Genomic DNA, 46661 nt, shown 5'->3' with positions numbered 1-46661 from the left:
TGTTTGAGCGCGTTCTTCACCGTTGTGGTCAGCGCGTTGCGCTGGCTCTCCAGTAGGACCTTGGCCCGGGCCCGGTTGTCGGCGTTGAGGTGCGAGGCGTACTGGGTGTCGAAGCGGCGGGCGTCGGTGAGCGCGTAGTCGATGGTGACCAGCCGCCCGAAGTCCTGGAATCGGGCCGCCGACAGGTGTGCCGGGATCCACGCCACGGTACGCGGCCGTTCTCCGGGCTGGTCACGCAGGCCGTGCACCCGGTGGACGGCCTCGACGGGTCCGAACTCACCTGCGTGGTAGGGCATGCCGACCACCAGCCGCCACGAGGTCTCCTCGCTCGGCGAGAAGTCGTGGTCGGGCAGGAACTCGGGGTCGGCGATCTCGCCGATCACCACTTCCACCGTCCGGTTCGAGCCCCGCCACACCAGCGCCAGTTCGTCCGCGCCCAGCCGACCGTCGTGCAGGTCGAAGCCGATGTCCTCGGCGAGCAGCCGCTTGAGCAGCGCCCGCCGGTTGCCCGGGTTGTCATTGACCTTGGCGTTGGCGATGACGGAGTCCACGTCCACGCCGGCCAGTTCGAGCCGCACACCCGGGTTGAGGGGGGTGCCGGTCTCCTTGATCTCCGGGAAACGGGACGCCCACTCGGTGACCTTGTGCCTGATCACCCCGACCGCGGCCCCGGGGATCGGGGAGACCACCGAGCCGTGGTTGAGTGCGCCAAGCCGTCGTACGGTCAGGTCGCGCAGAGCCGGCACGCTGGGTGCCAGCGCGGACAGCAGCAGCGTGCAGATCAGCCGGTTGTCTCCGACGAAGTTCTGGCAGGACTGCGCGAGCTGCGGGCTGTCCATGCTCCTCTCGGGCTGGTGCAGATACCGCTCGACGTCCTCCTCTGTGACGCCGTACGACCCCAGCAGGTACGGCCGCAGCTTCGTCCGGTACAGCTTGTCGGCGGCCTTGAACTCCGCCTTCAGCTTGTCGACGAACGGCTCGTCGCCGCCGTCCGCGATCACCTGGTAGAGATCGCCGAGCGGGATCAGCTGTTCCAGGCGCGCGTCGTCCCGGTGGTCGGCGAGCAGTTGGCCCATCAGCTTCAGACCGGTACGGGACCGCTGGAGGGCCGAGGAGATGTGGACGAGGGTGTCCATGAACGCGGGCGAGAAGGGGTACGTCAGCCGGAACGACTCCTCGTCCGCGCCGGTCGTGCCCTCCTCCGAGCCGAGCAGCACGTCCCACACGGCGGGCCCGCCGGTCCGCTTGGCCCTGAGGAAGGCCGCGTCGATCTTCTCCTTCGCTTCGGCGTCCTTGGGCTGCAGCAGCCGGGCGTGTGCGATCTGCGGGAGGTTCCGGTCCTCCAGGGTGATCTTGTCGAACCGCCCCGAGGCGAGGCGGAGGCTGTCCTGGATCGCGGCCTCACCCGCTCCGGACAGTTCCTCGCCGACCAGGTCGCGCAGGTCGCGCTGGCGGGCGATGAACGACACGATGGGCAGCGCCCGGCGGGAGTCCGCGCCCTCCACGAAGTTCGTGATCTTGTCCGCCTCGCGGGAGACGAACTTCTGGTCGTGGATGCGGTTGGCGAGCCACAGGATCAGTTCGTCCATGAACAGGATCAGCCCGTCGTAGCCGAGCGACTTGGCGTGCTCGGCGATGACCGCGAGACCCCGGTCCAGCGAGATGAAGCCGTGCTCGTCCTCGGCGGCGTTCTTCGCGAAGCCGGGGAACCAGCCCGCGATCGCGTCGTGCACGAGCTTGGCGCGCAGCTCGGCGGGCGTGGTCGGGTTGACGACGTTGAGGTTCACCTCGTCGCCGTCGAGCTGCTCGGCGGCGAGCGCGGTGTTCACCAGGGCCGGCGTCCAGGAGAACCCCTCGCCCCATTCGTCGTCCTCGTCGGCGGCGCCCGCACCGCCGAGGCCCGCGAGGAACTGCTCGTCGCCGACCCGCGCCCGCAGCCGCTCGATGTCCGCGAACAGGGAGTCCGTCCGGTACACCTGCGGAGTCGACGCCTTCTCGTGCAGCGCCTTGACGTGCGACACGTAGCCGCCGAGAATCCGCTGCTCCAGCGACTTCGCGCCGAGCATGTGGTACGGCACCAGCAGGAACTTCTTCCGCTCCGACGCCCCGGCCAGCCACTCGTGCCGCGCCAGCACCGGGTCGAACTCGGTGCGGGCCCGGGCCGCTCGGTCGCCCCGCAGCAGCGCGTGCAGGACCGCCATGAAGTGCGACTTGCCGGAACCGAACGAGCCGTGGAGGTACGCGGCTTTCGACGTCTGCCCGTCCAGTGCCGCCCTGATCAGACCCAGGGCCTCGTCGAAGTTCTCCAGCAGCCGCTCGGTGACGACGTAGTCCTTGAGCGCCCGGGCGCTGCCCTCCTCGGTCACCGCCTCGGCGAGCTTCAGGACGAAGTCGGACGTGGAGATGGACGGCTTGATGTCGATGACATCGCGGAGCAGCGGCGGTTCGACAGGTGCGGTAGGTGGCATGTGTCCCGACTTCTTCGTTCCGTCCGTCATGTTCCGGCTGTCCCGGACGCGCCGCCCGCTCAGCCCTCCGTCATCCTCGCACGCCGAAGGAGTACCGAAGAGGCTCAATAGCTCTTCAGAGCCTCGCGCAGTTCTGCGTCGAATGCCTTCCAGGAGGCGAGTTGGCTGACCGGACCCTGGCGATCCAGCATCTGGAGCAACCGCCTCCGGTTCTCCGAGAAGCGGTTCTGAAGTTTCCGCAAGTCGCGCCCTTTTTCTTCGCTGGCTTTGGCGATTGCTTCCTTGAGGAGGTGCTTCGGGTCCGCCACCGCCTCGGCCCTGGCCGGTTTCGGCAGGCCGAGCGCTACTCTGCCGTTCGGGTTACCGGCTACTTCGCGGATCGCCGCGGTGTCGAGCAGCAGCCATGCCTCCAGCATCCGGACGGGGATCACCGGCACGTGCGTCAGTCCCGGCCACGCAGCGGACACCGCTGCCGCGATCTCCCGGCGACGACGCTCGGGAGGGCCGTCATCGGAATCCCGGTGGATGACGACGAGATCGTAATCGGATCCCTTGTCGTTCAGTTTTCGGGCGGCTCGCAGTTTATCCGCCACCGAGTGGCCGACTGGATACCTCAGTCGATCGAAATCAGGCGAGGTCACGAGGATTTCCTTGCCTTCGTCTGCAGCGATTTCCTCAATATGCAGGCGCAGCCCCATATCGCTGGACCCCTCGCACAGATAGAGGGCGCGCACGGTCACGAACGGCTCCCCTCAAGGGTGAGCCGAGCCTGCGGCGGCGTCGTGAGATAGGGAAGGATGTCCGCCATGGTGCTGTAGCCCCTGCCTGCGCCGCCGGCGCGCCAGGTGTCGGCCAGCGGGCGCAGGCGAAGACCTCGGGCCGGTCCTTCCGCTGTGGGAACCACTGCGGTGTCGGCGAACAGCAGATCCTCTTCCTTGACCAGGGACACGATTCCCGGGGAGTGTGTGTTGATCAGCACCTGCCGGAAGGGGTTGCCCTCGCCAGGAGGCTCGTAGGGGTCCACCGCCAGTTCGCGCACCAGCTCCACCATGGCGTTCAGATTGGCCGGATGGATGCCGTTCTCCGGTTCTTCCATGCAGAGAAGACCGCGCACCTGCGGATCTTCCAGCAGGACGCACAGCGCGAGAAACCGCAGGGTTCCCTCGGAGAGGCTCCGGGCCGGCAACTCCATGCCGCCGATCTCATGGAGCTTGATCGTCAGCAGCTCGCGTTTGTCGTCGGCCTCCACGTGCAGCGTGCGGACGTGCAGACCCGACAGGTCCGACAAACGCCCCGCGACCCGTGAATAGACCCGCGCGACATCGTGGGGATACCTCTCCCTCGCGATCCGGTCCAGGCTTCGTGGCAGGTGCAGCCCGTCAGGCTGCAGATCGCTCGGGTCCGTGTAGCGGTCCGACGTACGCAGCGCGGACGGTTCGAGCGCCAGCCGTCGCCAGGACTGCATTTCCCGGCGGGCGGCCAGGATGGTGGGGTCGTCGCTGCGGTTGATCGTGGAGAGCATCGTCTGAGGGGCGCGGGACGCGGGAGCGGGGCGTGGCTGCCCCCTGCGGCCGCCGTCCGGGTGGATCCGGACGACGGCGTCACCCTCGTCGAACGACGTGGAGATGTACGGCGCGGTCGATCGGCGGCCGGTGACCACGGAGTTCCTGAACTCCTTGGCGCTGTGCGGGAACCGCAGATGATGGGGAGCCACCCGAGGCCTGATCTGACTGAGGTCTTCTGACCGCAGCGTCAGCCTGCCGCCTCGCTCCCCGCCTTGCGGGGGCTGATAACCGAGTACCAGTTCGTAGCGCAGAAATGTGGAGGTCGGCTCCGCGATGCGGCCGAAATCGTCCTCCACTTCGCTGGGGACGATCATCTCCGCGGCGAACGACATCCGGTGCTCGCCGTCGGCGTACCCGTTCCAGAACAGATCGCGGGCATCTCCGTGAAGTTCACCGTGGGTGCCGCGTACTTCCTGCGCCGCCTCCAGCATGGACCGGTCCGCGAGCAGACTCAGGAACTGGATCGCGTCGAACACGTTCGACTTACCCGTGCCGTTCTCACCGGCGATGCAGGTGAACGGACCGAACTCGACCATCAGGTCCAGAAGGTTTTTGAATCCACGGACTTCGAGTCTGGTGAGCATGCGTTCCCTCGGTCCTCTGGCTTCCCCATGACGCCCGTGGACTCCCAGGCCGTCCGCGGCGCCGCCGACGCGCACGTGAATGATAGATCGACAGACCGTGGCGTGAGGTACAGGAGCAGCCGTGGACGCTTGCCGGCTACCGCCCCTCAGGCCAGGCAGCTGGCAGGATGTCTTCGACGGGACAGTATCGGGTGGGTGTTGACGACGCACGGAGGAGAGGTCGCCGCTGTGTCCTCGGCTGGTGCGGGTGAGGCGGACAGGGGCGGGCTGGACAGGGCCGCGCTCCTTGCCGATCTGCGCAGGCAGGTGCTGGCGCTCGAAACCGATCTTCGTGAGCGCAGCGAGAACAGCGAGCGGTACCGGGGCGCGCTGAGGAATGCCTATGAGCAGGCCAGGGCCGGGTGGCGGACCACTGGTACCTACGCTTCGTGGCGTGATGAGCGTATTACTCAGAGCGCTGTGGCGTGGGTGCTCGGCACTGTCTTCGTGCGCTTCTGCGAGGACAACGGTGTCGTTTCCCGGCCTGTCATCGCAGGGCCCGGCAAGCGGTTGCCGGAAGCAGAGGAGCGGCACAACGCGTACCTGTCCCAGAGGCCCGGGGCCAGTGACCGGGATTGGCTGACCGAGACTTTCGGCTCTCTGGCAAGGACCAATGAGGCGCTTGCCGGGGTATTCGGCACAGGGAACCGTCCGCTGTGGGAACTGGCCCCCTCCGCCGAGGCGGCGGCCGGGCTGATTGCCTTCTGGCGGCGGGGTGGCAAGGACGGCGGTATTCGCTACGACTTCACCGACCGCGAGCGACTGGACACCGGTTTCCTCGGCGGCCTCTACGAGAGCATCAGCGCGGCTGCCCGCAAACAGTACGCTCTGCTCCAGACGCCGCCGTTCATCGCGGATCTCGTCCTCGACCTCTCCCTGGAGCCGGCGGTCGCGGAGTTCGGTGTCGATGGAATCCGCTGCATCGACCCGGCCTGCGGATCGGGAACTTTCCTTCTCGGTATGTTCCGGCGGCTTTTGGCGAAGATGCGTGCCGCCGCGACGGATACCCCGGACCGGGTGCTGATCGCCCGGGCGCTGGATTCCGTACACGGCTGCGACAGGAATCCCTTCGCCGTGAGTATCACCCGCTTCAGGCTGGCGATGGCCGCGCTCCAGGAGAGCGGTGAACGGCGGTTGGAACGGCTGCCTGCCTTCCCGGTCAACGTCGCCGTGGGCGACGCCTTGCTGGACGGACGGGGTGGCATGGGTCGGCCACCGTCTCTCCTGGTGACGAGCGAGGATACGTCTGACGACCTGGCGTCGGACGTATCCGGGTTCTCGGAGCGGTGCGATCTGCTGGGGCGCGGCTCCTACCACGTGGTGGTGGCGGAGCCGCCGTTCATCAGCGTCAAGGACAAGGCGGAAAGTGCCGCGTACCGAGCCCTCTATCCGACCGCCATCGGCTCTTTCCCGCTGTCGGTGCCATTTGCCGAGCGCATGTTCCAGCTCGCCGTGCGGAGCGCCGAGCGGGGATCGGGGGGCGGTTATGTCGGGCAGTACACATCGAGTTCCTTCACGAAACGCGGGTTCGGACACAAGCTGATCGAAGACTTCCTGCCGCGGGCAGGGCTGACCCACGTCATCGACACATCGGGGGCCTACGTTCCCGGTCACGGCGTCCCGACGGTGATCCTCGTCGGACGCAACCAGCCCGGTGCGCGGGATGTACGGGTGGTCCGCGGAGTACAGGGCGAACCGAAGCCGCCGGATGACGGGTCTCCAGGGCTGGTCTGGAACGCCATCGTCGAACAACTGCACCGGCCCGGCTCGCGGTCGCACTGGGTGAGCGTCCAGGACGAACCCCAGTGGGTATTCGGGCAGTTCCCCTGGAACCTGGCCGGAGGTGGGGAAACGGACCTGATGGACGTGCTGGGGCATGCCCCACGGCGGTTGGGTGATCTGCTCGACGGGACCGTCGGCCCGGTCGGCGATCCTGCGCCGGCGGACGTCTTCGTCCTGGGACGACCATGGTTCCGCAGGCACCCGGATTCAGCGGTCCTGGGACGCGCCATGGTCACCGGCGCGACCCTGCGGGACTGGCGGGCGGAGGCGTCCACGGCTGCACTGGTCCCCTACGACGCCGCCGACGTTCCGCTCCCTCTCGATCTCGCGTCCGCCTGGGGGCGCCACCTGTGGCGCATGAGACAGCTCATGAAGACGACCGCCGGGCCGGGGCACGTGAGGGGGTCCGAGCCGTGGTGGACCTGGCGGCGCTGGACACCCGACCGGTACAGGGAGCGGCGGGCGATCAGTTTTGCGTCTCTCGCCTCCCACAATCACTTCGCGCTGGTGCGCGGGGAGCGGGCGTTCAACCGCCTCGCCCCTCTGCTCAAGCTGCCCGACACGGCCACGGAGGACGATCATTTCGCAGTGCTGGCCGTTCTCAACTCCTCGGCTGCGTGCTTCTGGCTCAAGCAGGTCAATCCGAGCGTCGGTTCCGACCAGCCGGGCAGTGGTTCCCACGGGGAGGAGTGGGCTCGGCCCTACAGTTTCGCGGCGGCCCACTTCAAGAACTTCCCCCTGCCCGCCGATCCTCCGCTGTCGCTCGGGCGGGCGCTGCACGCGCTGAGGCGACTGCTCACGGGTTCCGAACCTGCTGCTGTCTGCACCGCGGAAAGCCCTCCCAGCCGGGCCGCGCTCGACGCCGCGCGCGCTGTTCACTGTGATCTGCGCGGGCAGATGATCGCGCTCCAGGAGGAATTGGACTGGACGGTCTACGGCGCGTACGGCCTGCTGGCTCCCGACGAGTCGTCGCGCCTCGTCGTCCCGCCGGGGTCAGAGGTACCCGAGGTCCGACTCGGCGAGCGAGCCTTCGAGATCGTTCTGGCCCGAAGAGCGGCAGCCGGTGAGGCCGCGGACTCCTGGTTCGTCAGGCACGGTACGACGCCGGTCACCGAGATTCCGTCGCGCTGGCCGGCCGCGTACCGGAAGGTCGTGCAGGCCAGGATCGACGCGATCGCGTCACGCCCGGGACCTGCCCTGATCGAACGCCCGGCATACAAGCGGCGGTGGTCCACGGAGCCCTGGGACGAGTGGGAAGGAGAGGCGCTGCACACCTGGCTGCTCGACCGCTGCGAGGACGAGGAACTGTGGTTCAGCGCCGAAGGCGGCAGGCCGCACCCTCGCCCTCTCACCGTTGACCGACTCGCCGACGCGCTCGGTGCGGATGCCGAACTGCGGGCTGTCGCGGCCCTCTACGCCGCTGACTACCTGGACCTGCCCGACGCCCCCCTGGCCGACGTCCTGGCGGCAGTGCTGGACGCGGAGCACGTGCCCTACGTCGCGGCTCTGCGGTACCAGGAATCCGGGCTGCGGAAGCGCGCGCAGTGGGAACGGGTCTGGGAGCTGCAGCGCAGGGAGGACGAGACCGGCGTAGCGCTCGGTATCCCGGTTCCGCCCAAGTTCGCGTTCCGCGACTTCCGCAGGGCTGACTTCTGGCCCCTCCGGGGGACGTTGGACATCCCCAAGGAGCGCTTCATCTCCTACCCGCCGGCGTCTCCCGACGACGACAGCACATTGGTCCTCGGTTGGGCGGGCTGGAGCGAGGCGGACCGCGTCAAGGTCCTCTTCGACCTGGCCGACTCACCCGCTCGGCGCTCTCGGGGGGCGGAGGAGATCACGCCCCTGCTGGCAGGCATCCAGGAGTTGCTGCCCTGGGTCCGGCAGTGGGAGGAGGCGTCGACGAAGCGCGGGCCCGGAGCCGGTCAGGCCGACGCTTTCCGGCGATCCCTTGACGAACTGCGGGCCGAGTACGGGCTCGGCATGGACGACCTGGCGTCCTGGCGTCCCCGGAAGATGCAGTCCCGCCGTCGCTGACCGCCGCGCCGACTCGGTCGCGATGCGGTCGCTTGCTCGACACCCGGCCCGGACACGCCCGGCAGTCGTTGCGACTGCCGGGCAGCGGGATACCGATCGCCGTAATCGGCGTCCCGCGCCGGACGAGTTCCAGGCTGTGGGCTCAGCCAGGACGGACGGAGCCACCAGCCTGGTAGGCAGCGCCCGTGATCGTCGGGGCGTTGCCCGTCAAGGCCAGGTCCGGTCGATTCCGTCCGCGTGCACGGCGTAGGCGGCCGGGCCGCCCTTGGCGCACCACGGCCTGGCACAGCTCATCCACCTGGTCCGGCTCCATGTCGTACTCGTACGCGATGTCCTCGACCGTCTCTCCGGCCTCCCAGAGGTCGGTCACGGCCTTCACCGGCACGCGGTTGGCTGCTACGACGGGCAGGCCGTGGCCGAACCGGGGGTCGATCACGACCGGGACGACGTCCCCGTACTGGCGAAGCCGGAGACTGGAGGGGAAGTCGTCGCCCGCGTCCCATGACAGGTACTGGAGATACTGGGCGACGACCTCGTGGATCGGTGCCTGTCCGTCGCGGGCCCGTCGCAGGTCACCGAGACCGTGCTCGACGAAGATGTCAACGCCGTCAGTCGCGATACGCCTGGACACGAGGCCGTAGGGGGTGTCGAAGGCGTCCCTGACTGCGCCCGCCGCTTCCCGGACCTCGGTCATGCGCAGGCCGAGACCCCGCAGCGACCGTAGTACGTACGCTTCGGCCACGGCTACGAACGGCACCGAGGGCTGCCCCGACCGGATCGGCTCCACGCGGTGTACGAGCGGGGCCCCGGCTGCCGTGCCCTTCAGCCAGGTGTTCAGCGTGGACTGCGGGGATCTGGAGATGGGAGGACGTCTCCGAGGGCGTAAGGAGCCCGTCCGTGAATCTGTCGATCATGGTGCCTCCTTCCGCTCTTCCCCTGAGCCGGAGAGATCCTTCCACAGCCAGCCTCCCATGGCGCGCACCCTCGGTGCGGCTCGTCGTCCGTGTGCGGTGGGGGCAGCGCGTCAGCCGCTGTGGAGGGGGACGCCAGCGACGACGGACTTGCCGCGGGTGGGGCGGGGGAGGACGGCCCAGGCGGCGGAGAGGGCGTCGACCAGGAGGAGCCCGCGCCCGCCGGTGGCGTCGGGGGCGGCGCGGGTCAGCATGGGTACGCCGGGGCCCGGGTCGGAGACGGCCAGCCAGTAGTGGCCGTCCGCGGGCCACAGGACGAGTTCGATGAGCTGGTCGTCGGTGGGCCGGGTGCCGTGGCGGATGGCGTTGGTGACGAGCTCGCTGGTCAGGAGGCCGAGGTCGTCGCCGAGTCGGGGGTGGCAGCCATACGGGAGCGCGTCCGTCACGGCTTGGCGGGCCCGCCTGACGGACGCGGGGTCGGCGGGGAAGCGCCAGTGGGACGGTACGGCGGGGACGGCGGGCCGGATCGGGTTTTCGGGCATGGCGGAACTCCTCGATGGCGTTGGATGGTGAGGGGCGCGCGGACGTGCGCGTGGGGTACGTTCACGCCGCCCCGACCGTGCCGGTGGCCTACCTCCCTGGGCGCGGCACACCCGTCCCAGGGCAGGCGGGCATGCTCACGCGGTGCGCTTCCGGCGTTGCCGTCAGTGGCTTGCGCGTAACTAGAAGCTAGCATCACGTGGGGGCACTTAGTAATGCACTCTTGGTAAATGACCCCACCGAGTGGATCTCGGTTGCGGTTGTGGGCAGACTGATCGGCATTGAGCAGGTGAGAGAGGACGGCATGTCGACACGACGCACGCCTACCGCGCGCCAGAAACGGCTGGGAGCCGAACTGCGCAAGCTTCGTGTGGCAGCAGGAGCGACGACTGACCACGCCGCCGAGCTGTTGGGCACCGATCGGATGAAGATCTCCAACATGGAGTCCGGCGTGCGAACGATCAGCCCGGAGCGCGTACGCACCCTGGCGACCGACTACGGCTGCACCGAACCCGCTTACGTGGAAGCTCTGGTCGCCATGGCCGACAACCGCGAGCGCGGCTGGTGGGAGGAATACCGCAACACACTCCCGCCGGGCATGTTCGACATCGCCGAACTCGAATGGCACTCCGCGCGCGTGCAGACCGCTCAGACCGTGCACGTGCCTGGGCTGCTCCAGACCGAGGACTACGCCCGCGCGATCTTTGCCGCCGGACTCCCTCCGATGTCCCGCGTGGACGTCGAACTGCACGTGGCCCACCGGCTGGCCCGCCAACGCGTCTTCGACCGGAACGCTCCGCTTCCGTACGTGGGTTATGTCCACGAGGCAGCTCTGCGCATGCAGTTCGGCGGCCGCAAGATCATGCGGGATCAACTCGACCATCTCGCCGCCATGTCCGAGCGGGCCAACATCACGATCCGGGTCATCCCGGTTGAGCGCGGCTCGTTCCCCGGCGCGGGTCATGCCCTTCTCTACTCCGAGGGCGTGGTCCCGGAACTCGACACCGTGCAACTCGACTCCGCACACGGACCGGAGTTCACCCATGCCGACGTGGACTTGACTACGTATCGCGCCCATCTGCGCTGGATGGCGGAGTCCACCCTGACCGCGGACGAGTCGCGGGACTTCATCCGCGCCATCGCGCACGAGTTGTAGGAGACCGCATGTCTGAGATCACCTGGGAAGAGCCCTTCTGCGCGGCAGGCAACAACTGCTTCCGCCTCGGCACCGACGCGGACGGCAACGCGTACATCGCCGTGAACGGCCAAGAGGATCGTTACCTCACCGACTCCATAGAAGCCCTGCGCACCCTCATCCGCGATGTGAAGGCGGGCAAGGCCGACCACCTCCTGTAGGCCGCGCAGGCCGGGGCTGCAGCCCGTCCGCTCCGTCCCGGTCCGCGTGCGGCGGTCTTCTTCTTCGTACGGCGGCCGCGCGTGCGGGCCGGAGAGGCGGCGCCGGACGTGCGGGGCGTGGTCGGTCGGACCCACGACCGGTCCGCGTCGCTCGGCGGGTCAGCCGGGCGGTCGGGGTGGGCGCTGTTGCCCGGTGCCGAGCTCGTTCAGGAGCTGCCGGCCTGCCGTCGTGAAGGGGTGTTCGGGGCCCAGGCTGTGTTCGCGTCTGGCGACGACCTCGGCCATCAGCTCGACTGCCGATTCCCGTCGGCCGAGCGCGGCCTGGGTCCGGGCGTGAAGCTGCCGCGCGGACAGGGCGATCGGGTAGTCGGGACCGAAGCGTCGCCCGTATTCCTCGGTGACCAGACGGATTTCCTCCTCGGCGGCCTCGAAACGGCCCAGCAGATACAGCGCCCAGGCGTGGTTGTGCCTGGCTCCCACAGTGACCGTGTGATCGGCACCGAGGTGGCGGACGCACTCCTGGGGCAAGGACAGCAGCGTGCTGTCGTCCTCGGCGGCGAGTTCGGAAGCGGTCAGCATGGCCAGCAGACTGGAGCGGGAGCGCAGAGTCAGCGGGTGTGAAGGACCCAACACCGCGCGGCGACCCGCCACGGTGGACCGGAGGAGCGCAAGAGCTTCCTCGCGTCTGCCGAGATTACCGAGCACGAGTTGAAGCCCGTGGGCGCTGTCCAGCGTGTCCGGATCACCCGCACCGAGCAGTCGCTCCTGCTCGGCACGGGTGCGGCGAAGGAGCTCTTCCGCCTCGGCGTACCGCCCCAGACGAAAGAGCGCCCGGCCCGTCCTGGAGCGTGATGCCAACACCACTACCGGGGCTGCCGCGCTGCCGGACGGGTCGAGCTCGTCAAGCAGACGGCGCAGTTCCGCGGCCGCCTCGGGCTCGGCGGCGAGCAGACGTCGGAACCGTCCCTGCCACTGCGCACGCAATTCGCTCAGCGTCTCGTGGTCGCCGCTCGCCTGCGCGGCCAGTGCGTCCTCTCGGGACGCCTGCAACTCGGCGCCGACAGCCTCGGCGCCGTGGGGCTGAACGCGCTGCCACAGCTGAGTGATCCCGTCGCGGGCACGCTGCCAGGCACCCGTTGCCATCAGGGCGACCAATGTCGCTCCAGCGCCCTGAACGAGTGATGTGACTTCTGGATCCACAGCTCCCCTGACCGTACTGTCCAGCGATCATTCGGTCTTCTGGTGATCTGATCACATGAAGTTCGATCAGGTGCGGATGTGATCAGTACTCCACTCGATTACTATCACACTTTGGGCCTGGAACTGGACAAGGACTCTCACGTCCTCCAATGGTAGGTGCTAAATGGCTGGTTCTTTTCGGAGTACCGCATCGGGTATGGCTGCTCCGGTGTGTCGAGTGTTAAGATCGGGCGTTTTCGCGCCAAGGAAAGAAAAGGGGCAGGACTGTGGCCAGGCCGTGGGAAGCGGACCCGACGACGACATTCCTGAGGCGGCTCGGTAAATCGCCACAGGAACTGGGAAACGCGACGGATAATCCCGACTGTCCGGACATGTGGGAGCTGGAGAACGGGGATATCGCAATCATCGGCAGGGACCTCACGGGCTCGCTCGGTGCGAAGTTGCCCACGGGAGTGTCGATCGGCGCCGATGAACGACTCGTGGTCATCCCACGGAACATGCTGATCGCTGCGAAGCCGGATATCCCCAGTGTTTGATTCGTTCTCCGCCGGCGTGTCCGAACGCCTCGAACGCCCGACATATCACGAGGACTTTTACCGGGTCTTCAAGAGCGGCATTCCATACTTGAACAAGCTCGAACGCGGCCAGAATTTCAAGGAAAAAGGCTTCGCGAGCTGGGAGTCCTTCGCCGCCGGCCAGTGGGATCAGGCGCTGTCCCTCATCGAGGAGAAGCGTGATGTCTACCTCCGGCAGTTGGAGGAAGCGGACCGGCTCGGGGTCGCGCAGCGCCGTCTGAGGGTCGTCGAATTCCCGGTCACCCCGTATGTGCAGTGGGAGCTCCACGTCCTCCGTTTCAAGGTGGAGCTGGGGGACCGGATCAAGGTGATCGACGCCCGGACGATCTCCGACATCGAGCAGGGCGGTCCCGTCCCCGAGGTGGTCATCCTCGGAGACGTTGCGATGTACGAGGTGGTCTACGACAGCGACGGCAACGCCGCGGGAGCCAACCGGTTCACGGACCCGGCGCTGATCCGGGAGACTTCAGCCGGTTTCGACGCGCTCTATGAGCGCGGGGAGCCGTTGTTCGACTTCTTCGACCGAGAGATCGCCCCGCTCGCTCCGCCGTCCGTCGAGCGGTGAGAACAAGGCAGGACCTGCGCCTCCGTGCAGGGCTCTCCCGGCGGCCGGGGACATACGACTAACGGCAGATGAGCTTGAAGTCGGTCGCACCCGGCCGGGCGCGGAACTTCACCTCGTGCCCCGCATCGTCGCTGAAGACGGCCTCCGTCTGGGACTTCAAGGTCATCGTGCCGCGCTGGGTGGGGTTGTCCCACTCAGCGGGCGGGTTTCCCGAGCCGTCGGACAGCGGGGTCTCCGCTTCGAAGTATGCCGAGCCGATACGGGCCTCGTCGATTCCGCAATGCGTATAGAGGTCGAAGGGAATCGTCCGGGCGGACGGTGTCGTTCGGACGCCCTCTCCGCCCTCGACGACCGTGCCACAGCCCGTGAGTACCCCGGCAGCCAGCGCGAAGGCGACGATGATGTGTCCAGTTCTCTCAGCCATGGCCTTTCGATGCGCAGGCCGGGTCGGTGGTTCCGCACCTCCGCGCCACAGTTGCGGTGATGGGCCGTGTCCATCGTGTTGTCCCTCGTGCCGGAGGCCGGAGCGGCGGGCCTATGGTGCAGTCGCTCCGGCTTCCGGCAGGTGGCTACTTCTTCTTTGCCGTACGGCGGCCGCGGGTGGGGGCCGGGGGGCGCCAGGCGCGCAGGTCGTCGTCGGTCAGACCGTGCTCGCCCTGGATCTGCGAGCGGTAACCGGCGAAGAAGGCCGCCGGCGACATGCCGTACAACGGGTCGAACTCGTCGTGCCACTGGGTCAGCCACGGCTGGAGCTCCAGCAGCCCGGCGAGCAGCGGGGTCAACTCCTCCGTGGTGGCGGCCTGGTTCGTGAAGTACGTCGTCAGCGCCTGCGCCTGCTCCCGGTGGTCCCATCCGGCCCATCCGTACAGGTCCGGGGTGCCGCCGGTGGTCGTGGAATAGGAGATGAAGCGTTCCTTCGGCACGTCCAGCTTCCCCCGGGCCCGCCAGTACGACGGCTTGAGGAAGTCGGCCGAGGTGTACTTCGGCGGCACGGGAATCGTGTCCCGGATCTTCCGCTTCGCGGGCTCGTCGGGGGCTGCGTCCTCCTGCCGCTGGAGGTCCCACACGTGCTCCCAGTCGGCTCGCTTCTTCAGCCCGGTGGGCGCCTTGTAGCGGAGGGCAGCCAGGAACGGTACGTGCTCGTCGGCCAGGAGGTCCGTCACGACGGTCGCCAGGTCCTGGTGAGGTGCGTAGATCGCGGCGACCGATACGAAGTCCTCGTCGCGGGACAGCGCGTCGGTGAGCTGGGCCCGCGTGAGGAGGGTGGGCTGGTCGCCCTCGCCGTACCAGAGGTCCCGGGTCTCGATCCGGTCGAGCAGCCACGAGCGGAGGGCCTTCTGCTGGAGTACGTCCCAGCCCTCGGTCGCCCAGCGCCGCTTGTACTCCGGCCGCTCGATCATCCCGATGGCCCGGGAGGTCTCGATGACGTCGATCCGCTTCTGGACGATGGCCTTGTATGCGTCCGGCCAGTGCTCGGGGATGGTCGTGATGGGCGTGGACCCGTGCCGCTTGAACCACTCGCCAGAGGCTTCGCCGGCCTCGACCCGCCGGGCCAGCACGATCTCGAACGCCCGCTCTCCGAGTGCGAGTTCGGGCACGTCGGCCTCGGGGGTGCGCAGGTCTGTGGAGTGCAGGTTGTAGAGCGAGTAGACCTGCCAGTCCAGCTCTTCCTGCAAGGCGATCATCAGCCCACGGATGTTCTTCCACTTAGCTCGCGCCTCGCGAAGGACGCCAGTGGTTGGGGTCGGGTACCCGGAATTGACCAGGGCTTCTGGGCTGGTATTTGCAAGTTCCTGTGCGAGGGCGTCCAGTTTAGTGGGGAGAGTTGTGGGACAGTTGGCTGGCAGAGGGAGTTCGCCAATGGAAGTTCCGTTGAATTGATAGAAATCCTCAAAGGGCAGCGTGCTTTGACGTGCTCCGTGGGCGTCAACTGTGCTGCCCATGTTATGACTTACCTGCTTGAGCCAGAATCCTACAGTGGAACTGTTTAGTAGGCCGAGCAGCTCCAAATGATTCTTTTCGCTGGTCAGCTTTGGCATCTTGATCACAGGGGCAGACTGTTTAAAGACCCGCCCGCCGCGGTCCAGCGTAAAGTGATTGTGCGTCGCCACGAAGGCAAACGTGATCGATAGAGGCGTTCGATGGGCCGACGTTGTGTACTGCATATATTCCCACCAGCGCAGCCCCGCATCTGCCATATTTCCTTGAAACGTGCGCCTTGCTTGGAGTGTCCGTCGCAGGGGCCAGAGTTCCTGTTCGATGGTGCCGAGCTCGAGCCCTTCGAGATATGGATACCAGATGGACTCCTCGGGCGATGCATCCCAGTCGCGGACGACTTCCCCGACCAAAAGAGGGAAGAGGGCGTTCCGGTCGGCGAATGTGCGATATGCCCGCCGGAGGGGTCGAATATACGCTTCATCCGCCCCAACTCGGGCAGCTCTTCCAATCGGCTTCTCGACTACCGAGATGAGCTGTCGGGTGCAACTCTTTTCGATGGTGTCGAGTACCTCGAGTCCGCCATTGGACAGCACCCACGGATGCTGGCCGAAATGATCGTGCCGATCCAGATCGTCAACCGAAATCCATTGACTAGTTGATCGGGGCTTGTCGATTTGATCCAAGATTGCCGTCCACACAAGGCCCTCTTCGCCGTGGCGAGGTGCTGAAGGCTCCCCCTGGATGCTGCGTACTGTACGAATTCTGGGCGAACGTTGTTCTCCGCCGCGCCGCCGTCCGACGAGGATGACAGTCGGCGTCCCGTGTCCAGGGATGTAAGCTCCGGATGTGTCGATAACCTCCGTCAGTTCGACTTTGTGTGCGAAGAACTCTTCGATCAGCTTAGCGCCGAACTCTCGCTTCATGAACGAACTGGCCGTGATCTGGCCGATCATGCCGAAGCCGCGCCCTTCCGCGTCGCCTATTTTGGTCAGCTGGAAGAATCGCTCGGCGAATGGCACCGACAGCGCGTACGTACCGGCGCAGGACGCGTACAACTCCCGGTACAACTCGTTGAGCTTCTTGTCCTTCACCGTGATGTACGGCGGGTTCCCCACCACCACGTGGTACCGCCCCGGCTCCAGGATGCCCTTGAACCGCTCCTCGTGGATGTCCTCCGTCGCGTACGCGAACTCCGCCAGCGGGTCGCCCGACTCCTCGCCCTCCAGGGTGAGTTCGAGCTGCCGGGCCTTGATCAGCGAGTCGCCCACCGCCAGGTGGATCGGCCACTCCCAGCGCCCCGCTTCCTCAAGCGTCCGCACGCCCGCCGCCGCCATCGCCGCGACCAGCAGCCGGAAACGGGCGATGGCCACCGCGAACGGGTTGACGTCCACGCCGTGCACCGCGTCCAGCGCGGCCCGTACCCGTTCGTGCCGGTCGATGTGGGGCAGGCGGTCCGCCCACAGGCCCAGCATCCGGCGGAAGGCCCCGAGCACGAAGTGCCCGGACCCGCACGTCGGGTCGATCATCCTCAGCTCGCCGAACGCGCCACCCAGCTCCCGTACGACCGGGTCCATGGTGCGGTCGAGGATGAACTCCTCCACAAATTCCGGGGTCTGGAGCAGCGCGTACGTCTTCCGCGCCGCCTCCGACAGGTCCTGGTACAGGTCGCCGAGGAAGCGCGTCCCCCACCCCTCCGTGCCATCCTCGTTCAACGGGTCCGTGAAGTCGTGGACGAGCGTGCCCTCCTCGTCCCGCTCGCGCCAGAACTCCACCAGCTCCCGCGCACCGTCGTGCGACACCGGGATGTGGAACAGCGGATTGCGCTCCGGATTGAACAGCAGCTTCCCCGCCTGACCGGACCCCAGCTCCGCGAACGCCTTCTCCAGCCACCCCCGGTACGTCGGGTCCGGGTCCTCGGCCACGTACGAGGCGTACCGTTCCAGCGCCAGGTCGCGCCGCTCGTCGCTCGGCCCGGTCAGGTACGGCTCGGGGATCAGCAGGTTGTCCTCGCAGAACCGTACGAAAACCGTGCCCAGCACCCACGCCACGGCGACCTGCGTGACGCGCTCGTCCAGCCAGGAGTTCCAGGTCGCCCCCGTACGCCCCAGCTCGCGGGCCCGCTTGTACTCGCGGTCGAGCTTCGCCCGTTCCTCCGGAAGCTCCCGGACCTGTTTGCCCAGGTCGGTCTCGACCGCCTTCACCTGCCGCTTGAGGTCCTCCAGCAGCGCCTTGCGGTCGATCACGACGTACGCCCCTTCGTAGCATTCGTAGCACCGGCATCACTCGTCACGGCAGTTTCCCGCCCCCGTTCCGCACCCAGAGGTCCGGAAGCTCGATCCATTCGCCCAGACCCGACTGGTACGGCACGGCGACACGCCCCAGCCGCGGCCCCCGCGCCGGATCGGGCTGCGGGCACAGCAGCCACAGGGCCCGCCCGCCCTGCCGGGCCCGCGCGGCGAGCCGGTCCAGGACGCCCATCGCGTCGTACCGCGCCAGCACTCCGGCGTCCACCATCAGCACCGGCCCCTCGCCCATGCCCAGCTCCAGCCGCCCGCCGATCCGCGGCTCGATCAGCCCCCACGCGGTCTGCGCGTACTCCGCGAACTTCATCGCGGGCCGCGAGCCGGCCGGCGCCACATCCGCCTTGAGGATGGTCTGCCATGTCGGCTTGGGCCGCGGATCGACCTGCTCGTGCATCGCGGCCAGGAACAGCCCGGCCACCGAGACCACTTCCGCACCCGGCCTGCCGTCCTCCGTCTCGCCGAGCCGGCGGATCGCTTCCCGCATCTGCAGGGTCTGGACGGTCAGGACGCGGAAGCCGTCCCGCCGGGACGAGGCCAGGAGCCGTTCGCCGGTGCGGATCGCGGCGGCCCGCTCCGGGTCGTCGTCGTAGCGCGTGGAGTGCGCGGTGAACGTACGGCCGCGGGAGCCCGACGTGAGATAGCTGGACAGGCTGTCCGCGTGCCGGGGCAGGTACCGCTGGGTCCTCGTGCCCTCCCGGGTGCTGAGGACGAGGTCGAACCCGGCGTCGTGGAGGGCCTTGGTCAGGCGGCCGCCCTCGGGGAGGGTGTGGTTGCCGGCGGCGTCCAGGAGTTCCGGGAAACGGGACGTGACCCGCTCGTGGATCTCGGCCACGGTCAGCCCGGGCTGGTGCTCCTCCGCGAGGCCCGGCACGAGCTGCACCAGTCCCGCCTGCGTCAGCCGCAGTGCCCGCACCAGCGGCAGGTTGCGCGGGTAGATCTCCAGGCGCGGGGTGGCGGCCGCGTTGCGGGACCCGGCCGCGGCCAGTTCGACGATGCGCCGCTCGTCCCAGGAGACCGCGCCGCTCGGCGGGGCGACGGCGCCCAGCTCGGCCAGTACCGTCGCCGACGTGGGCAGCGTCTCGGACCTGGCGAGGCGGTCGGCGACGCGCCCGAGCCGCTGGGCGTAGGTGAGCAGCCCGGGGCCCGACGGGGTGTCGGGGGAGTCGTCCTCGCCGACTTCGAGGGCCAGCAGGCCCGCGCCCATGCCCTCGTCGACCGCCTCACGGTTGGCCGCGTGCTGGAACTCCTCGTTCTGCCGGTCGAGTTCCTCGACCTCCACGACGGTCCGTACCGCGGCCAGGGCGAGTGCGCGCCGCTGCTCGCGGCTCTCCAGGCGGGTGCCCCGCCGTACGGTGAGCGCGTCGGCGATCTCGGCGGCCGCCGCGACGCGCCCCATGGCGCGCAGCAACTCCAGCACCTCGCCGCGCAGCGCCTGCACCGCCGGGTGCCTCTTCCAGCGGGCGCGCTGGATCTTGAGCATCTGCGGGATGCGGCCCGCGCTCAGGCCCAGCGCGTCGGCGACGTCCTTCTGCTTGGGCCAGACACCGATCTCCGGCAGGGTCCCGTCGTCCCTGGGCAGGCGCAGCAGCAGCCGCACCATCTCGACCTCGTTGGCGTTCGCGCCGTTCTTCCTCAGCTCCGGCACGAAGATCGTGGCGAGGGCGTCCAGGCTGACCGCGCGCAGCGCCCGCTCGCCCAGCGCGGCGGCCTCGGCGCCCGCGCCCGCGGCGACCGCGTCGGTGAGCACGGCCTCCGCGGCGGACAGCTCCTCCCGCGCGTCCTTGCGGCCCTCGGGGGTGAGCGGCGCCGCGGGCTGCTCGGCGAAGCGCTCCCGCCACTGCCTGATCCGGTCCAGCACCTCGCGGCGGGTCTTGGGGCCCAGACCCGGGGCGTTGACGAGCCGGCGCTGGCTCAGATCGAGCAACTGCCCGACGCTGTGGACCTTGAGCCCGTACACGAACGAGATGGCGGCCGGACCGAGCCCGGACATCTCGATCGGGGTGTCGCGGGTCGCCGCCTCCGCCAGCCGGTCGCGCTGCTGTTCGGCGGTCTCCGGCTCGGCCGCCTGGATCTCGCGGGGGGCGGGTGCCCGGGCGGCGTCGGCGGCCGGATGCCCGCCGGCTCGGGTGCGGTGCGAGGAGGAGGGGAGCGTGTCCTGGAGGTCCAGGAAGATCTTCTTCCAGGCGTCCCGCATCGGCTTCAGCTCGCGGAACCGCTGGTCCGCGTCCCGGTGCAGCGCCTTGCGGAAGAACGTCACCAGCCCGTCCCGTACCGCCGGGTCGAACGCCTCGGCTGCGATCGTCGGGTACGGCTGCTCCGCCTCGTCGGTCTGCCGGGCCGTCGCCCTGCCGCCGCCCCACACGGGCAGCTCGCCCGACGCCATCTCGTGCAGGGTGACGGCGAGCGCGTACCGCTCGGCGTGGCCGTCGTACACCGACCGGGACAGCGAGCCGACGAACGGGTCCAGGTAGCCCTCGGTGCCGGCCTGCGTCTCCTGCACGGGGTAGCCCGCCAGTGAGAAGTCGATCAGCACCAGCTCGCGGGTGCGGTTGGGCCGGACGCGGATCGCGATGTTGTCCGGCTTGATGTCCCGGTGCCAGACGCCCTCGCCCTCCAGGAAGTCCACCGCGCCGAACAGGTAGTCGCCGTACGCCTCCAACTGGTCGACGATGAGGCGGCCGCCCTCCCGCAGCTGGCGGGCCACGGTCTCCTCGCGGCGCCGCGCGGGCCTGCCGCCCTTGTCCGCAGCCGGGTCGTCGTCGCGCTCGTCGCCGACGTACTCCAGGACCAGGACCGTACGGCGGCCGATCTGCTGCGGCTCGGGCTCGATCAGGCGGATGATCCGGGAGTCGGCGCGCAGCCGGCCCATCACCTCGGCCTCGCGCACCAGCGTCTTGGCGCGCTCGTCCGAGAGAGCCACCTTCAGTACGGCGAACGCCTTTGCCCTGCCGCCCGCCGCCGGGTCCACCGTGACGTCGCGTACCAGGAACGCGCGGCTGGTCGAACCGGTGCCGAGCCGCCGCCGTACCTCCCAGCGGCCCGCCAGCACATCGCCGGTCACCGCGTCCAGCGGGTCCTTGTCGGGCTCGGCGGGCGGGGTGTCCTCGGCCGGGGGGGCGGTCAGCGAGTCCTCGACGGACTCCAGGAGTTCCAGGAACTCCGCGGCCGACGCCAGCCGCTGCTGCGGCCGGTAGGCGGTCGCGGCCTGCACCAGCTCGTCGATGTCCGGGGACAGGCCGTCCACCACGGCGCTGGGCCGCAGCCCCTCGCCGGCCTCCAGCCGGGCCGTCAGCTCGGCCTGACTCGCTCCGGGCGCCCTGCCGGTCGCCAGCAGGTACGTCAGCATGCCGAGCCCGTACACGTCGAGCGCGACCGGGTCGGCGTTCAGGGCGGTCAGATCGGGTGCGAGATACGGGTCGGCCTCGTCGGCGAGATGCGCCCCGGCGTTCGACAGCGCCGTGGGCGCGAAACGCTCCCCGGACTGCCCGTGGTCGCTGAGGCGCTGGACGGCCACCTGCCAGTCGGAGATCTGCAGATGCGGGTTCAGCCAGCCGGCCTCCTCGCCTTCCGCACCGGCGGCGGCACTCCGGCGGCGGGTACGAGGGACGACGTGCACCGCGTGCGCGGACAGGGTGCGGTGGTAGACACGGGCGCCGTGCGCGCTGCGTACCGTCTCGGCGAGCTGGCGGACCAGCGCCATCCGGCTCAGGACGTCCAGCTTGTCGCCGTACTGCGCCAGGTACTCGTCCAGCCGCAGCGTCCGCGGATCGTAGTCGAAACTCAGCGCCGGACCGGCGATGTGCCCGTCCGGGTAGTAGTCCTTCAACTGGACGACGCCGGGATGCCTGAACCGCTTCAGCACCGTCGCCTCGCGCCGGGCCGCCTGCTCCACCGACGCCCGCAGGCTCGCGTCCGAGCCGCGCTCGCGCAGATAGACGCGGATCCGGGCGGCCTCGGGCAGCACGCTGTGCCGGGCCAGGTAGTCGGCCCAGGTGGGGCCGGTGTCGAAGGCCTTGCGGTTGAGAAGGTACGGGCCGACCTTGTGCGCGGCGTCGCTGCGCTGGATGCCGACCTGGGCCAGGGCGGCCTTGATCTGGCGTGATTCGGTCGGGCCGATGCGGTGGCGGGCGTCGCGCGGCGGCTCCTCGAGCATGTCGACGAGTTGCGGGACCGTGTGGACGCCGTGCTGGTCGTGGGGGGCCAGCCGGACCCGCAGTGAGGAGTCGGTGAAGCAGACAGCCTCCGACACCCAGACCGGCGCGCCCGCCCGCCGGAGCAGGCTCGCCAGCTCCTTCGCCTTCTTGTTGGCGAGGTGCAGCGGGTTGCCGTGCGCGACCTGGCGGCCGCCGGGCTGGGTCTGCACCCAGCCGCCGTTCCGCGACTCGACCGAGCCGTGCCAGTCCTTGAGCTCGATCAGGTACACCCCGCCGGGAGCGATGACCAGCAGGTCCACCTCGCGGACGTGTCCGGTGCCCGCGGTGAAGGTGAAGTTGGACCAGGCCCGCCACGGCTCGGCGTCCGGCAGCTTCTCGCGGATCGCCTCCAGGCCCCGGCGCTCGTGCTGGAACTCCGAGTCGGTGACGGTTTCCCACCGGCCGTCCCGCATACACCTGCCCCGCTTCTTCGCAATTCAGCTCGACCAGCCCAAAAGGGGCGCAGTGAGCTGCAAAACCCCAAGCTCGGATCGTAGCCGCTGGGTGAGAGGCGCGAGGCGGGTCGGTCAACGTGGACGCGGAGCGGTCCGTGGGAGCGCGCCGCGACCGGTGAGGGCGCACCACCCCGCGCCGAGTGTCCGGTCCGCCGACCGGACGCCCGGACCGGGGATCCGCGGTCCTCACCCGATGCGCCCCCGCCGCCCCGCCAGCACTCCGTAAGGTCGTCTGTGGCCGTGCGGCGGTCCGCGATGTCCGCTCCATTCGCGGCGGGCAGCCGCTGCGTGTCTAGGCTGGGGTCATGGGCAAGGGGCAGGTCACGCTCTTTCTCTGCGGCGATGTGATGCTCGGCCGCGGCGTCGACCAGATCCTGCCCCGTCCCGGCGACCCTGCCTTGATGGAGCCGACGATCCGGGACGCCCGCGCGTACGTCGGGCTGGCGGAGGACGCCAACGGGCCGATTCCCCGCCCGGTCGACTTCCTCTGGCCGTGGGGCGACGCGCTCCCGATGCTGGACCGGGCGCGGCCCGACGTGCGGGTGGTCAATCTGGAGACGAGCGTCACCACGAGCGACGAGTTCGCGGTCGGCAAGCCCGTGCACTACCGGATGCATCCCGCCAACCTTCCGTGCCTGACCGCCGCCCGCCCCGATGTGTGCGTCCTGGCCAACAACCATGTCCTGGACTTCGGCCGCACCGGACTGCGGGAGACGCTCGCCGTCCTGACCCGGGCCGGGGTGCGGACGGCGGGGGCGGGCCGCGATGCGGCCCGGGCGCGGCGTCCGGCGGTGGTGCCCCTGGCCGGCGGCGGCCGGGTCCTGGTGCTGGCCTGCGGAATGCGGTCCAGCGGCATCCCCCGCACCTGGGCGGCGACCGAGGACACGGCAGGTGTGGACTACGTGGCCGAGCCGTCGCGGGTCGCCGCGGTGAAGATCACCGAGCGGCTACGCCGGGTGAAGCGGCCCGGTGACATCGTGGTCGTATCGGTGCACTGGGGGTCCAACTGGGGTTACGACGTCTCCGCCGCGGAGATGCGGTGGGCGCGCGCACTCATCGACGGCGGCGCGGACCTCGTGCACGGACACTCCTCGCACCACGCGCGCCCGGCCGAGACGTACCGCGGCAAGCTCATCCTCTACGGCTGCGGCGACTTCATCGACGACTACGAGGGCATCGACGGGTACGAGCGCTACCGGGACGACCTGCGGCCGGCCTACCTGGTGACGGTGGACCGGGAGACGGGGCTGCTGGCGGGGGCGGTGGGCGGTGCGGCGGTGCTGGGCGGTGCGGGGGACGACGGCGACGCGGGGGCGGTCGAGGCGGCTGGTGGCGGGGCGGGCGACGGAGCCGCCGTGCGGGTGGTCCTGTTCCAGGCCCACCGGATGCGGCTGCGGCATGCCTCACGCGAGGACACCAGGTGGCTGCGGGACGTGCTCGACCGCGCCGGGCGCGACCTTGGCCCGGGGGCGCGGATCGAGCGCCGGCCGGACGGGACGCTCGCGCTGCGGGGGGTGTGAGGGCTCGGGGCTCCGGCGGGGCCAACCCCGACGGTCGGGGCTGTCGCCCCGGCTGCCGGACGGGCCGGGCGCTTCCGGCGCCGGGCCTGCGGCGGGGTTCCGGTCGTGGGGGCTGGGTGCTCCCGGGGGTGTCGGCGGTGCGAGGCCTGCGGGCCGCAGCGCTCCCGGCGTCAGGCGGGTCGCCCCTTCCGGAGGAATCGCCGCAGCCGTGCCAGCGGCCAGGTGTTGATCACGTCCTCCGCCGTCAGCCAGCCGCGTTGCGCCGTACCGATCCCGTAGCGCAGATACGCCAGGTGCGGCACCGCGTGGGCGTCGGTGTCGACCGCGAACCTGGCGCCGTACTCCTTGGCGCGCAGGATGTCCTCGTCGCTCAGGTCGAGACGGTCGGGCTGGGCGTTGACCTCCAGCGCGGTCCCGGTCCTGGCGCAGGCGGCGAACACCTCGTCCCAGTCCGCGTCCACGCCCGGCCGCCGGCCGATCAGCCGGGTGGTCGGATGGCCGATCACCTGCACGTACGGGTTCTCGCAGGCGCGTACGATCCGCCGGGTCATCGCCGACCGGCTCAGGCCGAAGTGGGAATGGACCGAGGCGACGCAGATGTCGAAACCGGCCAGGAACTCCGCCGGCCAGTCCACCTCGCCCTCCGGGCCGATGTTGAGCTCGGTGCCGTGCAGCAGCCGCATCCCGCGGTGCTTGCCGTCCAGCTTCCGCAGCCGCCGGCGCTGGGCGAGCGCCTTCTCGTCGGTCATCTGCTCCATGAAGAGGTCCGGTGCGTGGTCGGTGACCGCGTAGTAGGCGTAGCCGCGCTCGGCGGCGGCCCGCACCATCTCCTCCAGCGGGGCGAGGCCGTCGGTCAGGTCGGTGTGCGTGTGCAGGTCGCCGCGGACGTCCCGTTCGGACACCAGGACGGGCAGCTCGTCGCGCAGACCCGCCTCGATCTCACCGCGGTCCTCGCGCAGCGCGGGCGGGATCCAGGGGAGGCCGAGCCTGGCGTACACGTCCTCCTCGGAGCGTGAGGCGACCAGCCGGCCCTCGGCCTCCGTCCCGCGCCTCGTTCCTCTGCCGGCCGGACCGCCTGTGCCCGCGGGTCCGCTTCTTTCCGCTGATCCGCCCGTGCCGGTCGGCCCGCCCGCCACCTCGAACAGGCCGTACTCGGACAGCTTGAGCCCGTGCCGTACGGCGATCGTGCGGGTGCGGATGTTGTGCGCCTTGGAGCCGGTGAAGTACTGCAGGCCCGCGCCCCAGGACTCCGGCGCCAGCACCCGCAGATCGACCTGCAGGCCCTTCACCGTACGGATCGAGGTCTTCTTGGGGCCGTGGGCGATCACCTCGGCGGTGGATGCCAGCTCGGTGAGCGCGTCCATGAACGCGTCCGACCGGTCCGCGGCCACGAGGATGTCGATGTCGCCGATCGTCTCCCGCATCCGGCGCAACGACCCGGCGTACCCGCACTGCTCGCAGCCGGTCACCCGGGACAGCTCGGCCACGATCTCCTCGGCCACGCCCATGGCCGTCGCCAGGGTGATCCGTTCGCCGGCCTGCCGCATCAGCGCGATGCCCCGCAGGATGTTCTCCTCGGTCTTCGGCCCGAACCCCTTCAGATCGCGCAACCGCTCCGCCCGGATGGCCTCGGCCAGCTCGTCGACGGACGCGATGTGCAGGTCCTCGTAGAGCACCATGGCCTTCTTCGGACCGAGGGTGGGAATCGTGATCAGTTCCCGCACCCCGGCGGGAATCCTCGCCCGCCGCTCCTCCACCGCCGCGAAGACCCCGGTCCGCAGGAACTCGACCACCTTCTCCGCGATCGACTTCCCCACTCCCGGGATGCCCCGCAGCCCCTCCGCGTCAAGCCGGGACACGTCCTCCGGATACCCGCCGATGGCCCGCGCCGCCTTCTCGTAGGCCCGCGCCTTGAACGCGTCGCCTCCGGTGATCGCTACGAGGTCCGCGTACTCCTGCAGTACCGCCTCGACCTCTTCGTTCGGCCGGACCACGTATCCCATTTTACGGCGGTCCCCGCACCGTCGTCCTGGCCGAGGACCGGAGGTCTCTTGGCGAAGAGCTGGAGGCCGCGGGTCTCCCCGGTGATCACAGAGCGTCGCCACTCTGTGATCACCAAGAACTGTTCCTGTTCGCCGACGGGGGCGCCCCCGCGCCTGTCCGTGCGATCCAGACCCGTCGCCGTGCCGAACCCTGGCTGACCAGTGCTTTCCCGTACCTGCGAGCAGCACCACCCCGACCGGAGCGGGGGAACCCGGCGCCCGCCCGACGCGACAGCCGGACCCCTGCCTGTCCACCATTCGCCCGGACGACCGTGACGGCCCCTCGGAGAAACCGACGGCCGTCACGGACATCGGGGGTCAGGCGACGTAAGTGATGTTGTTGCACGAGAGGACGTTAATGACCGAGCCGAGCTCAACTCCGATCGCTCCGAGCAGTCCCTGGGACTGCCGCATTCCGCAGTTGCTGTTCTGTGAACTGGGGTCGGGCTGCGAAATGTGGGCGCTGCCGGACTCCATGACGTACTTGGCGCTTGCGGCGTGGCGGTCTACGGCGTGTTCGTTGCCGAGTGCGCTGGCGCTCCCCGCGCCGGTGAGAGCCAGCACGCTGACACATACCCCAAGAAGCGCCGTTTTGCGGCGACGTTGCATCGAAACCTCCGTGTTGTGATCTTTCCGTGCCAAAGATGTGTATCAACGCAGACTCGGATTTAGGCCTGCCCTGGCGCGTTCTCACCCGATGGGTGTGGGGTGGGCTGCCGTACGGCTCCGGGCTCGGGCCGTGGAGCTGTCACGCGGCGCGGACGAGTCGCGGCGGACGGTGTATCGTGCTCGGCCGCCTCATGGCTCGGCGCCCATGGCTCGGCTGTGGGTCAACGCCGCCGACCGGGCGAGCCTGCGGGCCGGCATGCTGGCCGTCGCCGCCGATCGCGGGGCCCACGACGGCCAGTTGCCGGCCGCCCGCAACGGGTATCGCCCGGCTGCCGACCTGGTGCGGGAGCACCTCGAGCGTTCCGCCGATCCCTGGCTGCTGGTCCTCGACAACGCCGGCGACCCCGCCGTACTCCGGGACGGCAGCTGGTTGCGCAGCAGCCCGCGTGGCAGCGTCGTCGTCACCACCGGCCGGGCGGCGGCGCGTTGGTGGCCGGGGGCGGAGTTGCAGCACATCGGCGTACTGCCGCGTGAGGATGCCGCTCGGGTGCTGTGCGACCTCGCTCCGGAGAGCCAGGTCCCCGGCGGCGCACTTATCGATTACCGCTGAGGTCCTCGTCCTCGGCAGGATGGGCGCCATGACCGAGATCCAGACCCCTCGCCTCCTCCTCCGTCGCTGGCATGACGACGACCTTGTTCCTATGGCAGAGATCAACGCGGACCCGCAGGTCATGCGCTGGATCAGAGATGGCTCTGTCCGTGATCTGGAGCAGACGGCGGAGGATATCGAGCGGTGGGAGGAGGAGTGGGACGAGGAGGGCTTCGGTCTCTTCGCCGTCGAGCTGCTGGCCTCGGGCGAGCTGGCCGGCTTCGCGGGTCTGTCCGTCCCCCGGTTCCTGCCGGAGGTGCTGCCTGCCGTGGAGATCGGCTGGCGGCTCGGCCGGCAGTACTGGGGACAGGGCTACGCGTCTGAAGCCGCCCATGCCGCGCTGGAGTTCGCCGTCCAGGATCGTGGTCTCGATCGCGTCATCAGCATCAGCTCGGTGGGCAATGACGCCTCGGAGAACGTGATGCGGAAGCTCGGCATGGTGCCGGAACGCGAGACGACGCATCCGGTGTACGGACATCCGCTGCGTGTTCACACCATCGATCTCACCGAGTTCCACGCTTGAACCGACCGCATTCGCTCGGCGGCGGTGCGGTCGCCGGTGCACTACCGGTGCCGGGTGCCGGGGGTTGGGGGGGCGGCGGGGCGGCGGGTACGGCGGGTCAGCGGGCGGAGTGGCGGGCGGCTGCGGTGGTGGTGGTGGTGAAGCCGCAGTCGTCGAGGGCGGCGTGGACGGCGGCGTACGCGGGCTTGGGTCGCAGGCCCTGGTCGAGGAGGTCGGCGGCGCCCCAGCCGGGCAGTGCGGCCGGCACCCAGGAGTACGCGTCGCTGAAGCCCCAGACGGTGAGGGACACGCAACGGCTCACAGCGAGACAGGCCTCGGTGGCCGTGGCGTAGATGTCCGCCTGGGTGGTGAGCAGGGCGTCCGTCGGCGGCAGCGGCATCCGTACGTCGAGTTCGGTGATCGCCACGTCCAGGCCGAGGTCGGCGAAGCGGCGCAGGTTGGCCCGGAGGGTGTGCAGGGTGTTGTCGGTGGTGACGTGCGTCTGGAAGCCGACGCCGTCGATGGGTACGCCGGCCGCACGCAACTTCTTGACCAGCGTGTAGAGGCCGTCGCTCTTGGAGTTGACCGGCTCGGTGTCGAAGTCGTTGAGGTAGAGCTTCGCCGCGGGGTCGGCCGCGTGCGCCCAGGTGAACGCGTCGGCTATGTAGGCCTCGCCCAGGTGCCGGTACCAGAAGTTGCCCGTGTCGACCGTGCCGTCCTCGGCCAGCGCCTCGTTGACCACGTCCCACACGCCGACGCGACCCGCGTAACGCTTCATCAGGGTGGTGATGTGCGACTGGAGGATCGCCTTGAGCTGCGCGTCCCCGATGGTGCCCTGGGCGACACCGTCCGTGAGCCACCCCGGCAGCGACTTGCCCCAGACCAGCGTGTGACCGCGCACGGACTCGTTGTGGGCGGTGGCGAAGTCGACCACGGCGTCGGCGGACGTCCAGTCGTACGTGTTCCGCCGCGGTTCGACGAGCGCCCACTTCATCGCGTTCTCCGGCGTGACGCTGCCGAACCCGTACCTGACCCTGTCCTGGTATCCGCTCTCGCTGGTCAGCGCCCCCGCGTGCACCGCCGTCCCGATCTTCAACGTCCGCGCGGCGGCCGGTGCACAGAAGGTGTCGGTGTCGCCACTCGCGGAGGCGTCCGCGGCCACGACCGCCGTGAGGGCGGCGGCGCCCGTGCGTACGGCCACCCGCCGTACGGCTGACAGGCGGAGCTTCATGACCCGTTGACCACCTTTCCGAGACACCGCTCGTATCCTTCCAGGCCGTCTCGGCGTGCGGCCGGTTCGCCGCAGCGGGTCCCGGGATCAGGCGGTCGGGCGGGTGAGCAGGAGTTCGGTGTTGTGGTCCGCCGGTCCGCCCGACTTCTGGGCGGGTGTGGCGTAGGGGTCGTTGAGGGAGAGCTCGCGGTAGAGGGCGGCCAGGTTGGCGTCGGAGGAGGGGTCGGTGAAGTCGGTGGTGTAGGGGGCGGCCGATTCGACGAGGGTGGTGAAGAGGGACAGGGTGCCGTCGTGGTTGTCGGTGAGCTCGATGACGCGGGCGTGCTGGGGGAAGTCGATGTGGGAGGCGGTGTTGATCTCCCAGAAGGCGCGTTCGGGGGTCGGGTGGCCGTGCGGGGTGATCCGGTTGGCGTGGGTGTGCCCGTTGATCCAGGCAAGGACGTTGGGGTAGCGCTGGAGGAGGGCGACGAGCTCGGCGCCGTCGTGGCGGGCCTCGAAGAGGTGGTACGGGTCCGGGAGCAGGTTGTCCATGGTGGTGCTGGAGTGGTGGCTGAAGACCACGACGAGCTGGTCGGTGGAGCCGCGGCGGACCAGGTGGCCGTCGGCGTCGTACCAGCGGGTGCTGTACGACTGCAGGACCGATTCCAGCCAGCGCAGTTGGGCGGTGCCCAGCGAGCCGTCCGCCCCTCCGGCCCGGTTGGTGGTGTCGAGGCTGATGCCCAGGACACCCGGGGCGACCGGGAAGGTGTAGTGGAGGGTGCCGCCGGCGGCCGCCGCCGGGGTGAAGCCGTGCCCGATCGGGCCGGGACCGGTGTACGCGGGGTCCAGGTGGGCCTGCGCGAACTGCTGCGGGGTGAAGGGCGCGCGGCGCGGGTCGGGGGTGACATGGCGGACCGGGCCACCGCTGGTGAGGAGTTGGGTGAGCAGCAGGACGGCGGTGGCCGGGTCGTGGCGGATGGCGTCGGCCAGCTTCGCGGCGGTCGCGTCGTCGACGCCTTCCAGCTTGCGGTCGCCGGTGTAGAGCGAGGACAGCAGGCCGAGGTCGGGCAGCGTGCCCTCGATGCTGTCGTCGTGGTTGCCGGCTGTGGTGTACCAGGGAGTGCGCAGGCCGGGGGCGGTGAAGGGGCGGCCGGCGGCCGACAGGAGACCGGGGATCTGCGGGAAGCCGGCGGCCTTGTAGTCGTCCTGGAACGACGACTCGGGCTGCCAGTACGCGGCGGAACCGGAGTTCTGCACCCCCTCGTACCGCGACAGGTCCCCCGTGGCCGGCGTGATCCGGCCGCCGCTCATCACCGACAGGTACCACTCCAGCTCGGCCTGCTCGTGGTTGTCGGTGTTGTCGCCGGTCGCCATGACCAGCGAGAACGGGCTGCCGGTGTACGGCCCGCCGGGCAGCGCGTTGATCCGTTCCACCAGCGACGACGCGCCGCGTACGGTCAGCGCCTCGTGCGGACGGTGCGCGGAGTCGGTGAAACGGGCCAGGTACTCGAAGCGCGCCGGGGACTCGGCGTCCGCCAGGTGCAGGTCCGTGAACTGTACGAAGGAGGCGAGCGCGGTACGCCGCGTGTCCCGTCCGGGTGCGGCCCCCGCCAGTTCGGTACGGACGGCGAGCGGCCAGCCCGGGCCCGACGCCAGCCGCCGGTACAGCCCGCCGCCGGCCGGCGTCGCCACCTGCTCCAGCGTCGTGCCCTCGACCCGTACCGCGCGGGCGGCGGTCGCGGCCAGGGCGCGGTCCCGGTCGGCGGCGGAGGCGTACCGGCCGTCCGTCAGGGCCAGCGCCGCGGCGGCGGCCACGGCCGAGGCTCCGGAGAGGAACTGACGCCTGCTGCGTGCACGCATTCCGAGGTCTCCTGACGGTCGGGTGGGGCGGGCGGGGTGGTCGGGTGGCCGTGGGGCAGGGGTCGACGGCTCGTCACCGTCGGCGCACACCCGTGTACTACCAGCCGGTAGCAGGGGGCCGCCAGGGTGGGGACGCCGGTTGGCCGCGGCGTGAACACGCCCCGAAAGGCGGATCACCGACGACCGGGGCGGGGCGCGGCGGAATGTACGGGATGCGTAGCACGCCGCCCCGGCGGTCCGAACGCGTGGTCGCGGGGCAGGATGGCCCACGACGGGACGGACGGACGACGTGCACCGTGGAGGACGTCCTCCCCGATGCCCGGGGGCGCCGGGGAGGACCACGGCCCCGTGACCGAGTCCGCCGGCCGCTACTCCAGCGTCCCGCTGATCAGCGCCGCCGACGCACATGTGGTCGGCGCCGGGCCCGGGCCCGGCGGGGTGCCGGGGGCGCCGCAGGAGACCGTGAGGCTGACCTTCTGCCGTTCGGGGACGAGGATCGCCGAGGCCCAGTGGAAGTCCTGCTCGCGGAAGTTCTCCAGGGCCGGGGCGAGCAGCGTCCTGCCGCCGACCGCGATGGTGACGACGCCCGAGTCGCCCTGCGGGTTCTCCAGCACCAGGTCGGTCAGCCGCATGGTCTTGCCGGCCGGCACGGTGTACGTGCCCGAGTCCGTACCGCCCGCCGTGGCGGTCGCGCTGAGCCGCTTGGAGAAGAGCTGGGCGCCCGCCGGGGCCACCGGGCCCTGGCCCGGCTCGACCGGGACCGGCGGCGGGGTGGCGCCCACCGACCTGGCCGCGTCCGCGGCGCCCTGCGCGGCGCTGTTCGCGGCCTCCGCCTGCTGGTTGGCCCGCGCCGCCTGGCTCGCCGCCGCGGCCACCGGCTCCTCCACCGCGGCCTTCGCGGCGCTGCGCACCGCCGGACGCAGCAGCCCATACCAGATGCCGACCAGCACACCCGCGAGGGCCAGCACCGCCACGGCGGCCCGCAGCAGCCCGCTGCCGAGGACCGGCTGCTGGACGTACGTGCCGTCCAGGACGACGGGTTCGGCGGGGGCGGTCAGCTCGGCCGGGTTACCGTCCGGCTCCAGCAGCCCTTCGACCGACGACGCCTCCTCGGCCCGGCCCCGCGGGTCCACGCCCGGTACGGCGGTCACCTGGAAGGAGTGCGGGACGGCCACCCCGCGCCACAGCCGCCGCCGGGGCCGTACCGGCATCTGGACGAACGCCGCCCGGCCCGGCCCCACCACGGTCGGCGCGGACGGCAGCCCGAACCGCAGCGCCTGCGACCGGTCGGCGCCGGTGAGGGTGACGGCCACCGGGTGGTTGCCGCGGTTGTCGACGGCGATCCGGTAGCGGGCCCGCCCGCGCCCCTGTGCCATCTGCGGCGCCAGCTCGGCGGACACCTGCGCGTACGGGAGCACACGCAGCACGCCCTCGGGCACGGTGGCGGTCTCCGGCTGCTCCCGCGGCAGCACGCGGACGCCGAACGCGAGGTCGCCCGGCGGCACCGTCGAGTCGCGCGGCGGGCGCGCGATCAGCGTGACCTGACCGGCGGTGTCCGGGTAGAGCGAGATCGTGACGGGCTCGACCTGGGTCCACCCGGCGGCGGGCCCCACGACCTCGAAGCCGTACGCCTCGACCAGGGAGCCGTTGTTGCGCAGCTCCAGGGTGATCCTGGCCTCCTCGCCCGGGAGCACCGGGACCGGGGCCGCGTCCAGATGAGCGGATGTGGTCATGGCAGGACGGTAGAGACCGTACGTACGTCGTACCGGCCCCGTACGGACACCTCCGAGGGCAGGGTGCGTTGCCCGTTGAGTCCATGTTGAGCGCCTGCTGACTGCCCGGGTGTTCACTGGAGCCGAAACGGGATGGGGGCCCGGGGTTCGGGGTCCCCGGAGTACGGCCCGGCCGGCCGCGACGGCCGCGCGGGCCAGGGCCCGCGGTGTGGATGATCCGCGCGACAGGCCCAGGGGGAGCACGAAGGGGGAACGCGCCATGCACTATCAGGGGGGAAGCGGTACGGAACGGATTCCGGTCCGGCTGACCGCGCAGGACCCGATCACCCAGGCGGGACTGGCCGGGCAGCTCCGGACCCGCCACGAACTGCGGCTGCTGACGGACGGCGAGGAGGGCGAGAAGGTCGTCGCGGTGTTCGCCGCCGACCGGGTCGGCGAGTCCGAACTCCAGGTGCTGCGGCGCCTGCAGCGCGGCGGCGAGGGCCGTACGGTGCTGGTCGCCACCGAACTGGACGACACGGGGTTGGTGGCGGCGGTCGAGTGCGGCGTGGTCGGCGTGGTACGGCGCGCCGAGGCGTCGGCGCAGCGGCTCGCCGACACGATCACCGCGGTGGCGCGCGGCGAGGGCAGCGTCCCCGCCGATCTGCTCGGCCGGCTGCTCGATCAGGTGGGTCGGCTCCAGCGGCAGGTGCTCGACCCGCGGGGGCTGGCCTTCACCGGGCTCGCCCAGCGCGAGATCGACGTGCTGCGGCTGGTCGCCGACGGCAAGGACACCGCGGAGATCGCCCGCACCCTGGCGTTCTCGGAGCGGACCGTGAAGAACATCCTGCACGACGTCACCACCCGCCTGCAGTTGCGCAACCGCTCGCACGCGGTGGCGTACGCGATGCGGATGGGGTTCATCTGAGGGTGTGAGTGCCGGGCCGGCGGCCCGGCCCGGGGGACCAGGGCGCGCTGCCGGCGCGGCGGCGGTCGGCTGACGAGGTGTGCGGGTTCGCGGGCGCGGGCCTCTGCCGGGGGCGTGGTCGGTGGGCTTGGTCGGCGGCGTGGCTGTGTGGGCTCGGGTGCGGCGCCGTGCGTGGCTGTGTGGGCGCGGGTCATGCGGCTTGGGCGGGTGCCGTGGGCGGCTGGACGCTTGCCGGGTGCGTGGACGGGGCCCGTGGCTGGTGGGGTGGCCGGGCGGATGCGCGGGCCCGGCCGCTGCCCGGGCGTTTGCTGCGCGGTGGACGGGGCCGTCTGCGGAGGTGTGTGGCCGGGCGGGTCTGGGGTGGGTGCCTGCCCGGTGCGTCGGCGGGGCGGCCGCGAGGTGCGCGGGGGCCCGCACCGGTTTCCGCGCACCGCTTGCCCGTTGGGGCACGGCGGCCTTCCCGAAGCGCTGCCCGTCTCCGGCTGCTGGCGGACCCGCGCGGACGCGAGGGTGTGACTGAGGAGGTCTGTCCGGACGCCGGCGCACCGCACGACGGTCGCGCCCGGGGGAAGGGTCCGGGTGACGCGGTGCGACGAGGTGTGGTCAACCCATGGGGGCGAGGGCCTGCGGCGCGAGGCGGGAGCGGCGGCGCCCGGCGCCGGGACGCCGGTGACCCCGCGGCCGGCGTTCGGCGTGACGCCGACCGGTCTGCCGACGGTCGGCCCCGCGATGTCCGGTCCGCCGACGGTACGGCTGCCGGTGTCCGGCCGGTCCGGCCCGCCGTCGAGGGCCGGTCCCCCGACGTCCCGTCCGCTGACGGCACCGCTGCCCGCGTCCGGTCCGCCCGGCACCGCGCCGTCCAACCTGCCGACGCCGGTCGGTCCGGCGGGATCGCCGCCGCCGGCGCCGGTGCCGTCACGCCTCCGGTACGCGGCGCGAGCCCTTCGCGCCGGGTGGCGCGCCCGCCGGCCGTCCTCAGATCTCGCCGCTCCGGTGACGCGTCCGCGTCGCGCGTACGCCGCGCGGGGCGGCACCGGGTGTCGCGGCGGCTTGCCCTCGTACCGGTGATCGCCCTGCTCGCGTCGCTCATGGTGGCCGTGTCCTGGGGGACGCGGGTCGCGGCGGCCGATCCGACGCCGCCCGCGGGGCCGGACCCGGGGCGGATCGCGTACGTCGGGAGCGGGGAGCACCGCGGCCTGCAGGTGATGGCGGCTCCGACGTTCTCGGACGGCCCCGGGCCGGGGTGCGGCGGCGGCACCTGCGACGGCGGTACGGTGCCGGACCCGACGGTCTTCACGCCGCTGCTCGGCCAGGGTGAAGCCGCCGACGACTGCCAGGCCTCGGCCCGCGGCGACGACGTCGTGTGGATCAGCGACCGCGTCGGGGACGGCGAGGGCATCTACCGGCGTACGGGCGGCGGCCCGGTCACTCCCGTACTGCTGCGGCCCGGCTGGCGGCTGGCCGACCCCAGGCTGTCGCCCGACCGGCAGTGGATCGCCTTCGCCTCGTTCGAGGTCGGACGGGACGGCGGCGGCACCCTCGACTCGGAGAGCCGCTGCGACGACTCGGACTACCGCACCGTCCACGCGGACATCGACACCGCCTCCTCGCTGTGGATCGTCCGCACCGACGGCACAGGCCTGCGGCGGATCGCCGAGCACGGCGGTGCTCCGGACTGGTCGCCCGACGGCGCCCAACTCGTGTACACGGACGGCGCCAAGCTGTACCGCCTCCCCGTGGCCGGCGGCACCCCCGTACAGCTCTCCCCCGACGGCCGGCTCGCGTTCCGGCCCGCCTGGGAACCGGCCGGCGGCGAGGACCGCGTCGCGTACGTCACGGTGGACCCCGAGGACCAGAGGCAGCGGCTGGTGCTGGTGCCCGCGGCCGGCGGGGGCACGCCCACCGTCATCGCCCGTCGCCGGACGGGAGCACGCTGGCGTTCTCCCGGTACCGGCACTGCTCGTCCATCATCCGCGTCGGCCGGGTACCGGCCCCACGTGCGACCAGCTCACCGTCCGCCACCCCGCCCGGCACCGTCACCCCCCGGATCGCCCCCGACGCGTTCAACCGGCACATCTGGACCGTCCCCGTCGCCTCGATCAGCGCCCAGACCGACCTCACCGCCGTCCAGTGCGGAAGGGACTGCGGCGTCCTGGACCAGCGGCCGGCGTGGGACCCCGCGGGCAGCGGCATCGCCTTCACCCGGCGCAGCTCCGCCGACTCCTCCGGCAGCCGCGGTCCGGACAGCGCGGTGCTGCTGATGCGCGCGGACGGCAGCGGCTGCCGGAGCGTACTGCCGTCCGGCGCGAGCTGCCCGACGAAGATCGATCCCCCGCCGGCCGACCCGCTCGCCGATCACCCCGACAACGCGGCCTGGTCGCCGGGCGGTACCCGGCTGGCCGTCGACGTCGTCGTCGACGGCTTCGACGGCTGGGACCGCCGTATCGCCGTGGTCGACCCGGCCACCGGCTCCGGCGAGATCCTGCCCAGCAGGCTCGGCCATTCGGAGGAGGAGCCCACCTGGCAGGCCACCGCCGACCTGGCGGTGACGCTGACCGGCCCGACCACGCCGATCCTCACCGGAGCCACCGCCGACCTCACCCTGCATGTCGTCAACGGCGGCATCGCGGGCGCGCCCGGCGCCCGTACCGACCTCGCGCTGCCCGCGGGACTGGTGGCGGCCGGCGATCCGGTGCCGTCCCAGGGCACCTGCACCGCCGCGCTCCACTGCGACCTCGGCGCGCTCCCGGTCGGCGGCGCCGCGGACGTGACGCTCACCGTACGGGCCACCGCCCCCGGCGCCTATCCGGTGACCGGCAGCGCGGACAGCGACCTGATCGACCACCAGCCGCAGGACAACACGGCCACCGCCGTCGTCACGGACCGCGACCCCCCACCGCGGCCGGCCGACCCGGCGGTGAGCGTGACGGTGGTTCCGTCGAGTGTGCTGGCGGGTGAGCCGGTGACGGTGACGTTCGTGGTGACGAATCGGGGTGAGGGTGCGGCGAAGGGTGTGGTGCTGGTTCCTGCGGTGCCCGCAGGGGTGACGGTGGGGTCGGCGGTGCCGGTGTGTCCGGTTGCCGGGTGTGCGTTGGGGGATCTGGCGCCGGGTGCGACGGTGACGGTGACGCGTACGGTCAGTGCGGCGCACGCGCTGAGCGGTAACGCGGTCGGCACGGTCAGCTCCGCTTCGGCCGACGCGGACCCGGCGAACAACACCGCGACGGCGCCGCTGACCGTACGGGAACGGCCACCGGTCGTCCACCGGGTGCCCGCCGACCCGGCGGTCGCGATCGCCGTCACGCCCGGCACCGCGTACACCGGCGGTGCGGGCACCACCGCGACGGTCACGGTCAGCAACCCGGGCAGGGCGAAGGCCACCGGGCTGACGGTCGCCGTGGTGCTTCCGCCGGGGGTGAGGGCCGGCGCCGCTTCCGCCGGAGAGCCGTGCGCCACGACGGCCGGCTGCCCGGTGGGCGATCTCGACCCGGGCGCGTCGTCGGAGGTGACCCTCAGGCTGACCACCCCGCGCGCGCTCACCGGCACCGTCACGGCCAACCTCAGCACCACCGGCTCCGACGCCAGTACCGCCAACGACACGGCGACCGCCCGGCTCACCGTCCGCGCCCCCGAGGTGCGGCTCACCCCGGAGGTCGGCCCGCCCGGCGCGGTCACCCAGGCGCGTGGCCGGGACTTCCCGCCCGGGGCGGTGCTGCGGCTGACCTGGAACCGCGGGGTGACGGTCGCGACGGCGCCGGTACGGGTGGGCCGGGACGGCACGTTCAGCGCGCCCGTGCTGGTCCTGACGCAGGACGCCCTCGGGCCGCGCGACCTCCGGGTCGCGGACAGCGCGCCGGTGGCGAGGTTCGGACCGGTACGCGCCGCCTACCTGGTCGTACCCGGGGTGCTGCAGCCCTCCGACTTCACGTGGCGCAGGTGAGCCGGTGATCCACGAGGTGGACGACGCGCTGCGCGACCTGGTACGCGCGGAGGTCGGCGGCCCGGACATCGACGTCGTCTTCGACGCGCCCACCCGTGACTGGGCGGCCCGCCGCAACGCGCCCACGGTCAACCTGTACCTCTACGACATCCGGGAGGACCTGCGCCGCCGCTCGCGGGGCCGCCGCAACGTGTACGACGAGCAGGGCACGGTCGTGGCGCGCACCCTCCCGCCGCGCTACTTCAAACTGTCCTACCTGATCAGCGCGTGGACCCAGCGCCCGGAGGACGAACACCGGCTGCTCTCCTCGCTGCTGCGCTGCTTCCTGCGGCACGACGCGCTGGCGGCGGACGGGCTGGGGCCGGAACTGTCGGGCACCGGGCTCCCGATTCCGCTGACGGTGGCACTGCCACCCCCGGAGGACCGGGCGTTCGCCGACGTGTGGACAGCGCTCGGCGGCGAGTTGAAGCCGTCGCTCGACCTGGTGGTGAGCGCGCCGGTGACGGTCGCGCCGGTGTACGCGGCGGGGCCGCCGGTGGAGGAGGGCCTGAGTCTGCGGTTCGGGGATGCGCCGGGGGCTTCGGCGCCGGGTGCTTCGCCGCCGGGTGCGGAGGGGGAGGACGGTGGCGCGGCGCCTTCGGGTACGGGGTCCGGGTCCGGTACGGGTTCCGGTTCCGGTACGGGCGGCGCGTCGGCGGCGGGTGGCGGTGCGGTGCCGGTGCGGCGGCGGAGAGGGCGATGAGGGGGGTTCCGGTGGGAGAGGAGAGGGGAGCGGCGGGGGAACGCGCATCACAACGGGGGGCCGTAGCGGAAGGGTCGGTGGGGGAGGACCCCGTAACGGGACCCGACGCCGGCGACGCCTCGTCCGTGGCCGGCGACGCCTCGTCCGTGGCCGGCGACGCCTTGTCCGTGGTCGGCGACGCCTTGTCCGTGGCCGGCGACCCCGTATCCGTATCGGACGACCCCGCGGACGCCGGGCTCGCGTACCTCATGGCCCGGCTCGCGCTCGTCGAGGAGCGGGTACGGCGGGCGGTGGAGGCGCGGCGGGCCGGGGACCCGGAGCCGGACGATCCCTTTCGGGGGATCTACCTCTCCGACGAGGCGGTACGACGGCTGCTGGACGAGCCGGCGACCGTACCCGAGCCCGATCCGGTGGCGCCCGGGCGGCGGGCCGAACTCGACGACTGGGCCGAGCGGGCGCTACGGACCGGCGCCCGGCTGCGACTGGCCGCGCTCGAACGGGACTTCGGCCTGCTGCCCCTCGACACGGAGTTGCTGCTCGTCGCGCTCGCACCCGATCTCGACCGCCGCTACGAGCAGTTGTACGGCTACCTCAATGACGACGTCACCCGCCGCCGCCCCACGGTCGGCCTCGCTCTCGCGTTGTGCGGCGCCCCCGCCGCCTCCGCCGGCGCCCGCGCCCGCCTCACCGCGAGCGCGCCCCTCGTCTCGCGCGGCCTGGTGGTGGTGGAGGAGCCCGAACGGCCTCTGCTGAGCCGCGCGTTGCGGGTGCCGGACCGGGTGACGGCGCACCTGCTGGGTGACGACGCGGTGGACCCGGCGCTGGTGGACGTGCTGGTCCCGCTGGGGGGTGCGGCGACCGGTCCGGGGGTGGGTGAGGCTGCGGCTCGGGGGGCCTTCTCCCTGCCGGGTGCCGACCGTGTGGAGGGCCTGGCCCGGGGGCTGCGGGGCGGGGTCGGGCTGGCGTACGTGCGGGAGCCCCCGGGCGCCGCCGCACGGGGGGTCGCCGTGGACGCGCTGGCCGCCGCCGGGTTGCGGGCGTTCGGGCTGGACCTCGTGCGGCTGGCCCGGCGCGGCGACCCGGCGGACGTCGTCGCCGTAGCGGGACGGGAGGCCGCGCTCGTCGGCGCCGGCCTGGTCGCCGCGCCCGTCGAAGCGCTCGCCGACCGGCCCGAACTGCTGCGCGCGCTGGCCTCGCTGCCCGTGCCCGTACTCCTCGCGGGCAAGGCGTCGTGGGACCCGGCGTGGGCGGACCGGGCTCCGCTGCTCGCGCAGGCGGAACGTATCGGCGCGGACGAGCGGTCCGCGCTGTGGCGGGCGGCGCTGATCCGTACGGCTCCTTCCGCGGCGGACGGCCTGGACGGCGTACGGCATGACGCCGCCGCGGCCTTCCTCCTCACCCCCGAGCAGGTCGAACGCGCCGCCCGTACCGCCCACCAGCAGGCGCTGCTGTCCGGCGGCCCGCTCACCGACGCCCACCTGCTGCACGGAGCCCGCGCCCAGAACACCTCCGGGCTGGAACGCCTCGCCCGCCGTATCGAGCCCGGCGTCGGCTGGCCGGACCTCATCCTCCCGCCCGCTGTCCTCGGCCGGCTCCACGAACTGGCCGCCCGCGCCCGGCACCGCGACCGCGTGCTCGGCGACTGGAACATGCGGCCCGGCGGGGGGCGGGGCCGTGGCGTCATGGCTCTCTTCGCCGGCGACTCCGGCACCGGCAAGACGATGTCGGCGGAGGTCATCGCGGGTGAGCTCGGCCTGGACCTGTACACCGTGGACCTGGCCACGGTGGTCGACAAGTACGTCGGCGAGACCGAGAAGAACCTCGAACGCATCTTCACGGAGGCGGCGGGCGTCAACGCGGTGCTCCTCTTCGACGAGGCCGACGCGGTCTTCGGCAAACGCTCCGAGGTCAAGGACGCGCACGACCGGTACGCCAACGTCGAGAGCGCGTACCTCCTCCAGCGGATGGAGAGCTTCGACGGCCTTGCCGTCCTCGCCACGAACCTCCGGGCCAACCTCGACGAGGCGTTCACCCGCCGCCTCGACCTCGTGGTCGACTTCCCGCTCCCCGAGGCCCCTCAGCGCGAAGCCCTGTGGGACCGCTGCCTCGGCCCTGCCGTCCCCCGCGGCTCCGACCTCGACCTCGCCTTCTGCGCCCGCTCCTTCGAACTCGCCGGCGGCGACATCCGCTCCGCGGCGGTGACGGCGGCCTACCTCGCGGCGGACGCGGGGCGCCCTGTCTCCATGGCCGACCTGGTCTCGGCGGTCGCGCGCGAGTACCGCAAGCTGGGGCGGCTCTGCCTGGAGAGCGAGTTCGGGCCGTACCTGGCGCTGACGCGGTGAGCGCGGGGCGGGTTCGGGACGGTTTTCCGTGGGCGGGGCGCCGGGTGCCCGTCCCTGCGACGGCGCGTCGGCCTGCGGGACGGCGGGCGGGTGGGGGCTACGGGTCCGCACCGGTTCCGTACCCGGCCCGGCCATGGAGAGTCAGCGGGCGACGATGTTGGAGGGCGTGTCCAGCCACGGGGCTTGCCCCTCTGCGGACACGGTGAGGCCGAATCGCTGGACGTCGGGGCGTCCTTGGCTGTCCCACCACCGGTAGGCGGATTCCACCTCGTCCCACAGGCGCCGGGGTCCCGATTGGTAGACGGTGGCCTCCTCCCGGTCGTCCTGGAAGATCACGACGGCCCAGGACCTGTCGGTCAGGCCGTAGAACCACACCGGGCGCTTGCCGTCGTGCTTCCGGTCCGCGATGTGCGTGCAGTTCCGCACGCGCAGGCCGATGGCGAATCCCACGACATCGAGACTGCCGGTCAGGAACTCCGCTTCCGTGATCGTTGTGGTGGACTTGTCTGCGCCGCCAGTCCCACGCGCGGGTACGTACTGGCTGTGTTCCGGGTGCTGAAGCCGCTGTGATCGCATCCGCATGAAGGTGACCGGCCTGGTGAAGTGACCGGACGCGCTGTTGTGGTCGTCGGCGACCACCAGACGGACGGTGGCTTCGGCATAGCCGTAGTACGTGCCCCAGGGGGCGAGAAGGATTCCGCCCGGCGTGGTCTGCCGCACCCAGGTCATCAGGCCCGTGCGCAGACCGGCCGTGGCTATCACGCGGGCGTACGGTGCCCGCGGCGGATAGCCCAGGAGGCCATCTCCTGTGACGACTTCGACCGCGCCGTACCCGGAGCGTCGCAGTGCTTCCCTTGCGGATCGGGCCAGATCGGGGTCGACTTCCACGGACACCACGTTCCCGGCGCCGAGTCGGTGGGCGAGGAGGCCGGCGTTCCACCCCGTGCCTGCTCCGATCTCCAGCACTCGCTGACCCGGTCGGACATCGAGGTCCGCGAGCATGGAGAACACCACGCTCGGCATGGACGAGGAGGACGTGAACACGGTGCCCGGTTCGGTCCCGCTGTGGTGCCCGTCGTCCCATTGGGTGACGATCGGAACGTTGGAGTCCGCGTAGGCGTACCAGGAGTCGGGGTCCTCCGCCTTGGACACCGCGACGGCCGTCCCGGTCTCCCTGTCGTGCGGCCACATGACGTCCGGGAGGAACGCCGTCCGCGGCACGGCTGCGAAGGCCGGCGCCCAGTCGGTGGTCAGGAAGCCGTTCTCCAGGAGGAAGCGCCCCAGTTCCGTACGGCCCGGTCGCTCACCCTGATCAGTGCGGCTCGTCACTTGCGGTGCTCGTACGAGTGGGCGCCGGGGTGGCCGGCGAACTCGCAGCACGGCTCGGCGGTGTCGGGGTCGGTGGAGGGACAGTCGAGGAGGGCGGTGACGGTGGTCGGGTAGTGGCCACGGGTCCAGCGGGTCCAGACCGCGCCGGTGTCGGGGCCGGGTAGTTCCATCACCAGGGAGTGGTGGTCCCCGGTGGTGTGCGCTTCGAGGGTGCAGCGCAAGTCCTGCTCGACGTCTCCGGGTTCGGCGGCACCGGCGACGTTGTGAGTCAGGACGGCCGGTATCAGGTCGCTGAGCAGGTAGCCGCGTTCTCCGCAGACAGCAGGGCGGCCGGGGGTGGAGGTGGGCATGCGTGAGTGCGCTCTCTCGGTGTGCGGTGGTGGTCGTTCGGCCGCGGTGTGGTCAACCTGCGGGCGGTGAGAAGGGTGCTGCGCGCGCCCGTCGTGGACCTGACTGCTCAGCCGTCTCCGACGACTGCCCATACGGCCTTGCCTCCGTCGCCGCTGGGGGCGACGCCCCAGCGGCCGGCTGTGAGGGCGTCCACGAACGCCAGACCTCGGCCGCCTTCGTCGTCCGCCACCGGGTTCCGTACCTGCGGCAGGACGTCACTGGCGTCGTGGACCTCGATGCGGACGGCGCGCTCGCCGCGCACGTAGCGTGTCTCGATCCGGGAGCGCTGCGGCACGCGGGCGTGCCGCAGCGCGTTCGCCATGAGTTCGGACAGGACGAGTTCCGCCTCGTCGCTGAGTCGGCTGAGCTCCCAACGGGCGAGCGTCGACCGCAAGTCGGTCCGCGCTTCGCCCACGCACCGGGGGTCGTGTGCCCATCGCCTCACCCGCAGGTCTTCTGAACCTCGCGAGGCGGTGTGGGCCGGGCTGCGGGGTGGCTGGACGTTGGTCGGCACCGCCGCTCTCCATTCGTCGTGCGGAGTCTTGGTGGTTCCATGGAATCCGCCGCCGGCGGTGGCGCACAGGAGCAACGGCTTCTCCGGAGCACGCCTCGAAACCGGATCACTTTGCTCACCCTTTACCTGCGCCCTGTGCGGAGCGTCACTTTCTCCTTACGGTGAGGTCCATGAGAAACGTCGCCTTGGAGCAGGCCATGGCGGAGAAGCAGCTCACACAAGCCGAGTTGGCCGAACTCGTCAACGTGGAGATCCACCGCCTCACCGGCAAGGAAGGCCGAGTGTGCGACCGAGTCGTGCGCCAATGGGTAGCGGCCAGGGTCACGTGGCCTCAGGAACGCCAACGCCGCGCGCTGGAAGCGGTGTTCGAGCGCAGCTCCGTCCAACTCGGCTTCATTTCCCGGGCACGCCCAGGATCAGGCAGTCTCGCCTCGCACACGGAAGAGGACCCCATGCGTCGCCGCACATTCATCACCAGCGCAGCCGCAGCGACGGCCACCATGACAACGCCGCCCGTCCGCAACCGCGTCGGCAGCAGCGACATCGATCGTCTGAACGGCCGCTTCACCGAACTCATCACCGCCGATCAGCGCGACGGCGGTCGTCCGGCTACCGAGCACAGCGCGCTCGCCATGGCGAAGGAAGCCGTCGCGCTGCAAGAACGCGGAACCATCAGCCAACGCATCCGTAACCGCCTGTACGGTTGTGCCGCCGCGTTCACCTCGTCCGCCATGTGGGCCGCCATCGACGGTCGTCGTTTCGAGGCAGCTCAGCAGCATCTGGACCGCGCGTCGAGCCTCGCTGCCATGTCCGGCGACCAGGCCATCCAGTTCCGGATCTGGTCGCACGCCGGGACCCTCTACCGGCATCTGAACCGTCCGGCCGACGCCCTCTCCGCCAACAACGTCGCCCGGCGCACCGGAATCACCCGAAGGGATCCGGTTTTCGCCGCGCTCGGCCACGCCCGGCAAGCGGCGATCCTCGGTACGACAGGCGATGCCGCCGAGGTAGGGCGGACTCTTGACCTCGCCTGGCAGGCTCTCGACCGCGCCTCGGAAGACGAGGCTCGTCCGCTGTGGCTGGCGGCCGTACGCAGCGGAGCGGAGATCGAGGAACTGGCCCTCTCCGCGCGCCTCAGCCTCGGCCACTACGAGCAGGCCGAAGCCCATGCCCATCGCAGCCTGGCGCTGCTGAGCCCCTTCATGCGCCGGGACCGCACCCTGGTCGCAGCACACCTCGCACAGGCGCAACTCGGCCAGGGCGACGTGGAGTCCGCCGTCGCCACGGCGATGAGCATCCCGCGCGCGGAAGCCGTCGGCTACCCGCGGGCATTGCTCGCCCTCCGTTCCCTCGGCGCCGACATTCACCGCGTCGCTCCCGGCAGCAGGGTCGCCCGTTCTTGGGACGCCCATCTTCACGAAACGATGAGGGCTCGAACGTGACCGGGGAACGCCATTCTGCGCCCGTACCCGCAGCCGGTTCGGCAAACGGCCTCAACCGCCGGCTGAATCACCGACCGACCGCCTGCACCACCCGAAGCACCGCATCGAAGCGTTCAGTGAACGACTCGACCGGCACGGCAGCGAACCGGGCTGGACGGCCGTGATCGGCTACGACGGCGAAGTGCCGGTCGGATACGGGTACGCCAACGCCCAGACGTCAGTGCGGCGCGCAGGCAATGGACAGAGGGCTGTCGACGGGCTTGATGTACATCAGGCACAGGGTCACCGGAGTGGTTCCTCGGTTGCGTCCCATATGTATGTTCATCGCTCCGGCTCTCTCCATGAACGCCTGGCCGGCGGTGTGCACGGAGCAGGTCCCCTCAGCCTCATACCGGGTCAGTGCGCCGCTGCGGACGACCACGAGCACCTCGCCGGGGTGGTAGTGCCAGCCGGTGGACTGGCCGGGGGCCAGGGTGATCTCCTGGAAGACGAATTCGCTCGGGCCACTGGTCGCGAGCGTGAAGCGATCGGCCATGGTCCCCGACGCCTCGGGTCGGTCGTAGCTCAGGTCGTCGGCGTCTTCATCACGTCGGCCGATCACGTCGGACCGCTCGCCCAGGACATGCCCCATGAGCCCGCTCCTTTCGCCTGCAAATGTGTGTATCGCCCACCATTCGGCGAGCTCGGGTTAGGTTAACCTAACCTGGGCTCGTAGGGGATCCCGCCCCGGGTCGAGTGTGACCAGGGCGGGCGGCACTCATGGGGCGCCGCGAGTCCAAGGGATCAGTTCTGCTGTCTCCTGCACGCAAGCTATGGGCCTCGGCGGTCCTCCACGGGACCGTGTGTCGTCACGGCTGGGGAGTGGCTGACGAGCCAGTCCTGGAGTTCTCGATGGCGGAACTGGTAGGCCATGCCGGAAACCCGCAGCAGCCCCGCACCGTAGGCCCAGTGGAGGAACGCGCCGAGTCTCCACGGGAGACGGCCCCGGGAACAGCACAGGAATGACACATACCGGCGGCCGGCACCGCCAAGAAGGTACATACCCAGTGACGCCCCGCCGGTCAGCCCGCCCGCCAGCCCCACCCCCAACCGGCTCGTCGGCCCGCCTGTCGGTCCCGTGAACTCCACGATCAGCACGGCTGTCACGGCGAACACCAGCACGAACGTGAGCCCGAACAGGAGATCGTCTCTGATGGGGTGGCGAGGGTCGGTGGGTGGGGTGAAGCCGCTTCGCGGGGCGGTGTCTGCCGCGGGACCGGTCAGCCCGAGCGTCACCGCGGCCGTCAGCCCGCCCGCCAGCCCCCACGTCAGCCCGAAGACCAGTCCGCCCGTCAGCCCGCCCATCAGCCCGGTCGCCACCCCGATGGCCAGCCCGAACACCGTCGTCTGGCCGAGCTGGAGGTCTCTGCCCGGGCTGCGTAATCGGTGGAGCTGGCCTGTTCTCGGCGGGGGGACGGAAGCGCTGCGGGCCCGCCACAGGGCCAGGATCCCGACCAGGACGGGGGGCATGGCGCCCGCCAGTTCGTGAAGAGTGGACCCGCTGGTGCGGATGTAGCGCGCAAGAAGATAGAGGTAGGTGAGGATGAGGAGGGCGACAGGGAGGGTGTCCGCGGTGCGGACACGTTTCGGGCCGGCCATCGGCCACAGCTGGTGCAGCACCAGGTCGGTGCCGGCGGCGGGTGTGGTTCTGGCCAGGTGGGTTGCGAGTTGGGCGAGCCATTTCTGGGTTTGGCGCGCGGTGTAGCGGTTGGGGCGGGCGGGATGCTGACTGACGGCGGCCGGCAGATAGCGTTCCAGGAGGTGGTCGCGGACGGCCCTCGGGGAGGCCAGAGCGCACAGGTCGGCCGGATCGCGCAGATAGGCAAGGGTGCCGGGGTCGCGCTCCTCGTACACGGTGGCTGCCAGGTTGAGCCGCCAGGGCGTGTCCAGAGAACGGGCCAGAGGACCGCCGTGGTTGCTCACCAGAGTGGCCAACACCGGCCTCCAGCGGTCGGGGTTGGTGATGCGGACGTTGAGGTAGGCGATGGCCCGGACGTTGTCGACGGGTTCGATCTCGATGCGCGCGGCCTCGCGCATGCGCACGTCCGCCGCAGCCAACTCCCCGTACTGGGCAGTGCGACAGGTCAGCACCAGAGGGGCACTGCCCAGGGCATTCTGGTAGGCGTTGAGCCGCTCCACGGCGCGGGCGGCGCGGCGGCGGGCAACGGGCGTCCCGGTGGCGTCCATTTCGTCGAGGCCGTCCAGGACAGGCAACACCCGGTTGTGTTCGATCAGGGCGCGGGCGTCGGTCATGGAGATGCCCCGTTCGCTGAATCGTTCGCTGATTTGTTCGGCAAGCCACGCTTGCAGCGGTTGCGAAGTGTCCCAGTTGGCGAGGGACAATCGGACCGGCACGGGGTCGGTGGGGGCCAGATCGTTGAGG

General features: G+C 70.9%; 31 protein-coding genes and 2 pseudogenes. 14 read left to right on the top strand and 19 right to left on the bottom strand.

Annotated elements, in window-relative coordinates; translation table 11 throughout:
* The 3 genes and pseudogenes from VIW71_RS14920 to VIW71_RS14910 all read right to left on the bottom strand — a co-directional run.
* Positions 1–2468 (bottom strand): annotated as a pseudogene (locus VIW71_RS14920) (phage resistance protein); the annotation flags it as partial.
* Between the two features lie 104 nt (positions 2469–2572).
* The gene (locus VIW71_RS14915) at positions 2573–3208 is read right to left on the bottom strand and encodes a hypothetical protein (RefSeq protein ID WP_331622733.1); all 636 of its coding nucleotides are present in this window, start codon (positions 3206–3208) and stop codon (positions 2573–2575) included.
* Positions 3205–4692, bottom strand: coding sequence for an AAA family ATPase (locus VIW71_RS14910; RefSeq protein WP_331622731.1), 1488 nt, complete (start codon positions 4690–4692; stop codon positions 3205–3207). Before VIW71_RS14910 ends, VIW71_RS14915 begins: the two co-directional genes overlap by 4 nt.
* Before the next feature lie 153 nt (positions 4693–4845).
* On the opposite strand from VIW71_RS14910, the gene pglX (VIW71_RS14905) reads away from it, so the two are divergent.
* Entirely contained in the window at positions 4846–8472 is a 3627-nt protein-coding gene (gene pglX / locus VIW71_RS14905) for a BREX-2 system adenine-specific DNA-methyltransferase PglX (RefSeq protein ID WP_331622730.1), read from the top strand.
* A 142-nt stretch (positions 8473–8614) separates the two neighbouring features.
* On the opposite strand, the gene VIW71_RS14900 is transcribed toward pglX (VIW71_RS14905), so the two are convergent.
* On the bottom strand, positions 8615–9229 hold the full coding sequence (locus VIW71_RS14900; protein ID WP_331622736.1) for a DUF433 domain-containing protein: 615 nt from the start codon (positions 9227–9229) through the stop codon (positions 8615–8617).
* A gap of 267 nt (positions 9230–9496) precedes the next feature.
* The gene (locus tag VIW71_RS14895; RefSeq protein WP_331622729.1) at positions 9497–9925 is read right to left on the bottom strand and encodes an ATP-binding protein; all 429 of its coding nucleotides are present in this window, start codon (positions 9923–9925) and stop codon (positions 9497–9499) included.
* Positions 9926–10227: 302 nt separating this feature from the next.
* On the opposite strand from VIW71_RS14895, the gene VIW71_RS14890 reads away from it, so the two are divergent.
* Positions 10228–11079, top strand: a complete 852-nt coding sequence (locus tag VIW71_RS14890; RefSeq protein WP_331622728.1) for a helix-turn-helix domain-containing protein — start codon at positions 10228–10230, stop codon at positions 11077–11079.
* An 8-nt stretch (positions 11080–11087) separates the two neighbouring features.
* Positions 11088–11279 carry a hypothetical protein gene (locus VIW71_RS14885; protein ID WP_331622727.1) on the top strand — a complete coding sequence of 64 codons (192 nt, stop codon included), beginning with the start codon at positions 11088–11090 and terminating at the stop codon, positions 11277–11279.
* A 159-nt stretch (positions 11280–11438) separates the two neighbouring features.
* On the opposite strand, the gene VIW71_RS14880 is transcribed toward VIW71_RS14885, so the two are convergent.
* Positions 11439–12479: a tetratricopeptide repeat protein gene (locus VIW71_RS14880; RefSeq protein WP_331622726.1), complete on the bottom strand. Its 1041-nt coding sequence runs from the start codon at positions 12477–12479 to the stop codon at positions 11439–11441.
* Between the two features lie 266 nt (positions 12480–12745).
* Here VIW71_RS14880 and VIW71_RS14875 point away from each other — a divergent pair, with 266 nt between their 5' ends.
* Positions 12746–13015 (top strand): hypothetical protein, encoded by a 270-nt coding sequence (locus VIW71_RS14875; RefSeq protein ID WP_331622725.1) that lies wholly within the window; start codon positions 12746–12748, stop codon positions 13013–13015.
* The gene (locus VIW71_RS14870; protein ID WP_331622724.1) at positions 13008–13619 is read left to right on the top strand and encodes a DUF6879 family protein; all 612 of its coding nucleotides are present in this window, start codon (positions 13008–13010) and stop codon (positions 13617–13619) included. The genes VIW71_RS14875 and VIW71_RS14870 overlap by 8 nt, the downstream gene beginning before the upstream one ends.
* A gap of 58 nt (positions 13620–13677) precedes the next feature.
* Here VIW71_RS14870 and VIW71_RS14865 read toward each other — a convergent pair whose 3' ends face one another.
* The 3 genes from VIW71_RS14865 to pglW all read right to left on the bottom strand — a co-directional run bounded on the left by VIW71_RS14865 (position 13678) and on the right by pglW (position 22466).
* The gene (locus VIW71_RS14865; protein WP_331622723.1) at positions 13678–14043 is read right to left on the bottom strand and encodes a hypothetical protein; all 366 of its coding nucleotides are present in this window, start codon (positions 14041–14043) and stop codon (positions 13678–13680) included.
* A 145-nt stretch (positions 14044–14188) separates the two neighbouring features.
* Complete coding sequence (gene pglX / locus VIW71_RS14860; protein ID WP_331622722.1) at positions 14189–17800, bottom strand: BREX-2 system adenine-specific DNA-methyltransferase PglX; 3612 nt, start codon at positions 17798–17800, stop codon at positions 14189–14191.
* Positions 17801–17843: 43 nt separating this feature from the next.
* On the bottom strand, positions 17844–22466 hold the full coding sequence (gene pglW, locus VIW71_RS14855; protein ID WP_331622720.1) for a BREX system serine/threonine kinase PglW: 4623 nt from the start codon (positions 22464–22466) through the stop codon (positions 17844–17846).
* Positions 22467–22813: 347 nt separating this feature from the next.
* Here pglW and VIW71_RS14850 point away from each other — a divergent pair, with 347 nt between their 5' ends.
* Positions 22814–24028 carry a CapA family protein gene (locus VIW71_RS14850; protein WP_331622719.1) on the top strand — a complete coding sequence of 405 codons (1215 nt, stop codon included), beginning with the start codon at positions 22814–22816 and terminating at the stop codon, positions 24026–24028.
* A gap of 170 nt (positions 24029–24198) precedes the next feature.
* On the opposite strand, the gene VIW71_RS14845 is transcribed toward VIW71_RS14850, so the two are convergent.
* Both VIW71_RS14845 and VIW71_RS14840 read right to left on the bottom strand, forming a co-directional pair.
* Positions 24199–26022 (bottom strand): helix-hairpin-helix domain-containing protein, encoded by a 1824-nt coding sequence (locus tag VIW71_RS14845; protein WP_331622718.1) that lies wholly within the window; start codon positions 26020–26022, stop codon positions 24199–24201.
* Positions 26023–26388: 366 nt separating this feature from the next.
* Positions 26389–26679 carry a hypothetical protein gene (locus VIW71_RS14840; protein ID WP_331622717.1) on the bottom strand — a complete coding sequence of 97 codons (291 nt, stop codon included), beginning with the start codon at positions 26677–26679 and terminating at the stop codon, positions 26389–26391.
* A 214-nt stretch (positions 26680–26893) separates the two neighbouring features.
* Here VIW71_RS14840 and VIW71_RS14835 point away from each other — a divergent pair.
* A pseudogene (locus VIW71_RS14835) lies at positions 26894–27253 on the top strand (ATP/GTP-binding protein); the annotation flags it as partial.
* A 64-nt stretch (positions 27254–27317) separates the two neighbouring features.
* On the top strand, positions 27318–27851 hold the full coding sequence (locus tag VIW71_RS14830) for a GNAT family N-acetyltransferase (RefSeq protein ID WP_331622715.1): 534 nt from the start codon (positions 27318–27320) through the stop codon (positions 27849–27851).
* A gap of 97 nt (positions 27852–27948) precedes the next feature.
* Here the strand turns inward: VIW71_RS14830 and VIW71_RS14825 are convergent, their stop codons facing one another.
* From VIW71_RS14825 to VIW71_RS14815, 3 genes are all read right to left on the bottom strand, one after another.
* Complete coding sequence (locus tag VIW71_RS14825) at positions 27949–29061, bottom strand: endo-1,4-beta-xylanase (protein WP_331622714.1); 1113 nt, start codon at positions 29059–29061, stop codon at positions 27949–27951.
* Positions 29062–29148: 87 nt separating this feature from the next.
* Positions 29149–30900: a TIGR03767 family metallophosphoesterase gene (locus VIW71_RS14820; protein ID WP_331622713.1), complete on the bottom strand. Its 1752-nt coding sequence runs from the start codon at positions 30898–30900 to the stop codon at positions 29149–29151.
* A gap of 368 nt (positions 30901–31268) precedes the next feature.
* Positions 31269–32633, bottom strand: a complete 1365-nt coding sequence (locus tag VIW71_RS14815) for a hypothetical protein (protein WP_331622712.1) — start codon at positions 32631–32633, stop codon at positions 31269–31271.
* Between the two features lie 259 nt (positions 32634–32892).
* Between VIW71_RS14815 and VIW71_RS14810 the strand changes: the two genes are divergently transcribed.
* From VIW71_RS14810 to VIW71_RS14790, 5 genes are all read left to right on the top strand, one after another.
* Entirely contained in the window at positions 32893–33540 is a 648-nt protein-coding gene (locus VIW71_RS14810; RefSeq protein ID WP_331622711.1) for a helix-turn-helix transcriptional regulator, read from the top strand.
* A 1064-nt stretch (positions 33541–34604) separates the two neighbouring features.
* On the top strand, positions 34605–35801 hold the full coding sequence (locus VIW71_RS14805) for a TolB family protein (RefSeq protein WP_331622710.1): 1197 nt from the start codon (positions 34605–34607) through the stop codon (positions 35799–35801).
* Positions 35801–37480, top strand: coding sequence for a DUF11 domain-containing protein (locus VIW71_RS14800; protein WP_331622735.1), 1680 nt, complete (start codon positions 35801–35803; stop codon positions 37478–37480). Before VIW71_RS14805 ends, VIW71_RS14800 begins: the two co-directional genes overlap by 1 nt.
* A gap of 4 nt (positions 37481–37484) precedes the next feature.
* Positions 37485–38222 carry a DUF4255 domain-containing protein gene (locus tag VIW71_RS14795; RefSeq protein WP_331622709.1) on the top strand — a complete coding sequence of 246 codons (738 nt, stop codon included), beginning with the start codon at positions 37485–37487 and terminating at the stop codon, positions 38220–38222.
* A gap of 188 nt (positions 38223–38410) precedes the next feature.
* Positions 38411–40564, top strand: a complete 2154-nt coding sequence (locus VIW71_RS14790; RefSeq protein WP_414720749.1) for an AAA family ATPase — start codon at positions 38411–38413, stop codon at positions 40562–40564.
* A 141-nt stretch (positions 40565–40705) separates the two neighbouring features.
* On the opposite strand, the gene VIW71_RS14785 is transcribed toward VIW71_RS14790, so the two are convergent.
* The 3 genes from VIW71_RS14785 to VIW71_RS14775 form a co-directional block, all read right to left on the bottom strand.
* Positions 40706–41893 carry an rRNA adenine N-6-methyltransferase family protein gene (locus tag VIW71_RS14785; RefSeq protein WP_331622708.1) on the bottom strand — a complete coding sequence of 396 codons (1188 nt, stop codon included), beginning with the start codon at positions 41891–41893 and terminating at the stop codon, positions 40706–40708.
* Entirely contained in the window at positions 41890–42243 is a 354-nt protein-coding gene (locus VIW71_RS14780) for a hypothetical protein (RefSeq protein ID WP_331622707.1), read from the bottom strand. Before VIW71_RS14780 ends, VIW71_RS14785 begins: the two co-directional genes overlap by 4 nt.
* A 107-nt stretch (positions 42244–42350) precedes the next feature.
* The gene (locus tag VIW71_RS14775; protein ID WP_331622706.1) at positions 42351–42698 is read right to left on the bottom strand and encodes an ATP-binding protein; all 348 of its coding nucleotides are present in this window, start codon (positions 42696–42698) and stop codon (positions 42351–42353) included.
* Positions 42699–42967: 269 nt separating this feature from the next.
* Here VIW71_RS14775 and VIW71_RS14770 point away from each other — a divergent pair, with 269 nt between their 5' ends.
* Positions 42968–44239 carry an XRE family transcriptional regulator gene (locus VIW71_RS14770; RefSeq protein WP_331622704.1) on the top strand — a complete coding sequence of 424 codons (1272 nt, stop codon included), beginning with the start codon at positions 42968–42970 and terminating at the stop codon, positions 44237–44239.
* A gap of 217 nt (positions 44240–44456) precedes the next feature.
* Here VIW71_RS14770 and VIW71_RS14765 read toward each other — a convergent pair whose 3' ends face one another.
* Entirely contained in the window at positions 44457–44870 is a 414-nt protein-coding gene (locus tag VIW71_RS14765) for a cupin domain-containing protein (protein WP_331622702.1), read from the bottom strand.
* Positions 44871–45049: 179 nt separating this feature from the next.
* Positions 45050–46661, bottom strand: a 1612-nt coding sequence (locus VIW71_RS14760) for an NACHT domain-containing protein (protein ID WP_331622701.1), incomplete at its 5' end; no start/stop codon positions are given.

It is taken from the genome of Streptomyces sp. (genome assembly GCF_036524955.1).
In the GTDB taxonomy this organism is placed as follows: domain Bacteria; phylum Actinomycetota; class Actinomycetes; order Streptomycetales; family Streptomycetaceae; genus Actinacidiphila.
The sequence above is the reverse complement of the archived record's forward strand: the minus strand, read 5'-3'. Positions and strand labels throughout refer to the sequence as shown.

Bases quoted from the DNA above. Each gene is read 5' to 3' on its own strand.
- VIW71_RS14890 (WP_331622728.1), top strand. From the start codon at position 10,228: ATGTCGACACGACGCACGCCTACCGCGCGCCAGAAACGGCTGGGAGCC.
- VIW71_RS14830 (WP_331622715.1), top strand. From the start codon at position 27,318: ATGACCGAGATCCAGACCCCTCGCCTCCTCCTCCGTCGCTGGCATGAC.
- VIW71_RS14825 (WP_331622714.1), bottom strand. From the start codon at position 29,061: ATGAAGCTCCGCCTGTCAGCCGTACGGCGGGTGGCCGTACGCACGGGC.
- VIW71_RS14815 (WP_331622712.1), bottom strand. From the start codon at position 32,633: ATGACCACATCCGCTCATCTGGACGCGGCCCCGGTCCCGGTGCTCCCG.
- pglW (WP_331622720.1), bottom strand. From the start codon at position 22,466: ATGCGGGACGGCCGGTGGGAAACCGTCACCGACTCGGAGTTCCAGCAC.
- VIW71_RS14765 (WP_331622702.1), bottom strand. From the start codon at position 44,870: ATGGGGCATGTCCTGGGCGAGCGGTCCGACGTGATCGGCCGACGTGAT.
- VIW71_RS14895 (WP_331622729.1), bottom strand. From the start codon at position 9,925: ATGCCCGAAAACCCGATCCGGCCCGCCGTCCCCGCCGTACCGTCCCAC.
- VIW71_RS14820 (WP_331622713.1), bottom strand. From the start codon at position 30,900: ATGCGTGCACGCAGCAGGCGTCAGTTCCTCTCCGGAGCCTCGGCCGTG.
- VIW71_RS14865 (WP_331622723.1), bottom strand. From the start codon at position 14,043: ATGGCTGAGAGAACTGGACACATCATCGTCGCCTTCGCGCTGGCTGCC.
- VIW71_RS14800 (WP_331622735.1), top strand. From the start codon at position 35,801: ATGCGCGCGGACGGCAGCGGCTGCCGGAGCGTACTGCCGTCCGGCGCG.
- VIW71_RS14885 (WP_331622727.1), top strand. From the start codon at position 11,088: ATGTCTGAGATCACCTGGGAAGAGCCCTTCTGCGCGGCAGGCAACAAC.
- VIW71_RS14780 (WP_331622707.1), bottom strand. From the start codon at position 42,243: ATGCCCACCTCCACCCCCGGCCGCCCTGCTGTCTGCGGAGAACGCGGC.
- VIW71_RS14840 (WP_331622717.1), bottom strand. From the start codon at position 26,679: ATGCAACGTCGCCGCAAAACGGCGCTTCTTGGGGTATGTGTCAGCGTG.
- VIW71_RS14770 (WP_331622704.1), top strand. From the start codon at position 42,968: ATGAGAAACGTCGCCTTGGAGCAGGCCATGGCGGAGAAGCAGCTCACA.
- VIW71_RS14810 (WP_331622711.1), top strand. From the start codon at position 32,893: ATGCACTATCAGGGGGGAAGCGGTACGGAACGGATTCCGGTCCGGCTG.
- VIW71_RS14850 (WP_331622719.1), top strand. From the start codon at position 22,814: ATGGGCAAGGGGCAGGTCACGCTCTTTCTCTGCGGCGATGTGATGCTC.